53 protein-coding genes (1 of these 53 only partly in view) are annotated in these 56,511 nt (G+C 61.7%); 13 read left to right on the forward strand and 40 right to left on the reverse strand.

The window, feature by feature from the left end; translation table 11 throughout:
• Positions 1–436 precede the first annotated feature (436 nt).
• The 13 genes from HBO41_RS24910 to HBO41_RS24970 form a co-directional block, all read right to left on the reverse strand.
• On the reverse strand, positions 437–691 hold the full coding sequence (locus tag HBO41_RS24910; protein WP_017136281.1) for a hypothetical protein: 255 nt from the start codon (positions 689–691) through the stop codon (positions 437–439).
• Between the two features lie 89 nt (positions 692–780).
• Complete coding sequence (locus tag HBO41_RS24915) at positions 781–2,181, reverse strand: amidase (protein WP_169988113.1); 1,401 nt, start codon at positions 2,179–2,181, stop codon at positions 781–783.
• A complete protein-coding gene (locus HBO41_RS24920; protein WP_169988115.1) occupies positions 2,178–3,446 on the reverse strand; it encodes a Zn-dependent hydrolase in 1,269 nt (422 codons plus the stop codon). Before HBO41_RS24920 ends, HBO41_RS24915 begins: the two co-directional genes overlap by 4 nt.
• A gap of 14 nt (positions 3,447–3,460) precedes the next feature.
• The gene (locus tag HBO41_RS24925; RefSeq protein ID WP_017136278.1) at positions 3,461–4,156 is read right to left on the reverse strand and encodes an ABC transporter ATP-binding protein; all 696 of its coding nucleotides are present in this window, start codon (positions 4,154–4,156) and stop codon (positions 3,461–3,463) included.
• A complete protein-coding gene (locus HBO41_RS24930; RefSeq protein ID WP_017136277.1) occupies positions 4,156–4,905 on the reverse strand; it encodes an ABC transporter ATP-binding protein in 750 nt (249 codons plus the stop codon). Before HBO41_RS24930 ends, HBO41_RS24925 begins: the two co-directional genes overlap by 1 nt.
• Complete coding sequence (locus HBO41_RS24935; protein ID WP_169988118.1) at positions 4,902–5,912, reverse strand: branched-chain amino acid ABC transporter permease; 1,011 nt, start codon at positions 5,910–5,912, stop codon at positions 4,902–4,904. Before HBO41_RS24935 ends, HBO41_RS24930 begins: the two co-directional genes overlap by 4 nt.
• 1 nt (position 5,913) lies before the next feature.
• Positions 5,914–6,774, reverse strand: a complete 861-nt coding sequence (locus HBO41_RS24940) for a branched-chain amino acid ABC transporter permease (RefSeq protein ID WP_056861341.1) — start codon at positions 6,772–6,774, stop codon at positions 5,914–5,916.
• A 57-nt stretch (positions 6,775–6,831) separates the two neighbouring features.
• Positions 6,832–8,034, reverse strand: a complete 1,203-nt coding sequence (locus tag HBO41_RS24945; RefSeq protein WP_099549984.1) for an ABC transporter substrate-binding protein — start codon at positions 8,032–8,034, stop codon at positions 6,832–6,834.
• 243 nt (positions 8,035–8,277) lie between these two features.
• Positions 8,278–9,045, reverse strand: a complete 768-nt coding sequence (locus HBO41_RS24950; protein ID WP_017136273.1) for a FadR/GntR family transcriptional regulator — start codon at positions 9,043–9,045, stop codon at positions 8,278–8,280.
• 109 nt (positions 9,046–9,154) lie between these two features.
• Positions 9,155–9,913, reverse strand: coding sequence for an alpha/beta fold hydrolase (locus tag HBO41_RS24955; RefSeq protein ID WP_017136272.1), 759 nt, complete (start codon positions 9,911–9,913; stop codon positions 9,155–9,157).
• A 100-nt stretch (positions 9,914–10,013) separates the two neighbouring features.
• Complete coding sequence (locus HBO41_RS24960) at positions 10,014–11,417, reverse strand: efflux transporter outer membrane subunit (protein WP_169988120.1); 1,404 nt, start codon at positions 11,415–11,417, stop codon at positions 10,014–10,016.
• On the reverse strand, positions 11,410–13,395 hold the full coding sequence (locus HBO41_RS24965) for a MacB family efflux pump subunit (RefSeq protein WP_169988122.1): 1,986 nt from the start codon (positions 13,393–13,395) through the stop codon (positions 11,410–11,412). The genes HBO41_RS24960 and HBO41_RS24965 overlap by 8 nt, the downstream gene beginning before the upstream one ends.
• The gene (locus tag HBO41_RS24970; protein ID WP_169988125.1) at positions 13,385–14,557 is read right to left on the reverse strand and encodes an efflux RND transporter periplasmic adaptor subunit; all 1,173 of its coding nucleotides are present in this window, start codon (positions 14,555–14,557) and stop codon (positions 13,385–13,387) included. Before HBO41_RS24970 ends, HBO41_RS24965 begins: the two co-directional genes overlap by 11 nt.
• A gap of 257 nt (positions 14,558–14,814) precedes the next feature.
• Between HBO41_RS24970 and HBO41_RS24975 the strand changes: the two genes are divergently transcribed.
• The 4 genes from HBO41_RS24975 to HBO41_RS24990 all read left to right on the forward strand — a co-directional run bounded on the left by HBO41_RS24975 (position 14,815) and on the right by HBO41_RS24990 (position 18,984).
• On the forward strand, positions 14,815–15,297 hold the full coding sequence (locus tag HBO41_RS24975) for a sigma-70 family RNA polymerase sigma factor (RefSeq protein ID WP_017136268.1): 483 nt from the start codon (positions 14,815–14,817) through the stop codon (positions 15,295–15,297).
• A gap of 119 nt (positions 15,298–15,416) precedes the next feature.
• Positions 15,417–16,754 (forward strand): lysine N(6)-hydroxylase/L-ornithine N(5)-oxygenase family protein, encoded by a 1,338-nt coding sequence (locus HBO41_RS24980; RefSeq protein WP_017136267.1) that lies wholly within the window; start codon positions 15,417–15,419, stop codon positions 16,752–16,754.
• Between the two features lie 179 nt (positions 16,755–16,933).
• A complete protein-coding gene (locus HBO41_RS24985) occupies positions 16,934–18,154 on the forward strand; it encodes a putative DNA modification/repair radical SAM protein (RefSeq protein ID WP_017136266.1) in 1,221 nt (406 codons plus the stop codon).
• On the forward strand, positions 18,151–18,984 hold the full coding sequence (locus tag HBO41_RS24990; protein ID WP_017136265.1) for a TIGR03915 family putative DNA repair protein: 834 nt from the start codon (positions 18,151–18,153) through the stop codon (positions 18,982–18,984). The genes HBO41_RS24985 and HBO41_RS24990 overlap by 4 nt, the downstream gene beginning before the upstream one ends.
• A gap of 536 nt (positions 18,985–19,520) precedes the next feature.
• Here HBO41_RS24990 and HBO41_RS24995 read toward each other — a convergent pair.
• The 7 genes from HBO41_RS24995 to ctlX form a co-directional block, all read right to left on the reverse strand.
• The gene (locus tag HBO41_RS24995; protein ID WP_003192319.1) at positions 19,521–20,018 is read right to left on the reverse strand and encodes an Lrp/AsnC family transcriptional regulator; all 498 of its coding nucleotides are present in this window, start codon (positions 20,016–20,018) and stop codon (positions 19,521–19,523) included.
• Positions 20,019–20,022: 4 nt separating this feature from the next.
• Complete coding sequence (locus HBO41_RS25000; protein WP_178111031.1) at positions 20,023–20,853, reverse strand: ABC transporter ATP-binding protein; 831 nt, start codon at positions 20,851–20,853, stop codon at positions 20,023–20,025.
• 3 nt (positions 20,854–20,856) lie between these two features.
• A complete protein-coding gene (locus HBO41_RS25005) occupies positions 20,857–21,570 on the reverse strand; it encodes an ABC transporter permease (protein ID WP_056861353.1) in 714 nt (237 codons plus the stop codon).
• Complete coding sequence (locus HBO41_RS25010; protein ID WP_017136263.1) at positions 21,567–22,268, reverse strand: ABC transporter permease; 702 nt, start codon at positions 22,266–22,268, stop codon at positions 21,567–21,569. The genes HBO41_RS25005 and HBO41_RS25010 overlap by 4 nt, the downstream gene beginning before the upstream one ends.
• Before the next feature lie 154 nt (positions 22,269–22,422).
• Entirely contained in the window at positions 22,423–23,202 is a 780-nt protein-coding gene (locus tag HBO41_RS25015; protein ID WP_169988128.1) for an ABC transporter substrate-binding protein, read from the reverse strand.
• Between the two features lie 226 nt (positions 23,203–23,428).
• On the reverse strand, positions 23,429–24,475 hold the full coding sequence (locus tag HBO41_RS25020; RefSeq protein WP_017136262.1) for an ornithine cyclodeaminase: 1,047 nt from the start codon (positions 24,473–24,475) through the stop codon (positions 23,429–23,431).
• Between the two features lie 11 nt (positions 24,476–24,486).
• Positions 24,487–25,413, reverse strand: a complete 927-nt coding sequence (ctlX, locus tag HBO41_RS25025) for a citrulline utilization hydrolase CtlX (RefSeq protein WP_099549987.1) — start codon at positions 25,411–25,413, stop codon at positions 24,487–24,489.
• A 284-nt stretch (positions 25,414–25,697) separates the two neighbouring features.
• Between ctlX and HBO41_RS25030 the strand changes: the two genes are divergently transcribed.
• Complete coding sequence (locus tag HBO41_RS25030) at positions 25,698–26,591, forward strand: GNAT family acetyltransferase (RefSeq protein ID WP_169988131.1); 894 nt, start codon at positions 25,698–25,700, stop codon at positions 26,589–26,591.
• Positions 26,592–26,657: 66 nt separating this feature from the next.
• Here the strand turns inward: HBO41_RS25030 and HBO41_RS25035 are convergent, their stop codons facing one another.
• The 5 genes from HBO41_RS25035 to HBO41_RS25055 all read right to left on the reverse strand — a co-directional run bounded on the left by HBO41_RS25035 (position 26,658) and on the right by HBO41_RS25055 (position 32,846).
• Positions 26,658–27,677 carry a branched-chain amino acid aminotransferase gene (locus HBO41_RS25035; protein ID WP_017136260.1) on the reverse strand — a complete coding sequence of 340 codons (1,020 nt, stop codon included), beginning with the start codon at positions 27,675–27,677 and terminating at the stop codon, positions 26,658–26,660.
• Between the two features lie 224 nt (positions 27,678–27,901).
• Positions 27,902–29,281, reverse strand: coding sequence for a dihydrolipoyl dehydrogenase (gene lpdA, locus HBO41_RS25040; RefSeq protein ID WP_017136259.1), 1,380 nt, complete (start codon positions 29,279–29,281; stop codon positions 27,902–27,904).
• A 3-nt stretch (positions 29,282–29,284) separates the two neighbouring features.
• A complete protein-coding gene (locus HBO41_RS25045; RefSeq protein ID WP_169988133.1) occupies positions 29,285–30,550 on the reverse strand; it encodes a dihydrolipoamide acetyltransferase family protein in 1,266 nt (421 codons plus the stop codon).
• Entirely contained in the window at positions 30,551–31,609 is a 1,059-nt protein-coding gene (locus HBO41_RS25050; RefSeq protein WP_138450567.1) for an alpha-ketoacid dehydrogenase subunit beta, read from the reverse strand.
• 1 nt (position 31,610) lies between these two features.
• On the reverse strand, positions 31,611–32,846 hold the full coding sequence (locus tag HBO41_RS25055; RefSeq protein ID WP_017136256.1) for a 3-methyl-2-oxobutanoate dehydrogenase (2-methylpropanoyl-transferring) subunit alpha: 1,236 nt from the start codon (positions 32,844–32,846) through the stop codon (positions 31,611–31,613).
• Positions 32,847–33,041: 195 nt separating this feature from the next.
• Between HBO41_RS25055 and bkdR the strand changes: the two genes are divergently transcribed.
• Positions 33,042–33,530 carry a Bkd operon transcriptional regulator BkdR gene (bkdR, locus tag HBO41_RS25060; protein WP_017136255.1) on the forward strand — a complete coding sequence of 163 codons (489 nt, stop codon included), beginning with the start codon at positions 33,042–33,044 and terminating at the stop codon, positions 33,528–33,530.
• 121 nt (positions 33,531–33,651) lie between these two features.
• Here bkdR and HBO41_RS25065 read toward each other — a convergent pair whose 3' ends face one another.
• Complete coding sequence (locus HBO41_RS25065) at positions 33,652–34,515, reverse strand: MBL fold metallo-hydrolase (protein WP_017136254.1); 864 nt, start codon at positions 34,513–34,515, stop codon at positions 33,652–33,654.
• Positions 34,516–34,609: 94 nt separating this feature from the next.
• Here HBO41_RS25065 and HBO41_RS25070 point away from each other — a divergent pair, with 94 nt between their 5' ends.
• The 5 genes from HBO41_RS25070 (at position 34,610) to HBO41_RS25090 (ending at position 40,548) form a co-directional block, all read left to right on the forward strand.
• Positions 34,610–34,945, forward strand: a complete 336-nt coding sequence (locus tag HBO41_RS25070) for a helix-turn-helix transcriptional regulator (protein ID WP_017136253.1) — start codon at positions 34,610–34,612, stop codon at positions 34,943–34,945.
• A 51-nt stretch (positions 34,946–34,996) separates the two neighbouring features.
• Positions 34,997–36,241: an FAD/NAD(P)-binding oxidoreductase gene (locus tag HBO41_RS25075; protein WP_169988135.1), complete on the forward strand. Its 1,245-nt coding sequence runs from the start codon at positions 34,997–34,999 to the stop codon at positions 36,239–36,241.
• The gene (locus HBO41_RS25080) at positions 36,242–37,048 is read left to right on the forward strand and encodes a sulfite exporter TauE/SafE family protein (protein ID WP_017136251.1); all 807 of its coding nucleotides are present in this window, start codon (positions 36,242–36,244) and stop codon (positions 37,046–37,048) included. It abuts the gene before it with no gap.
• A gap of 708 nt (positions 37,049–37,756) precedes the next feature.
• Positions 37,757–39,403 (forward strand): MFS transporter, encoded by a 1,647-nt coding sequence (locus HBO41_RS25085; RefSeq protein WP_058420877.1) that lies wholly within the window; start codon positions 37,757–37,759, stop codon positions 39,401–39,403.
• Positions 39,400–40,548 (forward strand): HlyD family secretion protein, encoded by a 1,149-nt coding sequence (locus tag HBO41_RS25090; protein WP_169988137.1) that lies wholly within the window; start codon positions 39,400–39,402, stop codon positions 40,546–40,548. The genes HBO41_RS25085 and HBO41_RS25090 overlap by 4 nt, the downstream gene beginning before the upstream one ends.
• 55 nt (positions 40,549–40,603) lie before the next feature.
• On the opposite strand, the gene HBO41_RS25095 is transcribed toward HBO41_RS25090, so the two are convergent.
• The 11 genes from HBO41_RS25095 to HBO41_RS29680 form a co-directional block, all read right to left on the reverse strand.
• On the reverse strand, positions 40,604–41,509 hold the full coding sequence (locus HBO41_RS25095) for an aldose 1-epimerase (protein ID WP_169988139.1): 906 nt from the start codon (positions 41,507–41,509) through the stop codon (positions 40,604–40,606).
• On the reverse strand, positions 41,509–42,789 hold the full coding sequence (locus tag HBO41_RS25100) for a TRAP transporter large permease (RefSeq protein WP_169988141.1): 1,281 nt from the start codon (positions 42,787–42,789) through the stop codon (positions 41,509–41,511). The genes HBO41_RS25095 and HBO41_RS25100 overlap by 1 nt, the downstream gene beginning before the upstream one ends.
• Positions 42,789–43,316: a TRAP transporter small permease gene (locus HBO41_RS25105; protein WP_169988143.1), complete on the reverse strand. Its 528-nt coding sequence runs from the start codon at positions 43,314–43,316 to the stop codon at positions 42,789–42,791. Before HBO41_RS25105 ends, HBO41_RS25100 begins: the two co-directional genes overlap by 1 nt.
• Positions 43,317–43,380: 64 nt before the next feature.
• Entirely contained in the window at positions 43,381–44,343 is a 963-nt protein-coding gene (locus HBO41_RS25110; protein WP_099550003.1) for a TRAP transporter substrate-binding protein, read from the reverse strand.
• Between the two features lie 51 nt (positions 44,344–44,394).
• Positions 44,395–45,270 carry an SMP-30/gluconolactonase/LRE family protein gene (locus HBO41_RS25115; protein ID WP_099550004.1) on the reverse strand — a complete coding sequence of 292 codons (876 nt, stop codon included), beginning with the start codon at positions 45,268–45,270 and terminating at the stop codon, positions 44,395–44,397.
• A 30-nt stretch (positions 45,271–45,300) separates the two neighbouring features.
• Positions 45,301–46,119: an NAD(P)-dependent oxidoreductase gene (locus tag HBO41_RS25120; RefSeq protein WP_099550005.1), complete on the reverse strand. Its 819-nt coding sequence runs from the start codon at positions 46,117–46,119 to the stop codon at positions 45,301–45,303.
• 231 nt (positions 46,120–46,350) lie between these two features.
• Positions 46,351–47,613, reverse strand: a complete 1,263-nt coding sequence (locus HBO41_RS25125; RefSeq protein WP_169988145.1) for an OprD family porin — start codon at positions 47,611–47,613, stop codon at positions 46,351–46,353.
• Positions 47,614–47,856: 243 nt separating this feature from the next.
• Positions 47,857–48,714 (reverse strand): copper homeostasis membrane protein CopD, encoded by an 858-nt coding sequence (copD, locus tag HBO41_RS25130; protein WP_169988147.1) that lies wholly within the window; start codon positions 48,712–48,714, stop codon positions 47,857–47,859.
• A 3-nt stretch (positions 48,715–48,717) separates the two neighbouring features.
• A complete protein-coding gene (gene copC / locus HBO41_RS25135) occupies positions 48,718–49,083 on the reverse strand; it encodes a copper homeostasis periplasmic binding protein CopC (protein ID WP_017136445.1) in 366 nt (121 codons plus the stop codon).
• A complete protein-coding gene (locus HBO41_RS25140; protein WP_017136446.1) occupies positions 49,077–49,544 on the reverse strand; it encodes a GNAT family N-acetyltransferase in 468 nt (155 codons plus the stop codon). The genes copC and HBO41_RS25140 overlap by 7 nt, the downstream gene beginning before the upstream one ends.
• Positions 49,545–49,619: 75 nt before the next feature.
• The gene (locus HBO41_RS29680) at positions 49,620–50,483 is read right to left on the reverse strand and encodes a sensor domain-containing diguanylate cyclase (RefSeq protein ID WP_169988149.1); all 864 of its coding nucleotides are present in this window, start codon (positions 50,481–50,483) and stop codon (positions 49,620–49,622) included.
• A gap of 188 nt (positions 50,484–50,671) precedes the next feature.
• Here HBO41_RS29680 and HBO41_RS25150 point away from each other — a divergent pair, with 188 nt between their 5' ends.
• Entirely contained in the window at positions 50,672–51,292 is a 621-nt protein-coding gene (locus HBO41_RS25150; RefSeq protein ID WP_017136448.1) for a TetR/AcrR family transcriptional regulator, read from the forward strand.
• Positions 51,293–51,415: 123 nt separating this feature from the next.
• Here HBO41_RS25150 and preA read toward each other — a convergent pair whose 3' ends face one another.
• The 3 genes from preA to hydA all read right to left on the reverse strand — a co-directional run bounded on the left by preA (position 51,416) and on the right by hydA (position 55,642).
• Positions 51,416–52,690, reverse strand: coding sequence for an NAD-dependent dihydropyrimidine dehydrogenase subunit PreA (preA, locus tag HBO41_RS25155; protein ID WP_017136449.1), 1,275 nt, complete (start codon positions 52,688–52,690; stop codon positions 51,416–51,418).
• Positions 52,690–54,057: an NAD(P)-dependent oxidoreductase gene (locus tag HBO41_RS25160; protein ID WP_099550009.1), complete on the reverse strand. Its 1,368-nt coding sequence runs from the start codon at positions 54,055–54,057 to the stop codon at positions 52,690–52,692. Before HBO41_RS25160 ends, preA begins: the two co-directional genes overlap by 1 nt.
• Before the next feature lie 145 nt (positions 54,058–54,202).
• Positions 54,203–55,642, reverse strand: a complete 1,440-nt coding sequence (gene hydA / locus HBO41_RS25165) for a dihydropyrimidinase (RefSeq protein ID WP_169988151.1) — start codon at positions 55,640–55,642, stop codon at positions 54,203–54,205.
• 592 nt (positions 55,643–56,234) lie between these two features.
• On the opposite strand from hydA, the gene HBO41_RS25170 reads away from it, so the two are divergent.
• Positions 56,235–56,511: the beginning of an NCS1 family nucleobase:cation symporter-1 gene (locus HBO41_RS25170; protein ID WP_169988153.1), read on the forward strand. It continues 1,211 nt past the right edge of the window; 277 of the gene's 1,488 nt are visible here — the first part of the coding sequence; its start codon is at positions 56,235–56,237; the stop codon falls past the right edge of the window.

The following is a 56,511-nucleotide window of genomic DNA, read 5'->3' on the forward strand; positions in this document are numbered from 1 at the left end:
TGCTGTTGCTGTTGCTCCGGCCCTTACATCCTTTTCGATGACGAAGTCAGCGGTCTTTTGATCTGCGCTTTTGATCTTGATCTGAAATCGCCCCGTCAAACACGATGGCCGGAATTCGACAGGGATTTGGGGGGTAAACCGGCAGGGATGCCGGTTTAGCCGCGCTGGGCCAAGGATGGCCCATCGCGGCGGCCCCCCAAATCACTGGCGGATTGCGGGCATGCCGAGCCACAGCGAGGCACCGAGTGTTGGGGCGAGGACCTTTTGCTTACTTTTCGGTCCTTCGAAAAGTGAGTCGCTGTAAGAGCGAAACCATAGGCCGCCGTTACCGCAGCAATGGATATGTACCCCGACCAAACACCCCGCCAAACCGCTACCGCAGGCAAGCCAGCTCCCACAGTTGATGATTGCATTTCAGCCCAAGGCAGGCCGAACCCTAGTGAATACCGATGGACCAACTCTGCGTGGTCTGGTCTTCGTGCCGCTGCTCCAGGTCATCCTCATACTGACAACGCGGCCCCTTGCACTTGTACTCAAACGTCACCGGCGCCTGGGTCTGAACCGGGAACAACGATTTCGCCGTCGCCGGTGCATCGTGTGGCACCGCCTCAAGCACAGGCGCTTCGTAGCTCAAGTCCAACGCTGTGGCATGGACCATAACCGGCAGGACGGCGAGCACTGCACTCGCCATAAAAGTCCTTGTAAATAGCATCTAAAACAACCCGCGCAACAAAAAATGAAGCGCGGATTATAAGCCGGATGCGACCGCACATGCAGGGTTCAGAGCACCCGCGGTGCTTCAAGGTGTTCAGTAGGGAAGGCTTTGGCATAGGCCTGACACACCCTCAACACCTGCTCATCCGCAAACCGCGCAGCCACCACATGCAAGCCCACCGGCAAACCATTCGCTGCCAACCCGCAGGGCACCGAAGCTGCCGGTTGCTGCGTCAAATTGAAGGGATAAGTAAACGGCGTCCACTCCATCCATTCTTTCATCGACGAACCCGGCGGCACATTATGCCCAGCTGCAAACGCTGTAATCGGCATCATCGGCGAGACCAGCACATCATAATGCTCATGAAACGCCGCCATCCTTGCCACCAACGCCGCGCGGGCTTCAAGGGCGTCGTTAAAATCGCCGAGGCTTAACTGCTGGCCGTGTTCGGCAATACGCAGCAAACCGGGGTCCAGCAATTGTTTTTGCGCATCACTCATGGAGCCCGTGAGGCGAGCCGCACCGGCTGCCCACAAGGTGCTGAATACCTCCAGCGGGTCGCTGAAACCTGGGTCGATCTGCTCGACATGCGCCCCCAGCTGTACCAAACCCTCAACCGCCTGGGCGACCACTTTGGCCACCTGTGGGTCCACGTCCACATACCCGAACGTGGGACTGTAGGCCACGCGTAAACCCTTCAAATCCGTAGCGCCCGGCAACCACGGCGTATGGCGCGGCGCCCCGATCAGGCCATCACGCGCATCCGGTTGGGCCACGGTTTGCAGCATCAGTACCGTGTCTTCCACCGTGCGGGTCATCGGCCCCAGGTGCGACAAAATCGTCATGGAACTGGCCGGCCACTGCGGCACATACCCGAAAGTTGGCTTGATGCCGAACGTACCGGTGAACGCACAGGGAATGCGGATCGAGCCACCGGCATCGCTGCCCTGGTGCAGCACGCCCAGGTTCAGCGCCGCCGCCGCACCGGCGCCACCCGACGAACCGCCCGCTGTGGTGCGCGTGTCCCACGGGTTGCGCGTGATGCCGTACAGCGGGTTGTCGGTGACGCCTTTCCAACCGAATTCCGGCGTGGTGGTCTTGCCCAGCAGCACCGCGCCGGCTTTGCGCATAAAAGCCGAGAAGGGCGCATCCACATCCCACGGCCCGTCGGCAGAGGAGGTGCGCGAACCCTTGCGGGTGGGCATGCCAATGGTCAGCGTCAGGTCTTTGATCGAGGCAGGCACGCCGTCCAGTGCGCCGCAGGGTTCACCTTTCAACCAGCGTTGTTCCGAGGCCCGCGCAGCGTTCAATGCGCCTTCAGGGTCTACGTGGCAATAGGCGTTCACCACCGGGTTATAGCGCTCGATCCGCAGCAGAGCGTCTTCAGTGACGTCTACCGGTGACAGGGTCTTGTCGCGAAAATGCTGCAGCAGTTGCACCGCCGTCAGTTGGCCAATCTCACTCATGCCACCTCTCCCTGCGCCGCGTTGACCATGGCGCGCAGCAGCACCGCGCAGCCCGCCGCCAGGTCATCCGGCGCGGCGTTTTCGATTTCGTTATGGCTGATGCCGCCTTCGCACGGCACAAAGATCATCCCGGCCGGGCCGAGTTTGGCGACGAAAATCGCGTCATGCCCGGCGCCACTGACGATGTCCATGTGGCTCAAGCCCAATGCCTGCGCACCGTCACGCACGGCGTTGACGCAGGCTGGGTTGAAGTCCAGCGGCGGGAAGTCGGCGGTGGGCGTCAGTTCAAAGGTCAGGCCATGCCGGGCGCAGGTGGCTTCGATCACGCCGCGCACTTCATCGACCATGGCTTGCAGTTTGTCGGCATGCAGGTGGCGCAGGTCGATGGTCATGTGCACCTGGCCTGGAATCACATTGCGCGAGCCGGGGTGCAGGTTCAGGCAACCGACCGTGCCGCAGGCGTGCGGTTGCTGTTGATGGGCGATGCGGTTGACCGCGCTGACCACTTCGGCGGCGCCCACCAGGGCGTCCTTGCGCAGGTGCATGGGCGTTGGGCCGGCGTGGGCTTCGACGCCGGTAAGGGTCAGGTCGAACCACTTCTGGCCGAGGCAGCCCATGACCACGCCGATGGTGGTGGCGCGGTCTTCCAGCACCGGGCCTTGCTCGATATGCGCCTCGAAATATGCGCCGACCGGGTGGCCAAGCACCGCGCGGGAGCCGGCGTAGCCGATGCGCTGCAATTCGGCGCCCACGGACAGGCCTTGGTCATCGAGTTTGTCGAGGGTGTCCTGCAAGTCGAACTTGCCGGCAAACACCCCGGAACCCATCATGCACGGCGGAAAGCGCGAGCCTTCTTCGTTGGTCCACACCACCACCTCGATGGGGGCCTGGGTCTGAATATTCAGGTCATTCAAGGTGCGGATCACTTCCAGCCCGGCCATCACGCCGTAGCAGCCGTCGAACTTGCCGCCGGTGGGCTGGGTGTCGATATGGCTGCCGGTCATCACCGGGGGCAGGGCGGGATTGCGTCCGGCACGCCGCGCAAAGATATTGCCAATGGCATCGACACTGACACTGCACCCGGCAGCCTCGCACCATTGCACAAACAGGTCGCGGGCCTGGCGGTCGAGGTCGGTAAGGGCCAGGCGGCACACGCCGCCTTTGACCGTGGCGCCAAGCTGGGCCAGGTCCATCAACGATTGCCACAAGCGGTCGCGGTTGATCAGCGGGGCATTGCTCTTGAGCGGTTGCGCAAAACTATTCATGTGCAAATCTCCGGTCAGGCACTCAGGGCCAGGTAGCGGTTCTTGATGGTCGGGTCGGCGCGGAAGTCAGCGGCGCTGCCCTCGTATACGACGCGGCCCTGTTCGAGCACGTAATGGCGGTCGGCGAGCTTGTCGCAGACCATCAGGTTCTGTTCCACCAGCAACACCGGCAGGCCGTCGTCCTTGACCTTGCGCAGGATTTTCACCAACTCGTCAACGATCACCGGCGCCAGGCCTTCGGTGGGTTCGTCGAGGATCAGCAGCTTGGGGTCGTTGAGCAGCGCGCGGGCGATGGCGAGCATCTGTTGCTCGCCGCCGGACAGTGCGTGGCCGGCGTTTTTACGCCGTTCCTTGAGGCGCGGGAACATGCCGTACACGTCTTCGAGTTGCCAGCGGCTGGTCTTGCGCACGGCGATACGCAGGTTTTCCTCGACCGTCAGCAGGCGGAAAATCCCGCGGTTCTCCGGCACCAGCGCCAAGCCCTGACGGGCGATTTCAAAGATCTTCTGGCCCACCAACGCCTGGCCGTTGAAGTGAATCTGGCCCTGGCGCGGGCAGATAATCCCGAGGATGCTGCGCAGCGTGGTGGTCTTGCCCGCGCCATTTCGGCCCAGCAGCGTCACCAGTTCGCCGGGATTGACCGTGAGCGACACGCCTTCGAGCACATGGCTCTTGTCATAGTAGGAATGGATATTCTCGACAATCAGCATCAGGCAGCCTCCCCAAGATAAGCCGTACGCACACGCTCATCGGCACGCACGAATTCCGGCGTGCCCTCCACCAGAATCTGCCCGTGACTCATCACGGTGATGCGTTGGCTGATGGACATGACAATGCTCATGTTGTGTTCGATCAACAGCACCGTGTGGTCGCGGCCAAGGTCGCTGATCAGCTGGGTCATGATCGGAATGTCATCGATGCCCATGCCCGACGTGGGCTCGTCGAGCATCAGCAGTTTGGGTTTGGAGCAGATCGACATGCCCACCTCCAGCACGCGTTGCTGGCCGTGGGATAACTCGCCCGCCAGGGTGTCGGCGCGGCGGGTCAGTTGCAGGCGTTCGAGGACTTGATCGGCCATCTCCAGGTGCTCGCGCTTGCTGTCGACGCGGCGCCAGAAGTTCAGCGCCCGCGCACCGTCGCGGCCTTGGGCGGCCAGGCGCAGGTTTTCGCGCACGCTGAGGTTCTGGAACAGGCTGGTGAGCTGGAACGAGCGCGCCATGCCCAGGCCCACACGGCCGTGGGCCGGTTTGCGTATCAGGTTCTTGCCGTCAAAATGAATCGCCCCGGCGGTGGCCTGGCGCTCGCCGGTGAGGCAGTGAAACAGGCTGGTCTTGCCCGCGCCGTTGGGGCCGATAATGGTGTGAATGGTGCCGGCTTCGACCTTGAGGTTGACGCCGTTGACCGCATGGAACGCGCCATAGGCCAGTTCCAGGTCTTTGGTTTCCAGCAGGATGCTCATAGCCCTTCCTCCTTGGCGACGACGGCGGTCTTGCGGCTGCCGCGTACCCGTTCGAACAACGACGCGAGGCCGCCCCACAAGCCGCCGCGCATGAAGATCACCACAAAGATCAGGATCACACCCAGCAGCATCAGCCAGCGTGGCCACAGGTCGGAGAGGAAGTCCCCCAACAGCACGATGGAGCCTGCGCCCAGCAATGAGCCGAACAGCGAGCCGGTGCCGCCGACGATGGTCATGATCAGGATGTTCTCGGACATCGCCAGGTCGATGTTCGACAGCGGCACAAAGTGCAGCAGCATCGCGTACAGCGCCCCGGCGATGCCGGTGACCGCGCCGGACAGCACGAACACCAGGATCTTGAAGTGGCGCGTGTCATAGCCGATGGCCGAGGCGCGGGTTTCGTTTTCGCGGATCGCCATCAAGGTGCTGCCGAATGGCGAGGTGATCACTCGGCGCGCGCCGATAAAGATCAGCAGGAACAGCACCGCGACAAAGCCATAGAACACCCGGGCATCGGCCAGCGACAGCAGCACGGTGTCACCGATGCGGATTTCCGGGCGCGGCACACTGAGCAGGCCGTTGTCGCCGCCGGTCCAGTCGCTCAAGGTGTAGGCGACGAAGTAGGCCATCTGGCTGAATGCCAACGTGAGCATCACGAAGTAAATGCCGGTGCGCCGGATTGCCAGCGCGCCGACCAGAAGCGCCAGGAAACCACCGGCAATGGCCGCGCCGAGCAACGCGGTGAACAAGCCCAGTTGCAGGTGGATCATCAGCAGCGCCGCGCAATACGCACCGGCACCAAAGAAGATGCCTTGGCCGAACGACAACAGCCCGGTGTAGCCCAGCAACAGGTTGCAGGCCAGCGCGGCGAGGGCAAAGATCAGGATCTCGGTGGCCAGGGTGGCCGAGGGCAGAATCAACGGCAAGCCGATCAGCACCGCCAGCACCCACAGCAACATGGCTTTGGATTGGGTTTTGGCAAACGGCAGGGGGTTTTTCTCGCTCATGTCAGGCTCTCCCGAACAGGCCGTAAGGGCGTACCAGAATCACCACGGCCATCGCGCCGTAGATCATCAGGCTCGCGCCTTGGGGCCAGAGTGTGGTCATCAGGCTTTGCACCACGCCCACCAGCAAACCGCCGACCAGCGCACCGCTGAACGAGCCCATGCCGCCGATCACCACCACCACGAAGGCCACGCCGAGGATCTCCGGGCCGACAAAGGGTTGCGCGCCGCGCAACGGTGCAAACAGCACACCCGCGACACCGGCCAGGGCCACGCCGAGGGCAAAGGTCATGGAAAACAGACGGAAGATATTGGTGCCCAGCAGCGACACGGTTTCGGTGCTTTCACTGCCGGCGCGCACCAGGGCGCCGAAGCGCGTGCGCTCCAGCAGCAGCCACAAGGCCAGGCCGATCAGCGCGGAAAACACGATGAGAAACAGGCGGTAGTAGGGGTAGACGAAATCGCCCACCACCAGCACGCCGCGCAGCAGTTCAGGCACGGCGACACTTTTGCCCACCGGGCCCCAGATCATCACGCTGGCTTCCTGGATGATCAGCGCGATCCCCAGGGTCACCAGAATCTGGAACATGTGTGGCAAGTGGTAAATCCGCTGGATCAACAATCGCTCGATCACCCACGCCAGCGCGGCCACCACCAGCGGCGCGATCAGCAGCGCCAGCCAGAAGTTGCCGGTGAGGCTTACGGCGGTGTAGCAGATGTACGCACCCAGCAGAAAGAACGCGCCGTGGGCGAAGTTGACGAAGTTGAGCAGGCCGAAAATGATCGTCAGCCCGACCGCGATCAGGAAGTAGATCATCCCCAACCCAAGGCCGTTGAGGATCTGGAACAGGTAAAGATTAAGCATGCAGAAACCCTCGGCAGGCAGCCGCTCGCGCGGCCCTGCGCTAAGCAATTCAGGGGATCAGGCGAGCGTGCAGCCCGTCGCCTCGACCGGCGGGAACGATTGCCCGGCGCTGAGCACCTTGGCCAGGTCGTCCTTGTCGGCCATGTCGCCGGCGGCTTTGCCGATCAGCAGGTAGTAATCCTTGATCACCTGATGGTCGCCGGCGCGGATCGACTCCTTGCCGGTCGGGCCTTCGTAGCTCAAGCCTTGCAGGGCTTTGGCCACGGTCGGGCCGTCGAAGCTGCCGGTGCTGATGATGGTTTCCAGCATGACTTTGGTGCTGATGTAATCAGCCGCCAGCGGGTAGGTGGGGTTGATGCCGTATTTGGCTTGAGTGAGCTTGACCAGTTCACGGTTGAGCGGGGTGTCGACCTGGTGCCAATACTGGGCGCCGAGGTACACGCCTTCGAGCACGTCGCTGCCCAGTTCCTGGAACTGGTCGAGCCCGGCGGACCATACCAGCAGCACTTTCATGCGCTCCTTGATACCGAAGTTCACCGCCTGGCGCAGGGTGTTGGACGACTGGCTGCCGAAGTTGAGCAGTACCAGCACATCGGGTTTGGCGGCGATGGCGTTGGTCAGGTAGCCGGAGAATTCCTGTTCCTGCAATGAGTGGTAGCTGTTGCCGACGTGTTCCAGCCCGTTGTCTTTGAGCACGGTTTTCGCGCCTTCGAGCAAGGCTTCGCCAAACACGTACTGCGGGGTGATGGTGTACCAGCGCTTGGCGTTGGGCAGCAGCTTGATCAGCGGCAGCATGGTTTCGCGGATCGCGCCGTAGGTGGGCACCGACCAGCGGAAGGTCGCCTTGTTGCAGTCTTTGCCGGTGACTTCATCGGCGCCCACCGGGGTCATGAACACGCCGCCGACCTTGTCGACTTCCTTGGCCACCGCCAGCGCGGAGGACGACAACGTGCAGCCCTGGAAGAACCGCGCGCCGTCCTGCTGGATCGCTTCCTGGACCTTGCGCACGGCTTTGCCGGCATTGCCTTCGGTGTCGATGACCTTGTAGTTGAGCGGGCGGCCGAGTAACTCGGGGTGCTGTTCCACCGCCAGGCGCGAACCCATGTCGGCAAACTTGCCATAGCTGGCAAACGCGCCGGACATGGACTTGAGGCCGTAAAAGGTAAAAGGCTCGGCGGCGAATGCAGAGCGCACACTCAGCGGAAGGCTGAGCGCGGCTGCGGCGGTAAGACTGGCTTTCAACAACGTACGACGCTGCATGGGGTGACTCCCTGGTTTAGTTATTGGCAGGAGCGGCAAGGGCGATACGGTGGAGCAAGGGCCTGTGGGCAGGCCTGTTATTGAATTGGGTGAAACGGTCTAACGGTTGGAACCGGCTCAAGTGTGGGAGCTGGCTTGCCTGCGATGGAATCAGTCAGGTTCAACTGATACACCGAGGCGCCCGCATCGCAGGCAAGCCAGCTCCCACATTGATTGGGTTTTCATATTGGGATGGGGTGCGCCTCAGCTATGATCAAACTCCAGCAAAAAGTGCGGGCTGACCTCGCCTTCCAGCGCCGTCATGTGGTGTTCGGCGTCGCACATATGTTCATGCATCAGGTTGCGCACGGCCGTTTCATCACCGGCGCGAAAGGCCAGCAGCAACTGCTTGTGATAGTCCAGGTTGGCCGCGTCAAACTGTTTGCGCTTGGGCTTGTAGGCTTTTTTCAGCACCACCAGGTCGCGCAACAGGTCGTTGAGAAACTGCGCCATAAAGCTCAGCAGCGGGTTGGGGCAGGCCTTGGCCAACAGGTTGTGGAACTCCAGTTCCGCCAGGCGCTGTTCGCGCTGGCCGGCTTCGCTGTCTTCGGGTGCGCTGCAAAAATCCACGTTGTCTTGCAGGGCTTGATAGTCGTCTTCGCTCAAACGACCCAGCACCGATACTGCCAGTTCTACCTCGATGACCTTGCGCAGTTGGTACACCTGCTCGCCATCCAGGTGCTGGAAGTGCAGGTAGTTACGCAACGCGCGGCTGGCCGGTTCAGTGCCGGCCTGGTTCAGGTAGGCGCCACCACTGGGGCCGGTGCGTGTGCTCACCAGGCCTTCCACTTCCAGGGCCTTGAGCGCTTCACGGGCCGAGCCTTTGGAGCACTGGAAGCTTTCCATCAGCTCGCGCTCGGTAGGCAGGCGGTCGCCGGGCTTGAGCGCGTCGGTGACGATCGAGCGTTTGACCGACTCGACAATCACATCGGAAAGCTTCTGGCGTTTGCGTCGTAGCGGGCGGCTGAGCATGCTGTTCTATTGATCCTATTAATGCGGATTAATAGCACTTAATAACGATTGAGCCGGATCGTCAACGCAAGGTGTCGTTTTCGGCCTGAAGTGGTCGCAAATGCGCGGGTTATTCCCAGCTGCCGAGGTCGAGGCAGCGTGTGGACGCGGGCGGCTGTTTGCCGAATACGAGAAAATCGCCGACCCAGCGGTTAATGCACCCGGCGGCGGTGCCAGGCCGGGCTGGCTCTTTGAGCAGCAATTGCTCGATGCCGGCAGCGACCGGCTCGGCCTGCTCGGCATTGACCAGCACCATGCGTGCGACGCGCTCGGGAAACAGCGCGGCATAGCGGCTGCCGAGGCGAGTGGCCTGCGCGTTGCCGAGGTAATTGAGCTGGGCCTCGCCGAGTTGGGCGCGCACATACTCCATATCACGCGCCGCTTGCTCTACGCCGCTGGGCTGGCTCAGGTCACGGGGGCTCAGTTCGATCACGTCATAGCGGTTGGTCAAGGTGCGATAGGCCTGGGTAGCATAGGACTCCCAACGGCTGGTCAGGTGCAGGGCGAAGGTTGCGCCTTGGCCCTTTGGCGGCTCGCCACCCTGGATAAACACCACGCCTTCACGGCTGAGCGGCTGGCGGGCGCCCACGCGGGTCAGGGCCAGGCGCACACTGCCGCGTTTGGGCGCGGCATAGTCGCGGGGCACATTCACACTGGCGCATTGGGTGCGTTCCAGCACTTCGGGGTCCGGCCGCTCCTGGGCGGGGAAGGGGCAATCCAGCAGCCAGTCAATCGCGGTCGGCGCGATCAGCGGCTCGGGCAACGCCTGGCCGGCGATCAGCCAGAGGCCGATACACGCCAGGTTTTTTACCAGAACGCTGGGTTTCATCAGGAGGGTCCGGGCTGCCGTATGAGGACGGCTTTTTTACCAAGGACCCAGGGTCGAAGAATGTAGGGCGAATAAACGCTTTGTGTAGGAGTTTACAGTTTTATTGTCGGATCTGCGTATCCCAGCCGCCGCCCAGCGCTTTGTACAAGGCAATGCTGGCTTGCAGCCGCGACAGCCGCAGTTGCACGTTCGAGTCTTGGGCCGCATACAAGGTGCGTTGGGTTTCCAGCACCGTCAGCAAGTCCTCGGCGCCTGCCTGGTAGCGGCTCTCGGAGATCTGGAAGGCGGCCTGGGCCTGTTGCAGCTCCTCGGCCTGCCATTGGCGTTGCTGGTCCAGGCGCGTGATGCTGCTGAGGGCTTTCTCCACATCGGCAAAGCCGTTGATGATCGCACCGCGATAGGTTTGCAGCAGTTCATCCTGGCGGGCGCGAGCCTTGTCGCGCTCGGCGCTTAATCGGCCATTGTTGAAGATCGGCGCGACCAGCCCCGAGGTCAGGTTGTAGAACGGGCTGCGCAGGATGTCTTCAGCTTTATAGGCGCCGGAGCCAACTGTCGCGCCCAAGGTTACGCTGGGCAGCATCGCTGCGCGTGCCACCGTGACGTCGGCACTGGCCGCCGCCAGTTGCGCCTCGGCGCGGGCCAGGTCGGGGCGACGACTGAGCAATTGGCTCGGCACGCCCGGGCCAATGGTTGGCCAGGTCAGCGCCTGGAACGGCTCGGTGCCCAGGTCCAGGGCTTGTACGGGTTGACCGAGCAGGGCGGCGAGGGTGATCCGCGATTCTTCGGCCACTTGCGCAATCAGCGGCAATTGCCGTTGTTGGCCGGCCACCAGGCTTTTCTGTTGGGCCAACTCCAGGGCGGTGGCGGAGCCTGCGCTGTAGCGGGTTTGCACCAGGTCCAGCACGTTGCGCGCATTGGCCAGGTTCAGCTCGGCGATCTGCTGGCGTTGCTGCGCGGCGAGGGTTTGCGCGTAGCGGTCGGCGACGTTGCTGAGCAGGGTCAGCTCCACGGTGGCCTGGTCGAACTCACTGGCGCGCAGGCTTTGCAGGGCGCTGTCGCGGGCGGCAACGCGGCCGCCCCAGAAGTCCAGTTCATAGCTGGCTGAGAGGTTGGCACCGAAACTGTCGACGGTCTTGTTGCTGTCGGTGGCGTCCAAGGAGGCATTGCCGCTGCCGCGCAGCAGTTTTTCACGGCTGGCGGTGAGGTTGAACTTGACCTCAGGTAACAACGGCGCCCCGGCAATTACCGCACTCGCCTGGGCCTGGCGCACGCGTGCCATGGCGGCGGCCACGTCATAACTGTCGCGTCGCGCCTGGTCGATCAGGCGGTTGAGCGGCGGGCTGCCGAAGTGTGTCCACCAGCGTTGGTTGGTCGCCTGCGTGGCATCGCGTTCGGCGTACTGCCAGGCGGGCGGCGGCGCGAGGCCGCTGTCGACGCTCGGCGGGTTGCCGGTACAGGCGTTGAGCAACAGGCATACGCCCAGCAGGGAAGATCGTTTATTCACTGGTCAACGCCTTAACCGGATCGAGCCGGGCAGCTTTACGGGCCGGCATAAAGCCGAATACGACACCGGTGACCAGCGCACAGCCAAACGCGCCAAACACCGCCACCAGGGAAAATTGCACCGCCACCTCGGCCAGTACCAGCACGCCGCCCACCAGCAGCGCGAGGGCGATGCCGAACAGGCCGCCAACCACCGAGAGCATCACCGCCTCGGTGAGGAACTGGCGCAGGATGTCGCGCTGGCGCGCGCCGGTGGCCATGCGAATGCCTATTTCGCGGGTGCGTTCACGCACGGTCATCAGCATGATGTTCATTACACCGATCCCGCCCACCAGCAGGGAAATCGCCGCAATCGAACCGAGCATCAGCGACAGCGTGTTGGCCGTGCGGGCTTCGGCCTGGATCATCGCGGCGTTGTTGGTCAACTGGTAGTCACGTTTACCGTTGTGCAGCTTGAGCATCAGTTGATCAATGGCCATTTCAGCCTCATGGACCTTGCGCGCATCGGCGGCGGCAATCGCCACGTATTCGGGGTTATAAGTGCCGAACAGGCGCACGCTGGCGGCGGTATACGGGATGGCGACCCGGTCATCGCTGTCTTTATTGCCGGAGGCGGAGCCTTTTTCGGCGAGGACGCCGATGACCTGGAAAGGCACGTTTTCGATCAGGATGTATTGGCCGATCGGGCTGGCGACGTTTTTGAACAGCTTTTCGCGGATACGGTGGCCGATGACCGCGACGGTGGCGCCGGCGCGCTCGTCTTCCTGGGTGAAATAGCTGCCCTCGACCACCGGCCAGTTGAAAATTTCGGGGAAGTTGACGTCGTTGCCACCCACATAGGCCAGGTAATCCAGGTTGCCAAAGCGAACCCCGGCGTCGTTGCCGTTGACCGGCATGATGCGCTTGACCTGGGGCAACATCGCCAGTGCCGCGACATCGTTGAGGGTCACGATACCCGGCGGCGTGCGCGGGTTGGGCGAGGAGCCGCTGAGGTAAATGATATTGGAGCCGAACGCGCCCATCTGCGCCATCACCTGGCGCTTGCTGCCTTCGCCGACGGCCAGCATCACCACCACGGACGCCACGCCAATCACGATCCCCAGCAGCGTCAGCGCGGTGCGAAAACGATTGATCCACATCACTCGCCAGGCCGCGCGGACCGCATCGAGCAGTTCGGCTTTCCAGGCACCGTTGTGCTCGGCACCGTCGGCCAGGCGCTGGCGCAGGTCGACGGCTTGCAGCGCGTCGCTGTTGGCCATGGCCGGTACATGGGTGTCACTGTGCGCCGAGTCGCTGATGATCTGGCCGTCACGAATCTCGATGATGCGGTTGGCCCGCGCCGCGACTTCGCGGTCGTGGGTAATCAGGATCACCACATGGCCCTGGCTCGCCAGTTCGTCCAGCAGCGTCATCACCTCGGCGCCGCTGTGGCTGTCGAGGGCGCCGGTGGGTTCGTCGGCGAGGATGATATGCCCGCCGTTCATCAGGGCGCGGGCGATCGACACCCGTTGCTGCTGGCCGCCGGAGAGTTGGTGCGGGCGGTTGGCGGTGCGGTCGGCCAGGCCCAGGCGCGTGAGCAGGGCCTTGGCGCGGGCATGCCGCTCGGTGGCGCTGATGCCGGCATAGATCGCCGGCATCTCGACGTTTTCCTGGGCCGAACCGGACGGAATCAGGTGGTAGCCCTGGAACACAAACCCAAAGGCCTCGCGGCGCAGCCAGGCCAGTTCGTCGCTGCCCAGGTGCGCGACGTTTTCGCCGGCGAACAGGTAGTCACCCTCGGAAGGGCGGTCGAGGCAGCCGAGGATGTTCATCAGCGTGGACTTGCCGGAGCCGGAGGCGCCGACAATGGCGACGAATTCCCCGGCGTGGATCGACAGGTCGATGCCGCGCAACACGTCGACCTGCGGGCTGTCACCGCCGCCGTAGGATTTGCGGATGTTCTTGAGTTCGATCAGCGGCGTGGTCAACTCAACCCCCATTGCCGTCGGCTGGGCCGATCAACACGTGGTCGCCCTCGCTGAGGCCGTCCAACACTTCGACGCGCAAACGGTCACTGATGCCCAGGCGCACGTCGCGTTCTTCGATTGAGCCGTTTTTGGCCACGACGCGGGCGGTCTGTTTATCGGTGCCGTGGCTGCCGAGCAAGGCCGCAACCGGCACGGTGAGCACATCCTTGACCTGGCTGGCGACGAAAAAAACTTGGGTGGTCATTTCGGCCATCAGGGCATTGTCGGCGTTGTCCACATCCAGCAGCACGGTGTAGAGCACCACGCGACCGCTCCCGCTTTTGCTGGTGCTGCTGGGGCTGCCGTTGCCCTGGCTGGTTTCATTCAGGGGCTTGGGCGGGATCGGCAGGATCTGGCGCACGGTACTGGTCCAGCGCCGGCCGCCGCCGCTGAGCGTGGTGAAATAGGCGGTCATGCCGGGTTTGACGTGGCCGATGTCGGCTTCGGAGACCTCGGCCCATACGGTCATCGGCGACAACTTGGCGATACGCAGGATCAACGGGGTCTGCTGCTGGGCGTTGAGGGTCTGGCCGACCCGCGCATCCACCGCCACCACCGTGCCGCTCATCGGCGCGAAGATGCGTGTATAGCCCAATTCGGCCTCGTCGCTGCGCAAGCTGGCCTGGGCCTGGCGGATCTGCGCCTGAAACATGTCGACCCGTGCCTGGGTGGCACTCAGCTCGGCCTTGGCGGTTTGCACGTCTTCTTCGCGGGTGGCGTTGCCGGCCACCAGGCGTTGCTGGCGCTGGTATTTCTGGCGCGCCAGTTGGTGCTGGGCTTTCTGCTCCTGCAACTGGGCCTTGAGGTTGTCGATGGCATAGCGGCTGGCATCGAGCTTGGCCTGCTGCGTGGCCGGGTCGATTTCGACCAGCAACTGGCCTTCTTTGACCTGGTCACCGGCCTCGACATGGATCTTGCGGATCTGCCCGGATGCCTGTGCGCCCACATCGACATACCGGCGTGGTTGCAGGGTGCCCAGCGCCGTGACGCTGTTTTCGATATTGCCGCGAGTGACGGTGACAGTGGCGAGGCTGTCGCGGCCCGGCGGCAGTATCTGCCAGGCCGCCAGGGCAACGATGGGAATCAGGCACGCGACAACCAGCAGGGCGCGTCGGGCGGGGCGAGGGCGTTTCATGCGTTGGTTCCAGCCGGGAAGTGTGGACCGCAGTTAGCGGAGGGCTGACAGTTATACGAGAAAATTGCCCGACGATTTAGGCGCTTACATAGGTAGTAACAGCTCTGTCGAATAAAAAAATCGACGGTTGATGCAAGACTTCTTTAAAAGTAGATGAGAATTACTATAAATTGCACGCACTCAAACTGCCATCATCCATGGCCTGTCTTCGTAAGCACTCAAGGAACTGATGCCGTCCCCCCAGACGGTCGGGAGTCATGTTGGAAAACTACTATCGCGAGCTGGTGTGTTTCCTCAACGCCAAGCTGGGCAACCGTCAGGTGGCCGAAGATGTGGTGCATGACGCCTACGTGCGAGTACTGGAGCGCGCCAGCGACACGCCGATCGAACAGCCGCGCGCGTTTTTGTACCGTACTGCGCTGAACCTGGTGATCGACGGCCATCGGCGCAATGCCTTGCGCCAGTCCGAGCCGCTGGAGGTGCTGGACAGCGAAGAACGCTTCGCCACCAGTTCGCCCCACGCCAGCCACGATCAGGCCCAGCGCCTGGCCCTGCTCGAACGTGCCCTGGCCGAGCTGCCCAGCGCCTGCCGCGACAGCTTCCTGCTGCGCAAGCTCGACGGCCTTTCTCACCCGCAGATCGCCGAGCGCCTGAGCATTTCCCGCAGCCTGGTGGAAAAACATATCGTCAACGCCATGAAGCATTGCCGGGTGCGCATGCGTGAGTGGGACGCGCACTGATCACAGATCAGTTAAATTTTATTTCATTGTCCTCGTTTCCTATCAACACATGGCCTGTTGTTCAGGCTTTGCAGGTATTCCCGCCCCACCGCCAAGGGGCTTATCCAGAGGACACTGGAATGACACAGGCAATTGCTTCGCCCGCGGTTCACGATCTGATCGGGATCGGTTTCGGCCCTTCGAACCTGGCGCTGGCCATCGCCCTGCAGGAGCGTGAAAAAGCCCAGGGCAAACTGGACGTGGTGTTTCTCGACAAGCAGGCCGACTACCGCTGGCACGGCAATACCCTGGTCACCCAGAGCGAACTGCAGATTTCGTTCCTCAAGGATCTGGTGACGCTGCGCAACCCCACCAGCCCGTACTCGTTCGTCAACTACCTGAAGGCCCACGACCGTTTGGTGGACTTCATCAACCTGGGCACTTTCTATCCGTGCCGCATGGAGTACAACGACTACCTGCGCTGGGTCGCCGGGCAGTTCCAGGCCCAGGCGCGGTATGGCGAGGAAGTGCTGGCCATCGAGCCGATCCTGCACCAGCAGCAGGTTGAAGCGTTGCGCGTAATTTCCCGTGATGCCCAGGGCGAACAGCATGTGCGCACCACCCGTTCGGTGGTGGTCAGCGCCGGCGGCACGCCACGTGTGCCGGAGGCGTTCAAGGCGCTCAAGGACGACGGCCGGGTGTTTCACCATTCCCAATACCTCGAGCGCATGGCCCAGCAGCCGTGCGTGGACGGCAAGCCTATGCGCATTGCCATCATCGGCGGCGGGCAGAGCGCGGCCGAAGCCTTTATCGACCTCAACGACAGCTTCCCGTCGGTGCAGGTGGACATGATCCTGCGCGGTTCGGCGCTCAAACCGGCGGACGACAGCCCATTCGTCAACGAAGTGTTCTCGCCGGCCTTTACCGACCTGGTGTTCCAGCAAGTCGGCGCCGAGCGTGAGCGCCTGGTGGCCGAGTACCAGAACACCAACTATTCGGTGGTCGACCTGGACCTGATCGAGCGCATCTACGGGATTTTTTACCGCCAGAAAGTCTCCGGTATCAACCGCCAGGCCTTCCGCACCATGACCGTGGTCGAGCAAGCCACGGCCGGGCCGCTGGGCATCGAACTGGTGCTGCGCAACAACGCCAACGGCGACACCAGCGTGAGCCATTACGACGCGGTGATCCTGGCCACCGGCTATGAGCGCCAGATGCACCGCGAACTGCTGGCGCCCCTGCAAGCCTATATGGGCGACTTCGAAGTGGCCCGCGACTATCGGATCGTCACCGACGAGCGCTGCAAGGCCGGTATCTATATCCAGGGGTTCAGCCAGGCCAGCCATGGTTTGAGCGACACCTTGCTGTCGGTACTGCCGATTCGGGCCGATGAGATTGCCGCCTCGTTGTATGAAAACGATCGTCACCGTGGCAAGGCGCGCTCGGTGCAGGATTTACTGCTGGCCACTGCCAGCTGATTACTGTGGCGAGGGAGCTTGCTCCCGTTCGGGTGCGTAGCGCCCGCACGTTTTTGGGGCCGCTTCGCAGCCCAGCGGGAGCAAGCTCCCTCGCCACAAAAGGCGCGCTCCTACAGACGGCACTTGTGACAACGTCGGGCTATTGGTACTGTACAAAAAACCAGTATCGGTAGCCCTTCATGCAGTTGATCGAAAAACTCAGCATCCTCGCCGACGCCGCCAAGTACGACGCTTCCTGCGCCAGCAGTGGCGCGCCCAAGCGCAGCTCCGAGGGCAAGGCCGGGCTGGGTTCTACCGATGGCATGGGCATTTGCCACAGCTACACGCCGGACGGGCGTTGTGTGTCGTTGCTCAAGGTGTTGCTCACCAATTTCTGCCTGTACGACTGCCAATACTGCGTCAACCGCCGCTCCAGCGACGTGCCCCGTGCGCGTTTCAGCCCGGAGGAGGTGGTTACCCTGACCCTGGACTTCTACAAACGCAATTGCGTCAGCGGGCTGTTTCTCAGCTCCGGCATCATCCGCTCGGCCGACTACACCATGGAGCAACTGGTTCGAGTCGCCAAACTGTTGCGCGAAGAGCATGACTTTCGCGGTTACATCCACCTCAAGACCATTCCCGAAGCCGACCCTGCGCTGATCGTCGAAGCCGGGCGTTATGCCGATCGCCTCAGCGTGAACATCGAGTTGCCCACCGACGCCAGCCTGCAAACCCTGGCGCCGGAGAAGCAGATCGGCTCGATCAAGCAAGCCATGCAGACCATCTACACCGGCGAGCAGACGGTGTTCAACGAGCCGCGCGCACCGCGTTTTGCGCCAGCGGGGCAGAGCACGCAGATGATCGTCGGCGCCGATGACACCGACGACAGCACCATCCTGCACGGTGCCGAGGCACTGTATGGCAACTACAAGCTGCGGCGCGTGTATTACTCGGCGTTCAGCCCCATCCCCAACAGCCCCAAAAGTGTGCCGCTGGCCGCGCCGCCGCTGATGCGTGAACACCGCCTGTACCAGGCCGACTTTCTGCTGCGCAGTTACGGTTTCAGCGCCAATGAGCTGTTCGAAGGCCCAGGCCATCTGGCGCTGGATATCGACCCCAAGCTGGCCTGGGCGCTGGAGCACCGCGAGGTGTTCCCGCTGGACCTGAACCGCGCCGAACCCACGCTGATCGCGCGTATCCCCGGCATTGGCCTGCGCACCACCCAGCGCCTGGTCGACCTGCGCCGCGAACGCAAAATTCGCTTTGAAGACCTGGCGCGCATGCGTTGCGTGCTGGCCAAGGCCAAGCCGTTTTTCATCACCAGCGACTACCACCCGCAACAGGCAGACAGCACCAGCGTGCTGCTGCGCGAGCAATTGCGCGATCGCCCTCAGCCGCAACAAATGGGGCTGTGGGGATGATCAGCCTGGAATGCGACAACCTGTTCAGCACCTGGCGCGAGCAGGCGCGCTGGCTGCTCAGCCATCAGGTCGACCCCAGCCAGGTGAGCTGGGGTGAGGCCGAAGTGGCGGACCTGTTTGCCACGGACGAGCCTGTGCCTGAGCAGCTCGGGCCGTTTCAGGCACGAATCCCCAAGGCGTTGCTGGAGTTGTTGGAATCGGCCGCGTGTTACCACGGTGATCAGCGTTGGAGCCTGTTGTATGAGGTGTTGTGGCGTGTCAGCCATGGCGACCGCACCGCGATGCTGGCCGGGGACAAGTTGGGCAGTGAGTTACAGCGGCGCATCAAACAGGTCAGCCGCGAGGCCCATCACCTGCATGCGTTTGTGCGGTTTATTGCCTTGCCTGCGCAGGCCGGCCCGCAGTTGCCTGAGTATGTGGCGTGGCATGAGCCGGCCCATGACATCTTGAAGTCCGCCAGCCAGCATTTTGTCGGGCGCATGGGCCGCCATCGCTGGATGATCGCAACGCCTTTGGACGGTGTGTATTACGACGGTGAGCAGTTGATTCATCAACGCCAGTGCCCTGAGGCATGGCAACAGTTGGCGCAAAATGTCGAAGACCCACACAGTGCGATGTGGCTGACCTATTACAGCCATATCTTCAACCCGGCGCGGTTAAACCCCAAAGTGATGGAAGGGCATTTGCCCAGCCGGTTCTGGAAGAATCTGCCGGAGGGCAAGCTGATACCGGGGTTGATCAGCGAGGCGCGCACGGGCAAGCAGAAGGATGGGCAGGCGAAGCTGATCGGGGCCAGGCCGGGCAAGAAAATCTCAAGCGGGCACAGTTAAAAATGTGGGAGCTGGCTCGATGATCGTTCCCACGCTCTGCGTGGGAATGCCGCCCTGGACGCTCCGCGTCTGCTTTGAGGTCGTGACGCGGAGCGTCACTGGATGCATTCCCACGCGGAGCGTGGGAACGATCTATGGGCAGGCGAAGCTTATTGGCGCCAGGCCGGGCAAGAAAATCTCAAGCGGGCACAGTTAAAAATGTGGGAGCTGGCTCGATGATCGTTCCCACGCTCTGCGTGGGAATGCCGCCCTGGACGCTCCGCGTCTGCTTTGAGGTCGTGACGCGGAGCGTCACTGGATGCATTCCCACGCGGAGCGTGGGAACGATCTATGGGCAGGCGAAGCTGATCGGGGCCAGGCCGGGCAAGAAAATCTCAAGCGGGCACAGTTAAAAATGTGGGAGCTGGCTCGATGATCGTTCCCACGCTCTGCGTGGGAATGCCGCCCTGGACGCTCCGCGTCTGCTTTGAGGTCGTGACGCGGAGCGTCACTGGATGCATTCCCACGCGGAGCGTGGGAACGATCTAGCGTGGGTTTCAGGCCAGTTCGGTCGCGGTGTTTTTGACTACCGCCAACTCCGGATGCGCCACCAACTTATCGATGTGCAGCTCATCGTTGTTCAGCCAGGTCTCCGTCAGCACCCGGTAATGCTCCATATCCCGGCAGCGCATGCGCAAGCTGTAGTCGAACGGCCCGCTGATCAGTTGGCACTCGAACACCTGCGGGCAGGCTTTGACGCAGGCCTCAAAGGCCTTCTGCGCCGAGCGCCCGCTCTGATTGGACAAGGCCACCAGCACCAGCAGCGACAGCCCTGGCGAGACCATCTGCACATCGATGATCGCCCCATAACCACGGATCACCCCGCGTCGCTCCAGCTTGCGCACCCGTTCCAGGCACGGCCTGGGTGTCAGGTGTACAAGCGAGGAAAGCTTTTCGTAGGTGATACGCCCCTGGTGGCGCAACACGTCGATGATCGCCTCATCGATGCGGTCCAGCGTGGGCGAAGAGTGGGGTCCGTTGGCCTTGGTATCCATGAGTTCACTTCAAACGGTTGGAAAGAAATTGCTGCAAGCGTTCGCTGTTGGGATGGTCGAGGATCTCGGCGCCGCCTTGTTCCTCGACTCGGCCCTGGTGCAAAAACAGCACTTGGCTGGACACCTGGCGGGCAAAGCCCATTTCGTGGGTGACCATCAGCATGGTACGACCTTCCTCGGCCAACGTCTGTATGACTTTGAGGACTTCTCCTACAAGTTCCGGGTCCAGCGCTGAGGTCGGTTCATCGAACAGAATAATTTCCGGCTCCATCGCCAATGCCCTTGCGATGGCCACGCGTTGTTGCTGGCCGCCGGACAGAAACGCCGGGTATTGATCGGCCACGCGGCCGGGCAGGCCGACCTTGTCCAGGTACAGGCGTGCGCGTTTTTCCGCCTCTGCCGCGCTCACGTCCAACACCCGGCGCGGGGCCATGGTGATGTTTTCCAGCACGGTCATGTGGCTCCACAGGTTGAAGTGCTGGAACACCATGGCCAGGCGTGTGCGCAGGTTTTGCAGTTGTTCCTGGTGCGGCGCGCGGGTGCCGGCGCGGCCCTGGCGCATTTCGATGCTGATGCCATCGAGGGTGATGACCCCGGCGTCCGGCTGTTCGAGAAAGTTGATGCAGCGCAGCATCGTGCTTTTGCCCGAACCGCTGGCGCCGATCAGGCTGATGACGTCGCCGTTGCGTGCATTGAGGGACACGCCCTTGAGCACTTCGTGGTCGCCGTAACGTTTGTGGATGCCTTCGACTTGAAGCTTGATCGCAGCGGTTGCCGGTTTGGCAACGGGGGCGTCAACAGGGTAAGCGGCCAGGGCCTGCGCGGACTGATTCATGGGTTAGCCTCGGGTAGGAACAAGAAAACGCATCCAGCGACGTTCGGCCAGTCGGAACAGGCCCACCAGTGCAAAGGACAGCAGCATGTAGAGCAGGGCGGCGATGCCGAAAGCCTGGAACGTCAGGAACGTCTCGGCGTTGGCGTCGCGGGCGACCTTGAGGATATCGGCGACGGTGGCGGTAAAGGCCAGCGAGGTAGCGTGCAACATCAGGATCATTTCATTGCTGTAGGCCGGCAGCGCACGGCGCAGCGCGGCGGGCACCACCACAAACAGGTTGAGGCGCCAGCCGTGCAGGCCATAGGCACGCGCGGCTTCGATTTCTCCGTGGGGAATGTTGCGGATCGCCCCGGCGAAGATTTCCACGGTGTAGGCGCAGGTGTTGAGCACAAACGCCAGCAACGTGCAGTTGAGCGCATTACGGAAAAACTGATTAAGTAGCGCGTTGTCCTGCACCACTTCCAGGCTGTAAAGCCCGGTGTAGCAAATCAGCAATTGGATATACAGCGGCGTGCCACGAAACAGATAGGTGTAGACCTCCACCGGCCAGCGCAGCCAGACGTGCTGCGAGACGCGCGCCAGCGCCAGCGGGATCGACAGCACAAAACCTGCGACCACCGAGATGATAAACAGCCACAAGGTCATGGCGACTCCGGACAACCCTGTGCCATCGCTGAACAGGTAGGCCAGGCCGTATTGCTGGAACAGTTCGATCATCGCGCCATCCCCTTGATGCCGAGGTTGTAGCGCCGTTCGAGGCGCTTGAAGATGCGGTTGGAGAGGGTGGTGATCACCAGGTACACCAGGCCCGCGAGGATCAGGAAGTACAGTGGCTCATTGGTGGTCTTGCCCGCGTTTTGCGCAGCCTTGACCAGGTCCGACAGGCCGATGATCGACACCAGCGCCGTGGACTTGAGCAGCACCAGCCAGTTGTTGCCCAGGCCCGGCAGGGCAAAGCGCATCAGTTGCGGGAACAGCACCAGGTGAAAGCGCTGCCAGCGGCTCAGGCCGTAGGCGGTGGCGGCTTCCAGTTGCCCGGCCGGCACACTGAGAATGGCGCCGCGAAAGTTTTCGGTGAAATACGCGCCGTAGATAAACCCCAGGGTGATCACCCCGGCGGTAAACGGATCGATTTCAAAGTAATCCCAGCCGAACACTTCGCTCAGGTCGTTGAGCCATAGTTGCAGGCTGTAGAAAATCAGCAGGATCAGCACCAGGTCCGGCACGCTGCGTATCAGCGTGGTGTACAGGGTGGCGGGCACGCGCAGCCATTTGGCGCTCGAAAGCTTGGCGCCGGCGGCGATCAGGCCCAGGGCGAGGCTCAGGGTCAGCGCCAGCAACGCCAGCTTGAGCGTCATCCAGGCACCCTGGGCCAGCATCGGGCCGTAGCCTTGCAGGTTGAGGAGTTCGTTCATTGAGGAGATCTCGATCAAGCACAGAGATTAACGGTGGGAGCTGGCTTGTGTGGGAGCTGGCTTGCCTGCGATGGCGGTCGCCGCCTCCAACATCTACAGTGGCTGACCCACCGCTATCGCAGGCAAGCCAGCTCCCACAGGGGCCGGCGTAGGCCTATTCGTTGTAAATATCCTGATCGCCGAAGTACTTCTTCTGGATCTGTGCGTAGGTGCCATCGGCCTGCACGGCGGCGATGCCCTTATTGATCAGCGCACGCAGTTCGGCGTCGTTCTTGCGCAAGCCCATGGCGATATCCAGCGGCAAGGTCGGGTCCTTGAAGGCCGGGCCGGTCTTGTAGTCGGCGCCTTCAGGCTTGGACAGGAAGTTGAGCTGGGCTTCGAGCTTGTCGGTCAGGGTGGCGTCGAGGCGGCCGTTTTGCAGGTCGGCGTAGTTCTGCTCCTGGGACTGGTACGCCTTGATCTGCGCGCCGAGCCTGGCCAGGTGCGCACGTGCATAGGCTTCCTGCAGTGAACCTTGCAGCACGCCCACCTGCTTGCCTTTGAGCGACTCCGGCGTGTCGCCGAACTCGGCGTTTTTACGGGTGATCACCGAGGTGGGGCTGAGGAACAGGCGGTCGCTGAAGTCGATGACTTTTTCGCGAGCCGGTGTGACCGCCATGGACGACATGATCGCGTCGAACTTGCGCGCGCGCAGGGCCGGGATCATGCCGTCGAATTCGTTGTGCACCCAGGTGCATTTGACTTCGAGCTTGGCGCAGATGGCGTTGCCCAACTCGATATCAAAACCTTGCAGGCTGCCGTCGGCGGCGACGGACTCAAAGGGCGGGTATTCGGGGAACACGCCGAAGCGGATTTCTTTCCAGTCCTGGGCGTGGGCGGCGCTCGCGCACAGTGGCAACAGCAACGCGGCGAAGAGTGATCGCAATGGAGTCATGTGACAGTCCCTATATTTTGTAATTGATGTAAGGGCGGTGAATCGCTGGGAGCAGAGAATGCTTCATGGTGGTGCGTTTTTTGTGTCGTTTACCCCGTGCATAAAGCGCAAATTGCGCTGTTAAAAAGCGCAATGCAGCGGAATCGGCTGCGGCACGCGCAAAATCGGCTTTTAACTGATGTAAATCCGGCCTGCCTTGGGCGCAAAGCGGCAGGCCAGAGCGGTTTCAGGCGCGCTTTTTGTGCTGTACGCATGGCTGTTGGGCCAGGCGTGCAAACAGGTCTTTCGGGTCGGCGAGGTCCGGCACCAGCTCAAGTGTGCTGCCCACATCCAGCGCCTTGGCCACGTCCAGCACGTAACGCAGGGCCGAGTAGTCTTCGATGGCAAAACCCACCGAGTCGAACAGCGTGACTTGGCGCGCGTTCTCGCGGCCGGGCTGCTGGCCATTGATCACTTGCCACAGCTCGGTCACCGGCGAATCTTCGGGCATGTGCTGGATTTCACCTTCGATACGGCTTTGCGGTTCGTACTCGACGATCACCCGGGCGCGCTCGACGATGCGGCGGTCCAGCTCGGTTTTGCCGGGGCAGTCGCCACCCACGGCATTCAGATGCATGCCGGGCTCGATCATGTCGTCGGTGAGGATGGTGGCGTAAGCCTTGTCGGCCGTGACGGTGGTGACGATGTCCGCGCCTTTGACCGCTTCGGCCACGCTGGCGGCCAGGATCACCTTGATCGCCGGGAACGCCTTGAGGTTGGCCGCCAGCTTGGCAGTGGCCTTGGCGTCGATATCGAACAGGCGGATTTCGGTGATACCGAGCATGGCGTGGAAGGCCAGGGCCTGGAACTCGCTTTGCGAGCCGTTGCCGATCAACGCCATGCTGCGGCTGTTGTCGCGCGCCAGGTAGCGGGCTACCAGGGCAGAGGTGGCCGCGGTGCGGATCGCGGTGGTCAGGGTCATTTCGGCCAGCAGCACCGGCTTGCCGGTGTCGACATCGCCTAGGGCGCCAAAGGCCATCACTGTGAGCATGCCGGCCAGAGTGTTCTTCGGGTGGCCGTTCACGTACTTGAAGGCGTACAGCGAGGCGTCGGACACCGGCATCAGCTCGATCACGCCGTCCGGCGAATGGTTGGCCAGGCGCGCGCACTTTTCGAAGTCCTGCCAGCGCAGGTAGTCGGCGCGGATGTATTCGGCCATTTCGCTGATGCAGGTTTGCAGGCCTTTTTGTGAAACCAGGTAGCTGAGGTCGTTGACGTCGATATAACGGGTCATGGCAAGACTCCTTATTGAAATGAGGCGCGGGCGGGCAGGTGCACTTCCGCCAGCATGCAGCGGGCACTGCCGCCGCCGATGCGTTCGATGTTGTCGATGTTCACCACCACCGGGCGGGTGTGGCGTTCTACATGCGTGCGCTGGGCCGGGTGCAGGGCGCTCCAGGCGCTGGCCGACATCACCAGCAGCGGCTGGCCGTCACGGTCGTGGACTTCAAGCATGTTGCCGGCGAAGGCTTCGAGCTGGTCGAAGTCGAGGGCAAGGATGTCTTTGCCGGTGTCGCGCAGCGAGCGTTCCAGGGCCTGGCGTTCGCTGGCATCGGGCAGGGCTTGCAGGCACACCACCGAGAGGTCGCGGCCGACACTCATCATCACGTTGCTGTGGTAGATCGGCGCGTGGTGGCGGTCGACGGCGTGGAAGACGCAGAGTTGGTAGTCGAGGCGTTCGGCGAACTGGCGCAAGGCGTCTTGGTGGGTACGCCCGGAGTGGCAGGCATAGCTGATACGGTGCTGGCGGTCGAGCACCATGCTGCCGGTGCCTTCGAGGAAGATGTTCTGTTGTTCGAGGGGGCTGAGGTCGATGGTGCTACGGATCGCAAAACGCTGCTCCAGCACTTGCAGCACACCTTTGTTGCGCTCCAGTCGTCGGTTCTGGCCTTCCATCGGGTACAGCACCAGGCTGCCATCGGCGTGGCTGCTCCACCAGTTGTTGGGGAAGATCGAGTCGGGCGTGTGGGGTGCCGGGGTGTCTTGCACCACCAGCACCTCTACGCCATGTTGGCGCAGGGTATCGACATAGCCGTCGAACTCCTGCAGCGCTTTTTGCTGCGCGCTCAGCGGGTCAAGTGGCTGGCGTTGGAAGTGGTTGTTGATCGCGGTATCCGGGTTGAAGGCAAAGCGCGCCGGGCGAATCATCAAGACAGTGTTGGTGGTTTGCATGGGGGCACGAATCCATGGGGTGAGCAGTGGGGCTATTTTGTGCGCTGTGGCGGGTGAATCCCGGCTGATATAGCGGGGCGGCTCAGCCGGGAAAGCTGAAAAGTGGGGTAGGGCAGCCGAATCGGCTGGCGAGTTGAAATGCAATCAAACTGTTGGAGCTGGCTTGCCTGCGATGGCGGTCTGTCTGCGCCAGATGCGCTGACTGACAGACCGCTATCGCAGGCAAGCCAGCTCCCACATTAGTATGGTGGCGGTCGCGAAACCCGAGCCAGGAAGGAGAATGCATGTCTACCGCTGTTCGTCTTGCCCAACCCACCGATGCCGAGGGCATCAGCCAGGTCATCCTGGCAGCCTTGCACAGCAGCAATGCGCGGGACTACCCGGCAGATGTGATTGCTCGGGTTGCCAGCAACTTCACACCCGACGCCGTGCTGGCCTTGCTCCAGCGCCGGGTGGTGCTGGTGGCGACCCAGGATCAGATGATCGTCGCCACCGCCGCCCTTGATGGCAATGTGGTGCGCTCGGTATTCGTCAACCCGGCGTTGCAAGGGCAGGGCATTGGCCGGCTGCTGATGATCGAGATTGAGCTGCGGGCCGTTGAAGCCGGGGTGACGGTCCTGAGCGTGCCGTCATCGCTGACGGCCGAGCCGTTTTATACCAAGCTGGGCTTTCACACGGTACGCGACGTTTACCATGGCAATGAGCGCACGCTCGTGATGGAAAAGGCCTTGTTATCGCGCCATCCCATCGGGCCATATCGCGATCGTCCGCACCGATCCCAGGTGGTAGCGTTGTGGCAGCAGGCGTTTGGCTATGACACTGCGCATAACCTGCCAAGCCTGGCAATCGACAAAAAGCTGGCGGTAAACGATGGGTTGTTCTTTGTGGCGACGGATAAAAAGGCCGTGATCGGCACTATTCTGGCCGGCTATGACGGGCATCGCGGCTGGTTGTATTCGGTGGCGGTGCACCGCGATTATCGTCGGCAGGGCCTGGGTGCTTCGCTGGTGCGCTATGCCGAGCAGGCGTTGACTGCGTTGGGTTGCATGAAGATCAACCTGCAGATTACGGGGGGCAATGACGCGGTGGTGGGGTTCTACGAGGCGTTGGGGTATGGGGTGGAGCCGAGGATCAGCATGGGCAAGAAGATTGCGGTGAATATTCCCAAGGACTTGTGAGCACACCGAAATCAAATGTGGGAGCTGGCAAGCCCACTCCCACATTGGGTTTTGCGTTTTTTGGGGTTAGACCTTGACGATCCAACCCTCTGGCGCTTCAACGTCGCCGGTCTGCACGCCGGTCAGTTCTTTGTAGAGCGCCTGGGTGATCGGGCCCACTTCGGTTTCGCTGTGGAACACGTGCAGCTTGCCGTCGTACTGGATGCCGCCGATTGGCGAGATCACGGCAGCGGTGCCGCAGGCGCCGGCTTCCTTGAACTGGTCCAGTTTGTCGATGAACACGTCGCCCTCGACCACTTTCAGGCCCAGGCGGGTCTCGGCCAGTTCGATCAGCGACAGGCGGGTGATGCCTGGCAGCACCGAAGGCGACTTCGGCGTGATGAACTGGTTGTCGCGGGTGATACCAAAGAAGTTGGCCGAACCGACTTCCTCGATTTTCGAGTGGGTCATCGGGTCCAGGTAGATCGCGTCGGCGAAACCGGATTTCCTTGCTTCAGCGCCCGGCATCAGGCTGGCCGCATAGTTGCCACCGACCTTGGCGGCGCCGGTGCCCTGTGGCGCGGCGCGGTCGAACGTGGAGATCTGGAAATTGTGTGGCACCAGGCCGCCCTTGAAGTAGGCGCCGACCGGGATGGCGAATACCGAGAAGATAAACTCCGGTGCGCTACGCACGCCGATGTTTTCACCGGTGCCGATCACGAACGGGCGCAGGTACAGCGCGCCGCCACTGCCGTACGGCGGGATGAACCGCTCGTTGGCCTTGACCACTTGTTTGCAGGCTTCGATGAAGTCTTCGGTGGTCACATGCGGCATCAGCAAGCGTGCGCAGCTGCGTTGCATACGGGCGGCGTTCTGGTCCGGACGGAACAGGTTGATCGAGCCGTCCTTGCAGCGGTAGGCCTTGAGGCCTTCAAAGCACTGCTGGCCATAGTGCAGGGCGGTGGAACCCTCGCTGATGTGCAGCACGTTGTCGTCGGTCAGGGTGCCCGCTTGCCACTCGCCGTTTTTCCAGGTTTGGAGAAACCGTTTGTCGGTCTTGATGTAGTCAAAACCCAGCTTGTCCCAATTGATGCTTTCGTTACCCATGACACCCTCTATCTCTGGTCAACCGCCTGGTCGAAGGCAGGCTTGTCGGTTTTTTACTGGATGGGCGCAACAATACTTCATTCTTGGCCGGTGTGGGAGCAGGTGGGCGGACCATTGAGCGTGTGTATTGGCTGATACACCGCTATCGCAGGCAAGCCAGCTCCCACATTTGGAATACATTGCCCTGTGGGAGCTGGCTTGCCTGCGATGGCCTCACCACGGTTTTACAGGTGCAGCGCGTGGCCCAATGCTCTTAAAGCCGCTTCCTGAACCGCTTCGCCGAGGGTCGGATGCGCATGGATCGTGCCCGCCACATCTTCCAGGCGCGAACCCATCTCCAGGCACAGGCCAAAGGCCGTAGACAGCTCGGACACACCAACCCCCACCGCCTGCCAGCCGACAATCAGGTGGTTGTCACGCCGCGCGACCACGCGCACAAAGCCGGTTTTCGACTCCAACGTCATCGCCCGGCCATTGGCCGCAAACGGGAAGCTCGACACGATGCAGTCCAGGCCGGCCGCCTTGGCTTCGTCCGGGGTCTTGCCGACCACCACCAGCTCAGGGTCGGTAAAGCACACCGCCGGGATCGCCGCCGGGTTGAACTCGCGGTGTTTGCCGCTGATCAGTTCGGCGACCATCTCGCCCTGGGCCATGGCCCGGTGCGCCAGCATCGGCTCACCGCTCAGGTCGCCGATGGCGTACACATTGCGCATGCTGGTCTGGCAACGGTTGTCGATCTTGATCGCCGCGCCGTTCATCGCCAGGTTCAGCGCTTCGAGGTTCCAGCCCTGGGTGTTGGGTTTGCGGCCCACGGCCACCAGCACCTGATCGGTTTGCAGCGACAGCGTGTCGCCGTTCGGGTCACGTACCTGCAGGCTGTTGTTTTCGAAACCGGTGACGCTGTGGCTGAGGTACAGCTTGACCCCCAACTGCTTGAGCGATTCGGCCACCGGCAGCGTCAGTTCGCCATCGTAGGCCGGCAGGATACGCTCCTGTGCCTCGACCACACTGACCTCGGCGCCGAGCTTGCGATAGGCAATGCCCAGCTCCAGGCCGATATAGCCGCCGCCCACCACAATCAGGCGCTTGGGCACGCGGGTCGGCGCCAGTGCTTCGGTTGACGAGATGATCGGCCCGCCAATCGGCAGCATCGGCAGGTTGACGCTTTTCGAGCCGGTGGCCAGCAGCAGGTGCTCGCACTGAATGCGCTGGTCGCCGACGTCGACGGTCTTGCCGTCCACCACCTTGGCCCAGCCGTGGATCACCTGCACTTTATGCTTCTTGAGCAAGGCGGCCACGCCGGTGGTCAGGCGATCAACAATGCCGTCTTTCCATTCCACGCTCTTGCGGATGTCCAGGGTCGGCACATCCACTTCAATGCCCAGTTGCGACCCTTGGCTGTGGTGCACGGTTTGCTGGAACTGCTCGGCCACGTGGATCAAGGCTTTGGAGGGAATGCAGCCGATGTTCAGGCAGGTGCCGCCCAGCGCCTGGCCCTCGACCAGAATGGTCGGGATGCCCAGCTGGCCGGCACGGATCGCCGCCACATAACCGCCAGGGCCGCCGCCGATAATCAGCAGCGTGGTGTTCAATGTCTGAGGCATGCCTTACTCCAAAAACAGGCTGGCGGGTTGTTCGAGCAGGCCACGAATGGCCTGGATGAATTGCGCCGCGTCCATGCCGTCGACCACACGGTGATCGAAGGAGCTGGAGAGGTTCATCATCTTGCGCACCACGATCTGGCCCTTGATTACCATCGGCCGTTCAACGATGCGGTTGACGCCGACAATGGCGACTTCCGGCAGGTTCAGCACCGGCGTGCTGACAATGCCGCCCAATGCGCCGAGGCTGGTCAGGGTGATGGTCGAGCCCGACAGTTCATCGCGACTGGCCTTGCCATTGCGCGCGGCGCTGGCCAAACGTGCGATTTCCTCGGCGTTGCCCCACAGGCTGCGGGCTTCGGCGTGACGTACCACCGGCACCATCAGGCCCACATCGCTTTGGGTGGCGACGCCCACATGCACCGCGCCCAGGCGGGTGATGACTTGGGCTTCGTCGTCGTAGCGTGCGTTGATCTGCGGGAAGTCGCGCAACGCCACGACCATGGCGCGCACGATAAACGGCAGCAAGGTCAATTTGCCGCGTGTGGCGCCGTGCTTCTCATTAAGGTGCACGCGCAGCTCGTCCAGCGCCGTGACGTCGATTTCTTCCACGTAGCTGAAATGCGCGGCGCGGCGGGTGGCGTCCTGCATGCGCTGGGCGATCTTGCGGCGCATGCCGATCACCGGGATCTGTTCTTCGCTGTTGCGTTCGGCGTAAGGGTTGGCGGTTGCCGAAGCCTGGGTTGCACCTTGTTGCAGGTAAGCGTCCAGATCTTCGTGCAGCACCCGACCTGCCGGGCCGCTGCCCTGTACCAGACGCAGCTGAATGCCGGCATCCAGCGCGTGTTTGCGCACGGCAGGCGAAGCTAACGGGCGTTCGTTCGCGTCACGCGCAACCGGTGCCGCAGCAGGTTTGGCAACTGGCTTTGCTTCAGCCACAGGCGCAGGCGCTGGCTTGGCTTCAACCACCGGCGCTGGCGCAGCTTTCACCGGCTCAGCCACCACCGGCGCATCCTTGGCATTCCCGGCGCCTTCGACTTCAATGCTGATCAAAATACTGCCCACCGCCATGACTTCGCCGGGCTCGCCGCCCAGAGAAATCACTTTGCCGTGCACCGGCGAGGGAATGTCCACCATCGCCTTGTCGGTCATCACATCCGCCAGCACCTGGTCCTCAACCACCAGGTCGCCGACTTTTACATGCCATACCGACAGTTCAACTTCTGCAATGCCTTCGCCAATGTCCGGCATCTTGATAACGTGCGTGCCCATTCAGACCTCCATGACCCGTTTCAACGCCGCGCCCACGCGGGACGGCCCTGGGAAATACGCCCACTCTTGCGCGTGCGGGTAGGGCGTGTCCCAACCGGTGACGCGTTCGATCGGCGCTTCCAGGTGATGGAAGCAATGCTCTTGCACCAGCGACACCAGTTCGGCACCAAAGCCGCAGGTGCGGGTGGCTTCATGCACCACCACGCAACGGCCGGTCTTTTTCACCGAGTTGACGATGGTTTCCAGGTCCAGCGGCCACAGGCTGCGCAGGTCGATGACCTCGGCGTCGATGCCGGTTTCTTCGGCGGCGACTTGCGACACGTATACGGTGGTGCCGTAGGTCAGCACCGTCACCGCCGAGCCCGGACGCACGATGGCGGCCACGTCCAGCGGTACGGTGTAGTAACCGTCCGGCACTTGCGCTTGCGGGTGTTTGGACCAGGGTGTGACCGGGCGATCGTGGTGGCCATCGAACGGGCCGTTGTACAGGCGCTTAGGCTCGAGGAAGATCACCGGGTCGTCGTTTTCGATCGAGGCGATCAACAGACCCTTGGCGTCATACGGGTTGGACGGCATCACCGTGCGCAGGCCGCAGACCTGGGTGAACACCGCTTCAATACTCTGGCTGTGGGTCTGGCCGCCGTAGATGCCGCCGCCGCACGGCATGCGCATGGTCAAGGGTGCGGTGAACTGGCCGGCCGAGCGATAACGCAGGCGGGCGGCTTCGGAGATGATCTGGTCGGTGGCCGGGTACACGTAGTCAGCGAATTGAATCTCGGCGACCGGGCGCAGGCCGTAGGCACCCATGCCCACGGCAACGCCGACGATGCCGCTTTCGGAGATTGGCGCGTCAAACACCCGCGAGCTGCCGTACTTGTTCTGCAAACCTTCAGTGCAACGGAATACGCCGCCGAAGTAGCCGACGTCCTGGCCGAACACCACCACGTTATCGTCACGCTCAAGCATCACATCCATGGCCGAGCGCAGGGCCTGGATCATGGTCATGGTGGTGGTGGTCATGGCGGTTTCCAATTCGATGCTGTTGTTGTGATCGTTCATGTCAGACCCCCAACTCTTGACGCTGGCGCTTCAAGTGCTCCGGCATCTCTTTATAAACGTCTTCGAACATGGTCGCGGCGCTTGGAATCTGGCCGCCGGCCAGGGTGCCGTACTGTTCGGCTTCTTTCTGCGCCTTGACCACTTCGGCCTCAAGCTCGGCACTGACTGCCGTGTGCTCTTCTTCGGACCACTGGCCAATTTTGATCAGGTGCTGTTTGAGGCGCGCAATCGGGTCGCCGAGCGGGAAGTGGCTCCAGTCATCGGCCGGGCGGTATTTGGACGGATCGTCCGAGGTGGAGTGCGGGCCGGCGCGGTAGGTGACCCACTCGATGAGGGTTGGCCCAAGGTTGCGGCGCGCACGCTCGGCGGCCCAGGCAGACGCTGCATACACGGCGATAAAGTCGTTGCCGTCCACACGCAGGGAGGCGATGCCGCAACCCACGCCGCGTCCGGCGAAGGTGGTGGCTTCACCGCCGGCGATAGCCTGGAAGGTGGAGATGGCCCACTGGTTGTTGACCACGTTGAGAATGACCGGCGCGCGGTACACGTGGGCGAAGGTGAGGGCGGTGTGGAAATCCGATTCGGCGGTGGCGCCGTCGCCGATCCAGGCTGAGGCAATCTTGGTGTCGCCCTTGATCGCCGAGGCCATGCCCCAGCCCACGCCTTGCACGAATTGGGTGGCGAGGTTGCCGGAAATGGTGAAGAACCCGGCGTCCTTGACCGAATACATGATTGGCAACTGACGGCCCTTGAGCGGGTCGCGCTCGTTGGACAGCAGTTGGCAGATCAGGTCCACCAGCGGCACTTCGCGGGCCATCAGGATGCTTTGCTGGCGATAGGTGGGGAAGCACATGTCGTCTATATTCAAGGCCAGCGCCTGGGCGCTGCCGATGGCTTCTTCGCCAAGGCTTTGCATGTAGAACGACATTTTTTTCTGACGCTGGGCGACCACCATGCGGTTGTCGAAGATGCGCGTCTTGAGCATGGCGCGCATGCCTTTACGCATGATCTCGGCGGATACCCCTTCAGCCCACGGGCCAAGAGCCTGGCCCTGGTCGTCAAGCACGCGGATCAGGCCCTTGGCCAGGTCAGCGGTGTCGGCGGGTTCTACGTCGATGGCGGGTTTGCGCACCGTACCTGCGTCAGTCAGGCGCAGGTAGGTAAAGTCGGTCTTGCAGCCTGGGCGGCCCGAGGGTTCGGGAACGTGCAGGCGCAGTGGTGCATACGGCTGGTTCATGGCTTTCTACGCTCGATCTTGTGAATTTCTTGTAGTGGGCGCGCTAGCTGACAGTCAGTCTCCGGATAGGAGAAATCTTGTCCTACAAACATCATAGGCGTGGCGTAGAAGAATATTTATCTGTGTTTCATTGCGCTCAAGACCATTTGCGGATAAAAAAACTGCATAAACATAATAAACAGGTGATTTTGTCTCATGCGCAAACTGGACCGTACCGATATCGGCATTCTCAATGCCCTGCAGGAGAACGCCCGCATTACCAACGCCGACCTGGCCCGTTCGGTCAACCTGTCGCCCACGCCATGCTTTAACCGGGTGAAGGCCATGGAGGAATTGGGGCTTATCCGTGATCAGGTCACGTTGCTGGACGCCGATCTGCTGGGGCTGCACGTGAATGTGTTCATTCATGTGAGCCTGGAAAAGCAGAATGAACTGGCATTGCAGCAGTTCGAAGGCGCGATTTCTGACCGGCCGGAAGTGATGGAGTGTTACCTGATGGCGGGCGACCCGGATTATCTGATCCGGGTGCTGGTGCCGACGATCCAGTCGCTGGAGCGTTTCATGATGGACTTTCTGACCAAGGTGCCGGGCGTGGCCAATATTCGCTCGAGCTTTGCGCTCAAGCAGGTGCGCTACAAGACCGCGCTGCCGTTGCCGGCTAATGGCATCAGCCTGGGTTCCTGACACAACACAGGACAATTGTGGGAGCTGGCTTGCCTGCGATAGCGGTGGGCCAGTTGACACACGGGTTACTGATGCATCGCTATCGCAGGCAAGCCAGCTCCCACAAAGGAATCGGCGCTTTTTACAGTTGGTTAAGCGGAATCTTCAGATACGTCACCCCGTTTGCTTCCGCCGGCGGCATATTCCCCGCGCGCACATTTACCTGAATCGCCGGCAGCAATAGCGTCGGCATTCCCAACCCGGCATCACGCTGGGTGCGCATCTCTACAAACGCCGCCTCATCCACCCCGTCATGCACATGAATATTGCCCGCGCGCTGCTCGGCGACCGTGGTCAGGCACTTGGCCTCGCGGCTTTCAGGCGGGTAGTCATGGCACACGTACAGTTCAGTCTCCAATGGAAAGGCCAGCAGCTTGCGCATCGACGCATACAACTGTCGCGCGTCACCACCAGGGAAGTCGCAACGCGCGGTGCCTACATCCGGCATGAACAGCGTGTCGCCTACCAGAATCAAACGACCGTCGATCAGGTACGCCATGTCGGCCGGGGTGTGGCCAGGCACATGCAGCGCCTGGGCCTTCAAGTTGCCGATATGAAAGATTTCATCCGGCGCAAACAGGTGGTCGAACTGCGAGCCATCGACGCGGAATTCCGGCTCCAGGTTGAACAGGCTCTTGAAGACATCCTGGACCTTACTGATGGATTGGCCGATGGCGATTTTGCCGCCGAGCGTGCGGCGCAGGTAAGGCGCAGCGGACAAGTGATCGGCATGCGCATGGGTTTCCAGCAGCCACTGCACCTGCAAGCCGTGCTCACGCACGAACGCGATGACTTTATCGGCTTGGGCGGTATCCGTGCGCCCGGACGCGGGGTCGTAATTGAGTACCGAATCGGCGATGGCGCACGGGCCGCCATCGTGTTCATAAATGACGTAGGTGAAGGTCGACGATGCCTCGTCCAGAAAGGCTTGAATCAACGCTGGCATGGCGGCGGTCCCCGGAAGCGAAAAAAGTGGTTACAATCAGTTTACGTTTACACATAATGTTTTGAGCTTAAGTGACATAAAGGACCCGAGGCAAATGGAATCTACTCTGAGTGAGGGCGAAGTCGCCCAGTTGCGCGCATCGGCGTCCAAGGCGTGCTCCTTGCTCAAGGCACTGGCCAATGAGGACCGCCTGTTGATCCTGTGCCAGTTGACCCAGGGCGAGCGCAACGTCGGCGAGCTGGAAACCATGACCGGCGTGCGTCAGCCCACACTGTCACAACAGTTGGGCATTTTGCGTGACGAAGGGTTGGTCGCCACCCGTCGGGAAGGTAAATACATTTTCTACGGGCTGGCCAGCCACGAAGTGATTCAAGTGATGAAGACCTTGTCCGGCTTGTACTGCGGCGCGGTCATAAAAAGCTGGGCGTGACGCCATACGGCAACGACCCTTGTGTGCATTGACGATAAAAGGCAAAAGACCATGACCGAGCAACACTGGGGACCGACCATCAGTGGCGACATCGTAGTCATCGGCGGCGGCTCGGCAGGCATCGGCCTGCTGGCCAGCTTGCTCAAACGCGACCCGCAGCTGAACATCACCCTGATCGAACCTAACGACTATCACTGCTATCAGCCGGCCTGGACGCTGGTCGGTGGCGGCGCCTACGACCTGAAAAAGACCCGACGGCCGTTGGCCGACGTACTGCCCAATGGCGTCGCCTGGGTGCAGGCCGCTGTCGCCGAGTTGCTGCCCGACGAGCAAACCCTGGTGCTCGACAACGGCCAGCGCGTGAGCTGGAACAACCTGATCATGTGCCCCGGCCTGCGCCTGGCCTGGGAAAAAATCGACGGCCTGGAACAGACCCTTGGCCAGAACGGCGTGACCTCCAACTACAGCTACGAGCACGCGGCCTACACCTGGCAGCTTGTGCAGCAGTTGCAAGGCGGCAAGGCGATCTTTACCCAGCCGGCCATGCCGATCAAATGTGCAGGCGCGCCGCAAAAAGCCATGTACCTGTCCTGCGATCACTGGCTCAAGCAGGGTAACCTGAAAAACATCGACGTCGAATTCAACCTGGCCGGCGCCGCGCTGTTTGGCGTGGCGACCTTTGTGCCGCCATTGATGAAGTACGTAGAGAAATACAACGCCCGCCTGGCGTTCAACGCCAACCTGGTCAAGGTCGATGGCCCGGCGCGCAAAGCCTGGTTTGAAGTCAAAGACGCCGAAGGCAAGGCCACCGTCGAAGAAAAATCCTTCGACCTGTTGCACGTGGTCCCGCCGCAGGTTGCCCCGGATTTTATCCGCCAGAGCTCGTTGGCCGACCCCGCCGGTTGGTGCGAGGTGAACCCGCACAGCCTGCAACACCTCCGCTACCCGCATATCTTCGGCCTCGGCGATGTGTGCGGCACCACCAACGCCAAGACCGCAGCCGCCGTGCGCAAGCAGATCGTGGTGGTGGCCGAAAACCTGCTGGCCCTGCGCAAACAGGCGCCGCTGCCGCTCAAGTACGACGGCTATGGTTCCTGCCCGTTGACGGTGGAGAAGGGCAAGGTGGTGCTGGCCGAGTTCGGCTATGGCGGCAAGCTGCTGCCGACCTTCCCGCTGGACCCGACCCAGGCACGTCGCTCGATGTGGTTCCTCAAGGCCACGCTGCTGCCGTGGTTCTACTGGAACGGCATGCTCAAGGGCCGCGAGTGGCTGACCCGCCTGAGCAAGGTGGATTAAATGCTGCTGGCAAGTCTGTTGGGTTTATTGATGGGCCTGGTCATGGGCCTGACCGGCGCGGGCGGTGGCATCCTCGGGGTGCCGGCGTTGGTGCTGGGGCTGGGCTTGACCATGACCCAGGCGGCGCCGGTGTCGTTGCTCGCCGTGGGCGCGGCGGCGGCGGTCGGCGCCATTGACGGGTTGCGCCATGGCCTGGTGCGTTACCGCGCCGCGTTATTGATCGCCTTGCTCGGTGCGCTGTTTTCGCCACTGGGTGTGTTTATTGCGCACCAGTTGCCCGAACACCTGCTGATGGGCCTGTTCAGCGCCTTGATGGTGCTGGTGGCGTGGCGCATGTTGCAACGCGAAAAGGTCGAGGCCGGGCCAAGCGACCATGGCGCCGCGTCCTGGGGCCAGAAAAACTGCATGCTCAACCAGCAGACCGGGCGCCTGGCCTGGACTGCCAAATGCAGTGCCACGTTGGCGGCTTTGGGGGCCGTGACTGGCGCGGTGTCGGGCTTGCTTGGCGTGGGCGGTGGCTTCCTGATCGTGCCGGCGTTCAAGCAACTGACCGATGTGCAGATGCGCGGGATTGTCGCCACCTCTTTGATGGTGATCAGCCTGATTTCGCTGATCGGCGTGGCTGGGTCGATGCAGGCCGGTGTGAGCATTGAGCCGATGGGCTGGGTGTTTATCGGTGCGAGTATTGTCGGCATGTTGGCTGGTCGGCGTTTGTGTTCGGTGATCCCGGCGCGGGCGTTGCAGGTGGGGTTTGCCAGCCTGTGTGTGGTGGTGGCTGCGGGGATGCTGGTCAAGGCTGCGCTTTGATGCTGATGTGCAACACAATTTACATGTGGGAGCTGGGTTGCCTGCGATGGCGGTCTTTTGGTGGTGTACATATCCGTTGCTGCGGTAACGGCTGAGTAGGGTTCCGCTCTTACAGCGGGTCACTTTTGTAAAGACACAAAAGTAACCAAAAAGTCTTCGCCCCAACACTCGGTGCCTCGCTATGGCTCGGCATGCCCGCAATCCGCCAGTGATTTGGGGGGCCGCCGCGCTGGGCCATCCTTGGCCCAGCGCGGCTAAACCGGCATCCCTGCCGGTTTACCCCCCAAATCCCTGTCGAATTCCGGCCATCGTGTTTGACGGGGCGATTTCAGATCAAGATCAAAAGCGCAGATCAAAAGACCGCTGACTTCGTCATCGAAAAGGATGTAAGGGCCGGAGCAACAGCAACAGCAGAGCCATACTCGGTCTAATGTGGGAGCTGGCTTGCCTGCGATGGCATCAACTCGGTGTACCTGACACACCGAGGTGTCTGTATCGCAGGCAAGCCAGCTCCCACAGAAAAGCAGTTCTTCAGTGCATGCAAATCCGCTTAAGGTTGGATGCGGTCAATTGTGGGAGCGAGCAAGCCCGCCCCCACAGTTTTGACCGTGCCCGCACGAGACATGGCAAGATGAACGCCTCTCAGGTTTACTGGTCCCTGAGTAACGGATTTACCGACCTTGCACGTCGGCTCATCAAGGTCATGCGATGGATAAATACACCCCCCACACTTGGCAACCCCACGAGCGGCCGAGCCTGCCCGGCTCGCCGTCGACGCCGCTGCACCCTACGCACAAGCGTTGGCTGTTTGCGTTGGTCGGGATCCTGGTGGCAATTACCGGCGGGCTCGGCAACGCCCTGGTGATCGCCAACCTGCAATATCTGCAAGGCGCACTGGGTGCCACCACCGCAGAAATGGCCTGGCTGCCGGCCGCCTATGTGATGACCAACGTGTGCATGAACCTGCTGCTGGTGAAGTTTCGTCAGCAGTTCGGCCTGCGGGCGTTTACCGAGGTGTTTCTGGTGCTGTATGCGCTGGTGACCTTCGGCCATTTGTTCGTCAACGACTTGAGTTCGGCGATTGCAGTACGGGCAGCTCACGGTATGGTCGGTGCGGCGCTGAGTTCGTTGGGCTTGTACTACATGATCCAGGCGTTCCCCGCCAAGTGGCGGCTCAAAGCTCTGGTGCTGGGCTTGGGCACTGCGCAGTTGGCGCTGCCACTGGCGCGATTGTTCTCCGAAGACTTGCTGCAAATTGCCGAATGGCGCGGGCTGTACCTGTTCGAGCTGGGCATGGCGCTGATCTGTCTGGGCTGCGTATTCATGCTCAAACTGCCGCCCGGCGACCGTTTCAAAACCTTTGAAAAACTCGACTTCCTCACCTTTGCCATTCTCGCCAGCGGCGTGGCGTTGCTCTGTGCGGTGCTGTCGTTGGGGCGTATCGACTGGTGGCTGGAAGCGCCCTGGATCGGCGTGGCCTCGGCCTGTTCGCTGGTGTTGATCATGGCCGGCCTGGCCATTGAGCATAACCGCGCCAACCCGATGTTGATGACGCGCTGGCTCGGCAGCGGGGCGATGATTCGCCTGGCGCTGGCGGTGGTGCTGATTCGCATGGTGCTGTCCGAGCAGTCCACCGGTGCGGTGGGCTTTATGCAGATGCTGAACATGAGCTACCAGCAGATGCACACCCTCTACGTGGTGATGCTGGCCGGGGCGATTGCCGGGCTGGTGGTCAGCGCGCTGACGATCAACCCGGCGCACCTGCTGATGCCGTTGATCATCTCCCTGGCGCTGATGGCTACCGGTTCGGTGATGGACAGTTTCTCCAGCAATCTCACCCGCCCGCAAAACCTGTATATCAGCCAGTTCCTGCTAGGCTTTGGCGGCACCTTCTTCCTGGGGCCGACCATGGTGCTGGGCACTAAAAACGTTCTGACCAACCCGCGCAACCTGGTGAGTTTCTCGGTGATGTTCGGCATCTGCCAGAACCTCGGCGGCCTGATTGGCGCGGCGTTGCTGGGCACGTTCCAGATCGTGCGGGAGAAATACCATTCCAGCATGATCGTCGAACACCTGACCTTGCTCGACCCACGCGTGGCGGCGCGGGTGCAGAGCGGCGGCTCGGCCTACGGCGGTGTGATTGCCGACCCGGAACTGCGCAACCTCATGGGCATCCGCAGCCTGGCCACGGCGGCCACGCGCGAGGCGAATGTGATGGCCTACAACGATGTGTTCATGCTGATCGCGATCATCGCGATCCTCACCATGCTCTGGATCTTCACCCGCAGCCTGTGGCTGATGAGTACCACCAAAACAGCAGCCCCTCCCGTTCAACCCAGCGGCGTTACTTCATGACCGAAACCACCACCACAACCACGACCAACGCCATCGCCTCCACCCCGGAAGGCACGCCACCACCGGGCTCGACCGTTACCGAGCCGCGCTCGCTGCGGGTGCGCATCGTCTCGTCGCTGGGCTTTGCCGCGATCGCCATCGTCGGTGTGTTGATCGTGCTGTATGCCTGGCAATTGCCGCCGTTCAGCAGTGCGGTGGAAACCACCGAGAACGCCCTGGTACGTGGCCAAGTGACGATTATCGGCCCGCAACTGAGCGGCTATGTGTATGAAGTGCCGGTGCAGGACTTCCAGTACGTCAAGGCCGGCGACCTGCTGGTGCGCCTGGACGACCGCATCTACAAGCAGCGTCTTGACCAGGCGCTGGCGCAATTGGCGGTGCAGAAAGCCTCCTTGGCCAATGTGGTGCAGCAGCGCAACAGCGCCGAAGCCACCATCAAACTGCGCCAGGCCGCGCTGGTGGACAGCCAGGCCCAGGCACGCAAAAGCACCGCGGACCTGCGCCGTAATGAAGAGTTGATCAGCGATGGCTCGGTGTCCAGGCGCGAGCTGGACGTGACCCGCGCCGCGAACGCGCAGACCATCGCAGCGGTGGCCCAGGCCCAGGCCAACCTGGAAATCGCCCGCCAGGACCTGCAAACCGTGATCGTCAATCGCGGCTCCCTCGAAGCGGCGGTGGCCAGTGCCGATGCGGCCGTGGAGCTGGCGCGTATCGACCTGTCCAACACCCGCATCATTGCGCCGCGTGACGGCCAGCTGGGGCAGATCGGCGTGCGCCTGGGCGCCTACGTCAACTCCGGCGCGCAGTTGATGGCGCTGGTGCCGCCGCAGCTGTGGGTGATCGCCAATATGAAAGAAACCCAGATGGACAATGTGCAGGTCGGCCAGCCGGTGACGTTCACCGTGGATGCGCTCAACCACCGCAAGTTTCACGGCACGGTGCAGCATATTTCCCCGGCGACCGGCTCGGAGTTCAGCCTGTTGCAGGCGGATAACGCCACCGGCAACTTTGTGAAGATCGCCCAGCGGGTGCCGGTGCGGATTACGGTGGACCCGGATCAGGCCGAGAGCGAGCGCCTGCGGCCGGGGTTGTCGGTGGTGGTGAGTATCGACACGGCGGGCCGCCTGAAAAACAGCCCGCCTTGACACCATGCGGATCAAAAATGTGGGAGCTGGCTTGCTCGCGAAAGCGGAGTGTCAGTCAATTCATCTGTAACTGACCCACCGCATTCGCGAGCAAGCCCGCTCCCACATTTGGAATATATTTCAGGGTGAAATCGAGTTGGGTTGATTGGCCTTGCTCCAGCAGCTTCAGCCCCGGCCGCCCAGGCAGGTGGTGTGCATTCACCGGGTGACTCACCGGCTCGATGCAAAAGAACCCCAACCCCGGCGGGCAGAACAGCAGGAAGTAATCGGCGCCGCTGGCCTGGCATTCCAGTGCATAGCCCAGCTCCGGCTGTTCGATGCGGCAACGCCCGTCCCACTGGCAAAACCCGTTGTCCACCAGGCCTTGTGGCAACCCCTTGAGCTGAGTGAAATCCCATTCGGCAGGCACCGGCGCCAACTCGGTCGGCAGCTTGGACGCATCACTCATCCACACCTGCGACGCCTTGGCTTGCAAGCGCGTGCCCGGCCTGCGCGGTAAATACGGATGTAACCCCAGGCCGTGCCACGCGGCGTCTTCGGCCAGGTGCGTCACGCGCAATTCGAGACTCAGTTCGCCGCCACGCAAGCGAAACCGCTGCTCGGCGCGATAGGCAAACGGCGTGTCGCACACCACCTCCAGCACCACTTCATCCGCCGTCTGGCTGACCACCTGCCACGCCTGTTGCCAGGCCGAACCGTGAATCGGCAGCGGGTCGAGCGGGCTGTTGGGCGTGAGTGCCAGCCAGCCGCCGGGGTTATCGAAACCGCCTTGGGCCACTCGATTGGACCACGGCGCCAGCGGGTAACACGCCAGCTTGCCCGGCAGCCCGGTGTTCAGCGCCGCTTCATCGCTATGGCGCAACAGCGGCTGCCCGGTGGCGCGCACCGTCCAGTTGACGATGCTGCCACCCACGGCCGGGGCGAGGGTGAGCTGAGTCAGGTTGTCTTCAAGTTCAATCATCAGAGCACCAGATGCGGCAACCAAAGTGACAGAGCGGGAATGTAGGTGACCGCCATCAAGACCAGGAACAGTACCGCATAAAACGGCAGCAGCGCCGCCACGGTTTTCTCGATACTGACCTTGCCTACCGCCGCGCCCACAAACAGCACCGCGCCCACTGGCGGAGTGATCAGGCCGATGCCCAGGTTCACCAGCATGATCATGCCGAAGTGCACCGGGTCGACGCCGATACCGAGCACCACCGGCAGCAGGATCGGCGTGAGGATCAAAATCAGCGGCGCCATGTCCATCACCGTGCCGAGCATCAGCAGCATGACGTTGATGCACATCAGGATCACGTAGCGGTTGTCCGACAGGGTCAGGAACAGCGTGGTGATCTTCGCCGGGATCTGCATCAGGGTCATGATGTAGCCGAAGCTGGCGGCGAAGGCGATCAGGATCATCACAATGGAAATGGTGCGCACCGTGCGGTGCATCAGCTTGGGCAGCTCGCGCCATTTGTAGTCGCGGTAGATGAACATGGTCACGAAAAATGCCCAGAGCACGGCAATCGCGGCCGACTCGGTGGCAGTGAAAATGCCCGAGAGGATGCCGCCGAGAATGATCACCATCGCCATCAAGCCCCAGAGTGCATCGGCGCAGATTTTCAACGCCTGTTTGAGCGGGATGACTTCGCCCTTGGGGTAATTGCGCTTTTTCGCGAAGATCAGGCACAGCACCATCAGGCACGCGCTCATCAGCAGCCCAGGCACTACGCCGGCCATGAACAACGAGGCAATCGAGACCGTGCCACCGGCCGCCAGGGAGTAGAGCACCGAGTTATGGCTGGGCGGCGTCAGCAAGGCTTGCACCGAGCCGCTGACAGTGACGGCGGTAGAGAACTCACGCGGGTAGCCACGGCGCTCCATTTCCGGGATCAACACCGAACCGACCGAGGCGGTATCGGCCACCGACGAGCCGGAAATCGCGCCAAAAAACGTCGACGCCACGATGTTCACCAACGACAGGCCGCCGCGCACAAACCCCACCAGCACCCCGGCAAATGCAACCAGTCGCCGCGACATGCCGCCTTCGGCCATGATCGCCCCGGCCAGTACAAAGAACGGAATCGCCATCAGCGAAAACTTGTTCACCCCGCCCGCAACCTGAATCATCAAGGCCTGGAACGGGATGTCGATCCACCACGCGCCGATCAGCGCCGACAGCCCGAGGGCGTAGGCCACCGGCATGCCGATCAGGATCAAGGCGATAAAACTGCCCAGCAGCATCAATGCGTCCATCAGGCAGCCCCTTCGTTTTCTTCAACCAGATCAAAGCGCACCACGCGGCGCTGGCTCTGGTCACCGAGCAAGAGTTTTTCCAGCACGAACACCAGCGTCAGCAGCCCGCCGATCGGGATTGGTATATAGGTGATGCCCACGCGCAGGGTGGGGATCGCACTCATGAACTGGTTCCAGGTGGACAGGCACAGCTTGCTGCCCCAGACGGTCATGAACAGGCAGATGGTGGCCATCAGCAGTTGCGTAATAACGCCGACGATTTGCCGTTGGCGCGCTGGCAGGCGGTCAGTAACTACGGCCACCGACATATGCGCGCCGGCACGGTAACTGGCGGCGGCGCCGATAAAGGTGAACACCAGCATCAGCAGGATGGCGGTGGGCTCCGGCCAGCTTGCGCCGGTGCCGAGGATGTAGCGGGCGAAGATGCCCCAGGGGATGATCAGCGCGACCCCGAGGACCGAGAGGCCGGCGACCCAGATGCAGGTCATGTAAATGCGGTCGTTGATGCGCAGCACTAAATTCTTCATGGCGTTCACCGTAACCGGGCGCGTCGATGCCGACCGCGCCGGGCCTGACTAAAGGAAAGGGTGATTACTCGACCGCGTCGATGCGCTTGATGATGTCGGCGTAAGCCGCACCGTACTTGGCGCGAACCGCTGCGGTGGCGTCATAGAAGGGTTTTTTGTCGACGGTGATGAACTCGACGCCGGCCTTCTTGAGCTTTTCCTCGCTGCTGGCGGACTTGGCGTCCCACAGCGCGCGCTCATCGGCCTGGGCGGCCTTGGCGGCTTTTTTCACCAGGTCTTGCTGGTCGGGCGTGAGTTTGTTCCAGGTGATCTTCGACATCACGATGGGTTCGGGCAGGATCAGGTGCTCGGTGAGGGTGTAGAACTTGGCGTTCTGGAAGTGGTTGTGCTCCAGCATGGTCGGCGGGTTGTTTTCCGCGCCGTCGATCACGCCGGTCTGCAAGGCACTGAAGATTTCGCCGGTGTCCATGGCAATACCGTTGGCGCCCATCGCGTTGAAGGCTTCGATGAAGATCGGGTTGCCCTGTACACGAATTTTCATGCCCTTGAGGTCTTCGATCTTGCGCACCGGCTTCTTGGTGTAGAGGTTGCGCGTGCCACCGTCCATCCAGGCCAGGGCCACCAGGCCGAACTCGGAGTCGGTGATCTTGGCGAGGATTTCATCGCCGATCTCGCCGTCGATGATTTTGCGCATATGCGCCTGGTCGCGGAACACGAACGGCAAGTTGAACACGTTCACGTCCGGCACCACCGGCCCGACGATGCCGAGGCTGACGCGGGTCATCTGCACCGCACCGACCTGGGCCTGTTCGACCACTTCTTTTTCGGAACCCAGGACACCGCCCGGGAAGTATTTGAAGGTCAGTTCGCCGTTACTTGCCTGAGTCAGGGCCTTGCCCATGTTCTGTTCAGCGACGACGGTGGGATAGCCGGCGGGATGGATGTCGGCGAATTTGATTTCCAGCGCGTGGGCGGCGGTACTGAGGGTAAAGAATGCAGCGGCGAGCAAAGTGCGTTTGAAGTCCATAGGGTGTCACTCCTGTCTTATTGTTGTTGTATTCAAGGCACAGCGATGCAGCTAGAGGGTGAACGTGGGCTCCGGCAATCCGCTGACGCCGGGGTTGAGGGCAAACACGCCGCCGGCGACCGACTGCTCACTGTGGTCATCACGAATCGAGGTGACGAACAAGGTGTCCAGCCGGCTGCCGCCGAAGGCGCACATGGTGGGTTTTTTTACCGGCACGCTGAGGGAGCGGTCCAGACGGCCATCCGGGGTGAAGCGGTGAACCAGCCCCGCGTCGTTGGCGCAGATCCAGTAGCAACCCTCGGCGTCGACTGCCGCGCCATCGGGGCGCCCGAGGAATTGATGCATGTCGATAAATACGCGGCGGTTGGATGGCGTGCCGGTGTCGATGTCGTAATCGAACGCCCAGACCTGCTGCACCAGCGGGTGTGAATCCGAGGCGTACATCGTGCGGCCGTCCGGGCTGAACGCCAGGCCATTGAGGGTGATGAACCCGTTCAGTTGCGCATGCGGCGCGGCGCCTGACGCATAGCGGTACAGGGTGCCTTCGGCCGCATTCAGGCCCATGTTCAGCACCATGCTGCCAGCCCAGAAACGGCCCTGGCGATCGCAGCGGCCATCGTTGAGGCGCATGTCCGGGCGTGGGTGCTCGATGCTCGCCAGAGGCGTGGTGTCGAGGCTGCCGTCGTTATGCGGGGTGAGTTGGAAAAACCCGCTTTCCATGCCCGCGAGCCAATTGCCCGCGTCGGTGCGGGCAATACAGGCGAGCATCTGCGGGGCTTTCCAGGCGGCGACGTGGCCGGTGGCGGCGTCCCAGCGTTGCAGGCCACCGTTGGGGATGTCCACCCAGTACAGCGCGTTTTCCTGCGGCACCCACACCGGGCATTCACCCACGGCATTGCGGGCGTCGACGATCAGTTCAGCGGTCATGGCAACTCATTCCCTTGGGTTGATGTACGTTCAGTCACCAAACGGCCCCGCCGCGCAGAACGCGCCGCCCTGGTAGACCGCGGCCGGGTCATCGGCGGCCACTGGCGGCTGGGTTTCGACCTTGGTGCGGAACACCTCGGAGCTGTCCTTGGGCACAAAACCCAGGTGCGCGGCGTAGCGGTTGTCCCACCAGGTGTCGAGGTTATCCGACATGCCGTAGACCACGGTGTGGCCGACATTGGGCGTGTACAGCGCGCGCTCGAGCAGTTGGGTCAGGTCATCGAAACTCAACCAGGTGTGCATCATCCTGCGGTTCTGGGGTTCCGGGAACGAGGAGCCGATGCGGATGCTCACGGTCTCGATGCCGTAGCGGTCGAAGTAGAAGCTGGCCATGTCTTCGCCGTAGGATTTGGATAAGCCGTAGTAGCTGTCCGGGCGACGTGGGGAGTGGGCGTCGATCTGTTCGTCTTGCTTGTAAAAGCCGATCACATGGTTGGAGCTGGCGAAGATCACTCGTTTCACGCCATGGCGGCGGGCGGCTTCGTAGATATGGAAAACACCGCTGATGTTTGCGCCCAGCACTTCTTCGAAAGAGCGCTCCACCGACACACCGCCGAAGTGCAGGATGGCATCGACGCCTTCCACCAGTTGGTGCACAGCCTGTTTGTCGGCCAGGTCACAGGGTTGCACTTCTTCGAACTCACCGGCCGCCGGGGCCATGTTGGCGATGTCCGACAGGCGCAATACCTGGGCATAAGGGCGCATGCGTTCGCGCAAGACTTTGCCCAGGCCGCCGGCGGCGCCGGTGAGCAGCAGGCGGTTGAAGGGGACAGGCGTGGTGGTGGTCATGGGAATTCCATTGTTGTTGTAGGTTGTCGTATGACTTGATGGAAGTATCGTTTTGGACTCCCTGGGTTGTCAACGCCCTTGCAGGCAAGTGATGCTCAAAAGGTGGGAGCTGGCTTGCCTGCGATTGCGGTCGGCTAACTGACATTTCTTTTGCTGATCCTGCGCTATCGCAGGCAAGCCAGCTCCCACACAAGCGGGCTGCTACACATGTCAGTGCCTGCAGGGAGCGCGTTACAGCAACGAGATCGGGTAGCTGACAAAGATCCGATTCTCATCAAACTCGTTGTTGCTGAAATCCCGACGCATGGTCGAGTTGCGCCAGCGCACATTCAAATCCTTCAGTGTGCCGCTCTGCACCGTGTAGGCCAGCTCCGACTCGCGGCCCCATTCCTTGCCGTCGGTGATGGCGCCAGTGTGTACGTTATTGCCGCTGATATACCGGTTCATCATGGTCAGCCCCGGAATGCCGAGTACCACGAAGTTGAAGTCATGGCGTATCTGCCAGGATTTTTCCTTGGCATTGTCGTAGCTGGCGTTGTAGCTATCGTTGGCCAGGGTGCCGCCGCTGGTGCCGTTGACCCTCATCCACACGCTGTCGCCGGTGAGTTTTTGCAGGCCGACATAGAAGGCGTTGCCTTTGTATTTGGCCGAGAGCAGGGCGGAATAGGTTTTGTTATCGAGGTTGCCGGCCAGGGCGCTGCCGTCCTCCTTGCCATTGAAGAACCCCAGGTTGGCGCCAAACGTCCAGTCGCCGACCGGCTGGCTGTGGGTCAGGTTCAGGTATTGCTGCTGGTAGATGTCGGTGAGTTCGGCGTACCACACGCCGACCTGGGTGCGTTTGTCGTTGAAGGTGTATTCGCCGCCGCCGAAGTTGAAACGGTCCGAGGTGAACGCGGCTTTGCCGTTCATGAACATGTCTTCCATGCTCCCATCGTTGCGTGGGCTATTGCCGCGAAATTGCCCGCCGTAGAGCGTCAGCCCGGCGATTTCATTGGAGGTTACCTGGCCGCCACGAAAGGTCTGCGGCAAGGAGCGGCCGTCGTCCGAGCGCAGGATCGGCAGTACCGGCATCCATTCGCCAACTTTCAGTTCGGTTTTGGACAGCCGGGTTTTCAGTGCCACGCCCAGGCGTCCGAAATTGTCGGCAGGGCGGCCATCTCTGTCGAGCGGCAACAGTTGGGTGCCGCCGGTGCCTTTACCGCCATCGAGCTTCTGAGAATACAGGCCGAGTACGTCAATCCCGAAGCCCACGGTGCCTTGGGTAAAGCCGGATTTGGCGTCGAGAATGAAGTTCTGCGTCCATTCTTCGGCCTTGGCTTGTGGGTACGTGGGGTTGGTGAAATTGCGATTGAAGTAGGCATTGCGCAGGTTGAGCGTGGCTTTGGCATCGTCGATAAAGCCTTCTGCCTGGGCGCTGAGGGGCAGGGCGAGTGCCAGGCTGCTGAGGCTGATAAGACCGAGACGCGAGGAGGAATTACGGGCGAATTGAGGCACAGTGAAGCTCCCTTCCATTTTGTTGTTTTTATTATTTGTTATACGTTGTCGTACAACATTGCGAGGGATATTTGCGGGGTTTTCGGGGGCTGTCAAGCAGAAGTTATACGATGACCAAGAGCGCATCGATGAAAAGCGGGCACGGTCCATGTGGGAGCTGGCTTGCCTGCGATGGCATCGACGCGGTGTAACTGTGGGGCCGCGGTGTCTGCATCGCAGGCAAGCCAGCTCCCACAGAGATCTTCAGCCGGCCATCACCATCGGTGGCAAGGTGCCCAGCAGGGACACCGCGGCTACTGCTGCAATACCCAGCAACCATTCGAGCATCACACTGGCTTTCAAACTGCCCACTCGCTCCTCACAGCGCTCGATACGCAACCGGTTCAACAGCGCCAGCGCCAACATACCCAGCACCAGCAGCACCTTGATCAACAGAATCAGCGCAAACCCGTTAAACAGCGGCGTGGGCCACAGCTGCCCGGTCAGCACGCGAACATTGATCAAACCCGTTACCAGCAAACCGGCAACCAGGCCATAACCCACGCCGCTGAAGCGCTTGAGGATCGGCTCCAGCGCAGGCTTTGGCGACAGCCGCAGAATCAGCACCAGCAGCAACAACCCGCCCAGCCAAGCGCCGACGCACACCAGGTGCACCACTTGATTGAGGATCAGCAATTGGCCGCTCAGCCCATTGAGCATGGCGCCATGGCCGACCGGTGCCAGCGTCGCCAACTGCAGTGCGGTCAACGGCAGGCGCAAGGCCGGCCGGGGTTTGAGCAACACCACTACCAGCAGCAGGTTCAGCAACAGATGCCAGACCCACACCTGGCCGAAAAAGGTTTTGCCCAGCACCAACTGTACGGTGGCCGGTTGCAGCGCCGCGTCCCAGCTGTCCGCCATGCTGGCGGTGATCAACAGCAGCCAGGCCACGCCGGAGAACAACCCCAGCCAGGCCAGGGCGCGGGTGATGCGCAGCAGTTGTCGGTCGAGTACCGGTTGCACTTCGTTGCCCAGCAGCCAGGGCCTGAAGGCACAGGCCCCGAACATCAACAGCACGACGATGAAATGCACGAAGCGGCACAGCACCAGCAGGGTTGCCATGGGTTATTGGCCGACCTTGAAGGTGTACTCACCGTTGCTCTTGTGGGTGTCGACCGAGACGGCGTTCCACACCACTTTGTAGTTGCCGGCGGCCAGCGGCGCGGCGGGTGTGACCACCAGGGTTTTCTTGTCGGCGTCCGGGGTTTCCAGGCCTTTGATGGCGAGTTCGGTGCCGTCTTTGCTCAGGGACACTTTGGTGAAGGTGGCCTCGACGCCTTCGCTGAAGGTCAGGCGCAGGTCGGCGGGCGCAGCAACCGTGCTGTCTGCCGCCGGTGTCGAACTTTTGAGATGGGCGTGGGCAAATGCCGCAGAGGCGCCCAGCAGGGAAGCGAGCAGGGTGACAGTGGTGAGGGCTTTCTTGATCAGCATTGTTCAGTACCTTCAAGTGAGTGAGTCGGTAATGCCATGTGCAACAAGGGAAAGGGTTTGCCTTCGCCATCCAGCGGCGAGCGCGCGACCTGGATAAAACCATAATGCAGATAGAAACCCACGGCCTGCGGGTTTTGTTCGTTGACGTCCACGGTCAGCGTGTCATGACGGGCGCGGGCGTGGTCGAGCAATTGGCGGCCGACGCCCTGGCCGCGGCGCTCGGGGTCGATAAACAGCATTTCGACGTTATGCCCGCCAGTGCCGATAAAACCGGCGATACCGTGGTGGTCTTCATACACCCACACGTCGAGGGCCGGCATTGGCAGGTAGGCGTCGCGCACCAGCGGCAGCAAACGCTGGATGTCGTCCTCGGGGAGGAAGTCATGGGTGGCTCGCACCGAGCGCTCCCACAGTGCGCCCAGCACCGGGTCGTCGGCGGCCACGCGAGGTCGAATAGTCATTGCAATGATCCTTCAAGTGGACCGCGATCCTAACCAATCCGTTTTTGGCGGGAAAGGTTCGGGTAGGAAGTTTCATCACTCGGCGGCCAACCGCAGCCTTTTTATCCTGTACATATCGCTGTCTGCGTGGCTGAGCAGGGTATCGGCGTCTGCACCGTCGGCCGGATAAAACGCCACGCCCACACTGCACGACGGCATCTTGACCGGGCCAAACTCAGCGCCCAGCGGCTCGGCCATGGCCGCGAGAATTTGCGCGACTTTGGCGCTAACCGTTTCGTGTGACTGCACATCGGTCAGCAACACCGTGAATTCGTCGCCGCCCATGCGCGCCACCAGGTCGCTGTCACGCACGCAACGTTCCAGCCGCCGTGCAATCACGCAGAGCACGCGATCGCCCACCGCGTGGCCATGCACATCGTTGATGCCCTTGAAGTCATTGACGTCCAGAAACAGCAACGCCAGCCGGGTGTTATGACGCTGTGCGGTGTGCAGGGCCGACGCCAGGCCATCGTTGAACAACGAGCGGTTGGTGAGTGCCGTCAGCGGGTCATGGTGGGCGAGGAAGCGCAGTTCCTCCTCGGCCTGGGTGAGCGCCGTCCCGTCGCGCGCCACGCCGATGCGCGCGCCGACTTCTTCGGACCAGAACGCCGCCCACAGGATGTGCACCACGCTGCCATCCTTGCGCAGATAACGGTTGCGAAAATCCACATGGGGCCGGCCATTCATGACCCGCACAATCGAAGCCCGCGTGCGCGCCAGGTCTTCGGGGTGCATGTAGTCGGTAATGGGCGTGCCGGTCAGTTCATCGGCGCGGTAACCGAGCAGGGCTTCGCAGGCATCGCTGACAAACACGATCAGGTTGTCACTGTCGACCACGAAGACCGTGTCCAGCATCAAGTGGATCAATTTCGGGTAGAGGGCGTGCAGGTCAACGGCCATAGGTCAGGGGTGTCCGGTTCAGATGCGCCGATCATAGCTCGATCACGCAGGCTGACGCCTTGGAATACTGCGGGCTTTGAAGCGCTGGCGCCGATCTGGCGATCAATGGCGTGTAGCCTAATGAGGCGGTTCATGATGTGATGGTTGAAAATGAATTGTATTTAAAAGTGACTGGGGCTCCATCATCCATGGGCAATCACAAGATCGGTATCCGGCGCAGCAACGTCGAGAAAATCCTGCTGGCGGCAGAGAAAGTCTTTGCCGAGAAGGGCTATGGCAGCACCGCCATGGCCGATATTGCCGAAGAAGTGCAACTGCCGCGCTCCAACCTGCATTACTACTTCAGCACCAAAAGCGAGCTGTACAGCGCCGTGCTGTTCGACCTGCTGGACCTGTGGAAGCAGGACGCCCTGAGCTTTGAAACCTTCGATGACCCGCGCGTGGTGCTCAGCAGTTACATCCGCGCCAAGATGCAGCGCTCACGCACGCGGCCGCATGGTTCGAAAGTCTGGGCGAATGAAATCATCCACGGCGCGCCGACCCTCGGTGAGGCGCTGGACGAAAGCCTGTACGACTGGGCCAAGATGAAGGAGGCGAAAATTCGTCAGTGGGTGGAAGACAAGCGCATCCTGCCGGTGGAGCCGTCGAGCCTGCTGTATATGATTTGGGCCTCGACCCAGCACTATGCGGACTTTGATCACCAGGTGAAGATCTTGAATGATCACCAGCCGTTGTCGGACAGGCAGTTCGAGAAGGCAATCCAGACGGTGACCAGTGTGATTTTGCGTGGGATTGGCTTGGAGCCTTGATGATCGTTCCCACGCTCTGCGTGGGAATGCCTCACTGGACGCTCTGCGTCCGCTCTTGGGACGCGGAGCGTCCCTGGCTGCATTCCCACGCGGAGCGTGGGAACGATCATTTCAAAAGGTAACTTACACAGCCTCGCGGTAAGGGTTACGCGGATCCTGCGTCCAGTTCAAAAACGGCTTGCCCGTTTCTATCGGCACCATCTCGATGCAATCGGCCACCGGGCAAGTGATCTGGCACAAATTGCAGCCAACACACTCATCATCAATCACCTCGTATTTGTGCGTGCCGTCCGCCTGCTTCAAGCTGGCAATCGCCTGGTGCGAGGTGTCCTCGCAGGCAATATGGCAACGCCCGCAGCCGATACACGCCTCCTGATCGATCTTGGCAATTACCTGATAGTTGATATCCAGGTACTTCCAATCCGTGGTATTGCCCACCGCCCGCCCGGAAAACGCCTGCAGGCTGGCGTAACCCTGGCTGTCCATCCACCGCGACAGCCCGTCCTTCATCTCTTCCACAATCCGAAACCCATGCAGCATCGCCGCCGTGCACACCTGCACCGCGCCGCAGCCCAGGGCGACAAATTCCGCCGCGTCGCGCCAGTTGCCAATGCCGCCGATGCCGCAGATCGGCAGCCCTTGGGTCTGCGGGTCGCGGGCGATTTCGGCGACCATGTTCAACGCAATCGGCTTGACCGCCGAGCCGCAATAACCGCCATGGGTACTTTGCGTGCCGACCACCGGCAGGGCGACCATGCGCTCCAGGTCCACACTGGTGATGGAGTTGATGGTGTTGATCAGCGACACCGCATCCGCGCCGCCGCGATACGCCGCGCGTGCCGCCACGCGGATGTCGGTGATGTTCGGCGTGAGCTTGACGATCACCGGCAGCGAGCAGTAGGTCTTGCACCAGCGCGTCACCTGTTCCACATACTCCGGCACCTGGCCGACCGCTGCGCCCATGCCGCGCTCGGGCATGCCGTGGGGGCAGCCGAAGTTCAGCTCGATGCCATCGCAACCGGTGGCCTCCACCAGCGGCAGGATGTTCTTCCAGGACTCTTCAACGCACGGCACCATCAGCGACACGATCAATGCGCGGTCGGGCCAATCCTTTTTCACCTGGGTGATTTCCTTGAGGTTGATCTCCAGGGAGCGGTCGGTGATCAACTCGATATTGTTGATGCCCAGTACCTCGCGGTTGGCGCCATAGTGCGCCGAGTAACGGGAAGATACGTTGACCGCCGCCGGGTCTTCACCGAGGGTTTTCCACACCACGCCGCCCCAGCCGGCTTCGAAGGCGCGGACCACGTTGTAGGCCTTGTCGGTGGGCGGCGCGGAGGCCAGCCAGAACGGGTTGGGGGCTTTGATACCGGCAAATACAATCGAGAGATCGGCCATTACGCAGCCTCCACGTTCAGCATGAGTTGGGCGTGCATGGCTTCGGCGGCCAGCTTGCCGTGTTGCACAGCCTGCACGGTGAGGTCCTGGCCGAGGCTGACGCAATCGCCACCGGCATAGACGCCTGGGATACTGGTTTGCAGCTGCTCGTCGACGAAGATGCGTTCGCCCACGCGGTGCAGTTGCTGAGCCAACGGGTCGTGCAGCGCCTCGTTGTCAAAACCCTGGCCGATGGCTTTGAAGATCGCGTCGCAGGCCAGTTCAAAGGTCTCGCCAGTGGGGAGCAGGCGACCGTTCTCCATGTGCGTGCGCAAAAAACGCATGCCGCGCACACGGCCTTGATCATCCAGCAACACTTCATCCGGTTGAGCCCAGGTCAGCAGCCGTACCTGATTGGCCTTGGCAATCTCTTGTTCATGGTGAGTGGCGCCCATGTCGGCCAAGCCACGGCGGTACACCAGGTTGACATCGCGGGCGCCCAGGCGGGCCATTTGCACGGCCATGTCGATGGCGGTATTGCCGGCGCCGAGCACGATGCAGCGGTCGGCCAGCGGCAGTTGGCTCAAGTCATCGGCCTGGCGCAGTTCGCGGATATAGTCGGTGGCGGCGAGCAGGCCGGGCGCATCTTCATGGGGCAAGCCCAGCTGTTTGCTGGCGGCAAGGCCGAGGCCCAAGAATACCGAATCGAATTGCTGATGCAGTTCGCTCAACGTCAGGTTGCTACCCAGGCGCTGGCCGTGACGGATCTCGATGCCGCCGATCTGCAGGAGGAAATCCAGCTCCTTCTGGGCGAAGTCATCCACCAGCTTGTATTTGGCGATCCCGTATTCGTTCAGGCCGCCAGCTTTTTCCCGTGCTTCGAAAATCACCACGTCATGGCCATGCAGGGCCGCGCGGTGTGCGCAAGCCAGGCCCGCAGGCCCGGCGCCGACCACGGCGATGCGTTTACCGGTCGGTGCAGCGCGCTGGAACGGGTGTTCGCGAAAGTGCGCGTTGTCGATGGCGTAGCGCTGCAACAGGCCGATCAGCACCGGCGCGCATTCTTCGGCGTTGTTACGTACGCAGGCTTGCTGGCACAGAATCTCGGTGGGGCACACGCGAGCGCAGCTGCCGCCGAGGATATTGGCCGAGAGGATTTTCTGCGCGGCGCCCTGCACGTTCTCGGTGTGGATATTGCGGATGAACGACGGGATGTCGATTTCGCTGGGGCACGCATTCACGCAAGGCGCGTCGTAGCAATACAGGCATCGCGAGGCTTCCAGTTGCGCCTGGCGGGCGTTGAGGGGCGGCGCCAGGTCGGTGAAGTGGCTGGCGAGTGTCGGCCCATCTTCATGGGGATGGGGGAGGTGGGTCAGGGTCTGGATCACGGTTTTGGCCTCACGGTTTTTTTGGGATTGCCTCTGGCGGGCATTTTTTTTGCCTGTACCGGCCTCATCGCAGGCAAGCCAGCTCCCACATTTGAATGTGTTCGCACATCAACATGTGGGAGCTGGCTTGCCTGCGATAGCGGTCTCAGCGCTTTACAGCAGTGGGCCTGGAATGCTCAGCCCGCTTGCTCAACTGCTCAAACACCGCCGGGTACGCCGGCCGTTCCACATACCGCCCGGCACCGCGCTCGGCGCGCAAATCACCATCGGCCCATACCAGCTTGCCCTGGCTGATGGTGTGGCTCGGCACGCCGCGCACGGTCTTGCCTTCGAAGATGTTGAAGTCGACTTTCTGATGGTGGGTCTTGGCCGAAATCGTGCGTGTGCCCTGGGGGTCCCACAGCACCAGGTCTGCATCGGCACCCACGCGGATCGCGCCTTTGCGCGGGTAGAGATTGAAGATCTTCGCGGTATTGGTCGACGTCAGCGCGACGAACTCCTGCATCGACAACCGCCCGGTGTTCACGCCCTCGTGCCACAGCAGTGCCATGCGGTCTTCGATACCGGCGGTGCCGTTGGGGATCTTGCTGAAGTCATCACGGCCGGCAGCTTTTTGCTCGGCGCAGAAGCAGCAGTGGTCGGTGGCGGTGGTGTGCAGGTTGCCGGACTGCAAGCCGTGCCAGAGTGCTTCCTGATGCCCTCGCGGGCGGAACGGCGGGCTCATCACATAGCCTGCGGCGGTTTGCCAGTCGGGGTGCTGGTACACGCTGTCATCCAGCAGCAAGTGCCCGGCGAGCACTTCGCCGTAGACCGGCTGGCCTTTGCCACGGGCGTAGGTGATTTCATCCAGTGCCTCCTGGGTCGACACATGCACCAGGTACAACGGCGTGCCGATGGTCTCGGCGATGCGAATGGCGCGGCTGGCGGCCTCACCTTCCACCTGGGACGGACGCGACAGTGGATGCGCTTCCGGCCCGGTAATGCCCTGGGCCATCAACTTGCGTTGCAGGTGATACACCAGTTCACCGTTCTCTGCGTGCACCGTCGGCACCGCGCCCAGTTCCAGGCAGCGTTCGAAGCTGGCGACCAAGGTGTCATCCGCCGCCATGATTGCGTTCTTGTAGGCCATGAAGTGCTTGAAGCTGTTGATGCCATGGTGGCTGACCAACTCGGCCATCTCCTCGCGCACCTGCTCGCTCCACCAGGTGATCGCCACGTGAAAACCGTAGTCGGAGGCGGATTTTTCCGCCCAGCCGCGCCACTGGTGAAAGGCCTCCATCAGTGATTGCTGCGGGTTGGGAATCACAAAGTCGATGATCGAGGTGGTGCCACCTGCCAGACCTGCCGCCGTGCCACTGAAAAAGTCTTCACTGGCCACAGTGCCCATGAAGGGCAGTTGCATGTGCGTATGCGGGTCGATGCCGCCGGGCATCAAGTATTGGCCACTGCCATCGAGTGTTTCAGTGCCGGCGGGAACGTCCAGATTCGTGCCAATAGCGCGAATTAGACCGTCTGCGCATAACACATCGGCGCGGTAACTTTCATCATGGGTAATAACGGTGGCGCCACGGATCAACAGCGACATGTCGAGTTCCTCACAGGCTTGACCGGCTTGTGCCAGTTCTAAGTGTTGTAATGCTGCTTGCCGATGCAGGGTTTAATCCTGTCATCGGTGACAGGAATAGAAACTAGCCCGAGTTTTTCGAATGGGCAAGAAGATTTTTTATAAGCATATATCGTTATTAATTTATTGATTTATAAGGATAAAAACTAAAAATCACCAAAATGTAGCGCCCCTTCACCATTTTGACGCACTTGACAGGTTCTTGAATTGAGCAACATTTCTTATTGCAAATCAGGCGCTTGAGACATGCCGCTTGACGGCGTGGGTAAATAAAAATAATTGTGTTGCACCAGATTGAGTCCTGACAGTTCGGGCAACTTTCGCGTTATTTAGCCTGAGTAAGGCGACAAGTACCCAGGGCACAATCGGAAAGCTGATAAACATCAGCGAGTTATATAAGCGGTGCGGGTTCAGATGCGGTTGTCGGCACGGATTTTGAGTGCAGTGGCGGCTGGCCGAGCCCGTGATGTCATGTTGTTTACGAGGTACTCCGGCCATCCGGCGCCACGCGCTGGATGAGCAACAATAATTTTAAAAAAACCGTGGAGCGGCCATGCAACAGAACAGATCGCAAGTCATTGAACGCAACGGCCTGTATGAACTCGACGCCGGCCCCGACGTCCTCGACAGCCCACGCTACAACCACGACATGGCACCGACCAAGGTGCATGAACGCACCTGGAACAAGTGGCACATCACTGCGCTGTGGGTCGGTATGTCGATCTGCGTGCCGACCTACACCCTGGGCGGGGTGCTCACCGCCTATTTCGGGCTGTCGGTGGGCGAGGCGCTGATCGCGATTTTGCTCGCCAACATCGTGGTGCTGATCC

Source organism: Pseudomonas sp. WS 5146 (assembly GCF_012985495.1).
Lineage (GTDB): Bacteria > Pseudomonadota > Gammaproteobacteria > Pseudomonadales > Pseudomonadaceae > Aquipseudomonas > Aquipseudomonas edaphica.

What these genes read in the sequence shown, in the direction of transcription:
- HBO41_RS24910 (WP_017136281.1), bottom strand. Translation starts at nt 691, where the DNA reads ATGGCGAGTGCAGTGCTCGCCGTCCTGCCGGTTATGGTCCATGCCACA.
- HBO41_RS24915 (WP_169988113.1), bottom strand. Translation starts at nt 2,181, where the DNA reads ATGAGTGAGATTGGCCAACTGACGGCGGTGCAACTGCTGCAGCATTTT.
- HBO41_RS24920 (WP_169988115.1), bottom strand. Translation starts at nt 3,446, where the DNA reads ATGAATAGTTTTGCGCAACCGCTCAAGAGCAATGCCCCGCTGATCAAC.
- HBO41_RS24925 (WP_017136278.1), bottom strand. Translation starts at nt 4,156, where the DNA reads ATGCTGATTGTCGAGAATATCCATTCCTACTATGACAAGAGCCATGTG.
- HBO41_RS24930 (WP_017136277.1), bottom strand. Translation starts at nt 4,905, where the DNA reads ATGAGCATCCTGCTGGAAACCAAAGACCTGGAACTGGCCTATGGCGCG.
- HBO41_RS24935 (WP_169988118.1), bottom strand. Translation starts at nt 5,912, where the DNA reads ATGAGCGAGAAAAACCCCCTGCCGTTTGCCAAAACCCAATCCAAAGCC.
- HBO41_RS24940 (WP_056861341.1), bottom strand. Translation starts at nt 6,774, where the DNA reads ATGCTTAATCTTTACCTGTTCCAGATCCTCAACGGCCTTGGGTTGGGG.
- HBO41_RS24945 (WP_099549984.1), bottom strand. Translation starts at nt 8,034, where the DNA reads ATGCAGCGTCGTACGTTGTTGAAAGCCAGTCTTACCGCCGCAGCCGCG.
- HBO41_RS24950 (WP_017136273.1), bottom strand. Translation starts at nt 9,045, where the DNA reads ATGCTCAGCCGCCCGCTACGACGCAAACGCCAGAAGCTTTCCGATGTG.
- HBO41_RS24955 (WP_017136272.1), bottom strand. Translation starts at nt 9,913, where the DNA reads ATGAAACCCAGCGTTCTGGTAAAAAACCTGGCGTGTATCGGCCTCTGG.
- HBO41_RS24965 (WP_169988122.1), bottom strand. Translation starts at nt 13,395, where the DNA reads ATGGGGGTTGAGTTGACCACGCCGCTGATCGAACTCAAGAACATCCGC.
- HBO41_RS24970 (WP_169988125.1), bottom strand. Translation starts at nt 14,557, where the DNA reads ATGAAACGCCCTCGCCCCGCCCGACGCGCCCTGCTGGTTGTCGCGTGC.
- HBO41_RS24975 (WP_017136268.1), top strand. Translation starts at nt 14,815, where the DNA reads ATGTTGGAAAACTACTATCGCGAGCTGGTGTGTTTCCTCAACGCCAAG.
- HBO41_RS24980 (WP_017136267.1), top strand. Translation starts at nt 15,417, where the DNA reads ATGACACAGGCAATTGCTTCGCCCGCGGTTCACGATCTGATCGGGATC.
- HBO41_RS24985 (WP_017136266.1), top strand. Translation starts at nt 16,934, where the DNA reads ATGCAGTTGATCGAAAAACTCAGCATCCTCGCCGACGCCGCCAAGTAC.
- HBO41_RS24990 (WP_017136265.1), top strand. Translation starts at nt 18,151, where the DNA reads ATGATCAGCCTGGAATGCGACAACCTGTTCAGCACCTGGCGCGAGCAG.
- HBO41_RS24995 (WP_003192319.1), bottom strand. Translation starts at nt 20,018, where the DNA reads ATGGATACCAAGGCCAACGGACCCCACTCTTCGCCCACGCTGGACCGC.
- HBO41_RS25000 (WP_178111031.1), bottom strand. Translation starts at nt 20,853, where the DNA reads ATGAATCAGTCCGCGCAGGCCCTGGCCGCTTACCCTGTTGACGCCCCC.
- HBO41_RS25005 (WP_056861353.1), bottom strand. Translation starts at nt 21,570, where the DNA reads ATGATCGAACTGTTCCAGCAATACGGCCTGGCCTACCTGTTCAGCGAT.
- HBO41_RS25010 (WP_017136263.1), bottom strand. Translation starts at nt 22,268, where the DNA reads ATGAACGAACTCCTCAACCTGCAAGGCTACGGCCCGATGCTGGCCCAG.
- HBO41_RS25015 (WP_169988128.1), bottom strand. Translation starts at nt 23,202, where the DNA reads ATGACTCCATTGCGATCACTCTTCGCCGCGTTGCTGTTGCCACTGTGC.
- HBO41_RS25020 (WP_017136262.1), bottom strand. Translation starts at nt 24,475, where the DNA reads ATGACCCGTTATATCGACGTCAACGACCTCAGCTACCTGGTTTCACAA.
- ctlX (WP_099549987.1), bottom strand. Translation starts at nt 25,413, where the DNA reads ATGCAAACCACCAACACTGTCTTGATGATTCGCCCGGCGCGCTTTGCC.
- HBO41_RS25030 (WP_169988131.1), top strand. Translation starts at nt 25,698, where the DNA reads ATGTCTACCGCTGTTCGTCTTGCCCAACCCACCGATGCCGAGGGCATC.
- HBO41_RS25035 (WP_017136260.1), bottom strand. Translation starts at nt 27,677, where the DNA reads ATGGGTAACGAAAGCATCAATTGGGACAAGCTGGGTTTTGACTACATC.
- lpdA (WP_017136259.1), bottom strand. Translation starts at nt 29,281, where the DNA reads ATGCCTCAGACATTGAACACCACGCTGCTGATTATCGGCGGCGGCCCT.
- HBO41_RS25045 (WP_169988133.1), bottom strand. Translation starts at nt 30,550, where the DNA reads ATGGGCACGCACGTTATCAAGATGCCGGACATTGGCGAAGGCATTGCA.
- HBO41_RS25050 (WP_138450567.1), bottom strand. Translation starts at nt 31,609, where the DNA reads ATGAACGATCACAACAACAGCATCGAATTGGAAACCGCCATGACCACC.
- HBO41_RS25055 (WP_017136256.1), bottom strand. Translation starts at nt 32,846, where the DNA reads ATGAACCAGCCGTATGCACCACTGCGCCTGCACGTTCCCGAACCCTCG.
- bkdR (WP_017136255.1), top strand. Translation starts at nt 33,042, where the DNA reads ATGCGCAAACTGGACCGTACCGATATCGGCATTCTCAATGCCCTGCAG.
- HBO41_RS25065 (WP_017136254.1), bottom strand. Translation starts at nt 34,515, where the DNA reads ATGCCAGCGTTGATTCAAGCCTTTCTGGACGAGGCATCGTCGACCTTC.
- HBO41_RS25070 (WP_017136253.1), top strand. Translation starts at nt 34,610, where the DNA reads ATGGAATCTACTCTGAGTGAGGGCGAAGTCGCCCAGTTGCGCGCATCG.
- HBO41_RS25075 (WP_169988135.1), top strand. Translation starts at nt 34,997, where the DNA reads ATGACCGAGCAACACTGGGGACCGACCATCAGTGGCGACATCGTAGTC.
- HBO41_RS25080 (WP_017136251.1), top strand. Translation starts at nt 36,242, where the DNA reads ATGCTGCTGGCAAGTCTGTTGGGTTTATTGATGGGCCTGGTCATGGGC.
- HBO41_RS25085 (WP_058420877.1), top strand. Translation starts at nt 37,757, where the DNA reads ATGGATAAATACACCCCCCACACTTGGCAACCCCACGAGCGGCCGAGC.
- HBO41_RS25090 (WP_169988137.1), top strand. Translation starts at nt 39,400, where the DNA reads ATGACCGAAACCACCACCACAACCACGACCAACGCCATCGCCTCCACC.
- HBO41_RS25095 (WP_169988139.1), bottom strand. Translation starts at nt 41,509, where the DNA reads ATGATTGAACTTGAAGACAACCTGACTCAGCTCACCCTCGCCCCGGCC.
- HBO41_RS25100 (WP_169988141.1), bottom strand. Translation starts at nt 42,789, where the DNA reads ATGGACGCATTGATGCTGCTGGGCAGTTTTATCGCCTTGATCCTGATC.
- HBO41_RS25105 (WP_169988143.1), bottom strand. Translation starts at nt 43,316, where the DNA reads ATGAAGAATTTAGTGCTGCGCATCAACGACCGCATTTACATGACCTGC.
- HBO41_RS25110 (WP_099550003.1), bottom strand. Translation starts at nt 44,343, where the DNA reads ATGGACTTCAAACGCACTTTGCTCGCCGCTGCATTCTTTACCCTCAGT.
- HBO41_RS25115 (WP_099550004.1), bottom strand. Translation starts at nt 45,270, where the DNA reads ATGACCGCTGAACTGATCGTCGACGCCCGCAATGCCGTGGGTGAATGC.
- HBO41_RS25120 (WP_099550005.1), bottom strand. Translation starts at nt 46,119, where the DNA reads ATGACCACCACCACGCCTGTCCCCTTCAACCGCCTGCTGCTCACCGGC.
- copD (WP_169988147.1), bottom strand. Translation starts at nt 48,714, where the DNA reads ATGGCAACCCTGCTGGTGCTGTGCCGCTTCGTGCATTTCATCGTCGTG.
- copC (WP_017136445.1), bottom strand. Translation starts at nt 49,083, where the DNA reads ATGCTGATCAAGAAAGCCCTCACCACTGTCACCCTGCTCGCTTCCCTG.
- HBO41_RS25140 (WP_017136446.1), bottom strand. Translation starts at nt 49,544, where the DNA reads ATGACTATTCGACCTCGCGTGGCCGCCGACGACCCGGTGCTGGGCGCA.
- HBO41_RS29680 (WP_169988149.1), bottom strand. Translation starts at nt 50,483, where the DNA reads ATGGCCGTTGACCTGCACGCCCTCTACCCGAAATTGATCCACTTGATG.
- HBO41_RS25150 (WP_017136448.1), top strand. Translation starts at nt 50,672, where the DNA reads ATGGGCAATCACAAGATCGGTATCCGGCGCAGCAACGTCGAGAAAATC.
- preA (WP_017136449.1), bottom strand. Translation starts at nt 52,690, where the DNA reads ATGGCCGATCTCTCGATTGTATTTGCCGGTATCAAAGCCCCCAACCCG.
- hydA (WP_169988151.1), bottom strand. Translation starts at nt 55,642, where the DNA reads ATGTCGCTGTTGATCCGTGGCGCCACCGTTATTACCCATGATGAAAGT.